The sequence below is a fragment of the Pseudomonas sp. Eqa60 genome, assembly GCF_018326405.1.
GTDB lineage: Bacteria > Pseudomonadota > Gammaproteobacteria > Pseudomonadales > Pseudomonadaceae > Aquipseudomonas > Aquipseudomonas protegens.
This window is the reverse complement of the sequence record NZ_AP024342.1, coordinates 1,938,076-1,993,980: the sequence shown is the minus strand read 5'-3', so window position 1 is coordinate 1,993,980 and position 55,905 is coordinate 1,938,076. Positions and strand designations below refer to the sequence as shown.

Annotated in this window: 54 protein-coding genes and 1 pseudogene (1 of these 55 only partly in view); 18 read left to right on the top strand and 37 right to left on the bottom strand. The window is 62.9% G+C overall.

Features of this window, described 5'->3' with window-relative positions:
- Positions 1-317, bottom strand: partial view of a PaaI family thioesterase gene (locus tag KI242_RS09010; RefSeq protein ID WP_015634670.1) — the 5' portion only. It extends 136 nt beyond the left edge of the window; 317 of the gene's 453 nt are visible here — the first part of the coding sequence; the start codon lies at positions 315-317; its stop codon lies beyond the left edge, outside the window.
- Positions 314-790, bottom strand: a complete 477-nt coding sequence (locus KI242_RS09005; protein WP_015634669.1) for a PaaI family thioesterase — start codon at positions 788-790, stop codon at positions 314-316. Before KI242_RS09005 ends, KI242_RS09010 begins: the two co-directional genes overlap by 4 nt.
- Before the next feature lie 158 nt (positions 791-948).
- Between KI242_RS09005 and KI242_RS09000 the strand changes: the two genes are divergently transcribed.
- Positions 949-1,200 (top strand): hypothetical protein, encoded by a 252-nt coding sequence (locus tag KI242_RS09000; RefSeq protein WP_011060058.1) that lies wholly within the window; start codon positions 949-951, stop codon positions 1,198-1,200.
- 117 nt (positions 1,201-1,317) lie between these two features.
- On the opposite strand, the gene KI242_RS08995 is transcribed toward KI242_RS09000, so the two are convergent.
- The 12 genes from KI242_RS08995 to sdhC form a co-directional block, all read right to left on the bottom strand.
- Positions 1,318-1,791: a hypothetical protein gene (locus KI242_RS08995; RefSeq protein ID WP_053149797.1), complete on the bottom strand. Its 474-nt coding sequence runs from the start codon at positions 1,789-1,791 to the stop codon at positions 1,318-1,320.
- Positions 1,792-1,834: 43 nt separating this feature from the next.
- Positions 1,835-2,572: a DUF599 family protein gene (locus tag KI242_RS08990; protein ID WP_011060056.1), complete on the bottom strand. Its 738-nt coding sequence runs from the start codon at positions 2,570-2,572 to the stop codon at positions 1,835-1,837.
- Positions 2,573-2,748: 176 nt separating this feature from the next.
- Positions 2,749-4,062 carry a branched-chain amino acid transport system II carrier protein gene (gene brnQ / locus KI242_RS08985; protein ID WP_011060055.1) on the bottom strand — a complete coding sequence of 438 codons (1,314 nt, stop codon included), beginning with the start codon at positions 4,060-4,062 and terminating at the stop codon, positions 2,749-2,751.
- Between the two features lie 328 nt (positions 4,063-4,390).
- Positions 4,391-5,272 (bottom strand): succinate--CoA ligase subunit alpha, encoded by an 882-nt coding sequence (gene sucD / locus KI242_RS08980; protein WP_003223019.1) that lies wholly within the window; start codon positions 5,270-5,272, stop codon positions 4,391-4,393.
- On the bottom strand, positions 5,272-6,438 hold the full coding sequence (sucC, locus tag KI242_RS08975) for an ADP-forming succinate--CoA ligase subunit beta (protein ID WP_009047768.1): 1,167 nt from the start codon (positions 6,436-6,438) through the stop codon (positions 5,272-5,274). The genes sucD and sucC overlap by 1 nt, the downstream gene beginning before the upstream one ends.
- A 230-nt stretch (positions 6,439-6,668) precedes the next feature.
- The gene (gene lpdA / locus KI242_RS08970) at positions 6,669-8,105 is read right to left on the bottom strand and encodes a dihydrolipoyl dehydrogenase (protein ID WP_011060054.1); all 1,437 of its coding nucleotides are present in this window, start codon (positions 8,103-8,105) and stop codon (positions 6,669-6,671) included.
- A gap of 100 nt (positions 8,106-8,205) precedes the next feature.
- Positions 8,206-9,429 carry a 2-oxoglutarate dehydrogenase complex dihydrolipoyllysine-residue succinyltransferase gene (gene odhB / locus KI242_RS08965; RefSeq protein ID WP_212806062.1) on the bottom strand — a complete coding sequence of 408 codons (1,224 nt, stop codon included), beginning with the start codon at positions 9,427-9,429 and terminating at the stop codon, positions 8,206-8,208.
- 42 nt (positions 9,430-9,471) lie between these two features.
- On the bottom strand, positions 9,472-12,303 hold the full coding sequence (locus KI242_RS08960) for a 2-oxoglutarate dehydrogenase E1 component (protein ID WP_212806061.1): 2,832 nt from the start codon (positions 12,301-12,303) through the stop codon (positions 9,472-9,474).
- 263 nt (positions 12,304-12,566) lie between these two features.
- Complete coding sequence (locus KI242_RS08955; protein ID WP_011060051.1) at positions 12,567-13,271, bottom strand: succinate dehydrogenase iron-sulfur subunit; 705 nt, start codon at positions 13,269-13,271, stop codon at positions 12,567-12,569.
- Positions 13,272-13,283: 12 nt separating this feature from the next.
- Entirely contained in the window at positions 13,284-15,056 is a 1,773-nt protein-coding gene (sdhA, locus tag KI242_RS08950) for a succinate dehydrogenase flavoprotein subunit (RefSeq protein ID WP_011060050.1), read from the bottom strand.
- A gap of 3 nt (positions 15,057-15,059) precedes the next feature.
- On the bottom strand, positions 15,060-15,428 hold the full coding sequence (gene sdhD / locus KI242_RS08945; RefSeq protein WP_011060049.1) for a succinate dehydrogenase, hydrophobic membrane anchor protein: 369 nt from the start codon (positions 15,426-15,428) through the stop codon (positions 15,060-15,062).
- Positions 15,422-15,808 (bottom strand): succinate dehydrogenase, cytochrome b556 subunit, encoded by a 387-nt coding sequence (gene sdhC, locus KI242_RS08940; RefSeq protein WP_015634665.1) that lies wholly within the window; start codon positions 15,806-15,808, stop codon positions 15,422-15,424. The genes sdhD and sdhC overlap by 7 nt, the downstream gene beginning before the upstream one ends.
- Before the next feature lie 350 nt (positions 15,809-16,158).
- On the opposite strand from sdhC, the gene gltA reads away from it, so the two are divergent.
- A complete protein-coding gene (gene gltA, locus KI242_RS08935) occupies positions 16,159-17,448 on the top strand; it encodes a citrate synthase (RefSeq protein ID WP_011060047.1) in 1,290 nt (429 codons plus the stop codon).
- Between the two features lie 294 nt (positions 17,449-17,742).
- Here gltA and KI242_RS08930 read toward each other — a convergent pair whose 3' ends face one another.
- The 3 genes from KI242_RS08930 to KI242_RS08920 all read right to left on the bottom strand — a co-directional run bounded on the left by KI242_RS08930 (position 17,743) and on the right by KI242_RS08920 (position 20,751).
- Positions 17,743-19,401 carry a cation acetate symporter gene (locus tag KI242_RS08930; protein ID WP_041116733.1) on the bottom strand — a complete coding sequence of 553 codons (1,659 nt, stop codon included), beginning with the start codon at positions 19,399-19,401 and terminating at the stop codon, positions 17,743-17,745.
- The gene (locus KI242_RS08925; RefSeq protein ID WP_011060045.1) at positions 19,398-19,709 is read right to left on the bottom strand and encodes a DUF485 domain-containing protein; all 312 of its coding nucleotides are present in this window, start codon (positions 19,707-19,709) and stop codon (positions 19,398-19,400) included. Before KI242_RS08925 ends, KI242_RS08930 begins: the two co-directional genes overlap by 4 nt.
- A 190-nt stretch (positions 19,710-19,899) precedes the next feature.
- A complete protein-coding gene (locus tag KI242_RS08920; RefSeq protein ID WP_011060044.1) occupies positions 19,900-20,751 on the bottom strand; it encodes a glycine betaine ABC transporter substrate-binding protein in 852 nt (283 codons plus the stop codon).
- A gap of 330 nt (positions 20,752-21,081) precedes the next feature.
- Here KI242_RS08920 and KI242_RS08915 point away from each other — a divergent pair, with 330 nt between their 5' ends.
- On the top strand, positions 21,082-22,635 hold the full coding sequence (locus KI242_RS08915) for a beta (1-6) glucans synthase (protein ID WP_244868172.1): 1,554 nt from the start codon (positions 21,082-21,084) through the stop codon (positions 22,633-22,635).
- Positions 22,636-22,662: 27 nt separating this feature from the next.
- Here the strand turns inward: KI242_RS08915 and KI242_RS08910 are convergent, their stop codons facing one another.
- Complete coding sequence (locus KI242_RS08910; protein WP_011060042.1) at positions 22,663-23,028, bottom strand: hypothetical protein; 366 nt, start codon at positions 23,026-23,028, stop codon at positions 22,663-22,665.
- A gap of 233 nt (positions 23,029-23,261) precedes the next feature.
- Between KI242_RS08910 and KI242_RS08905 the strand changes: the two genes are divergently transcribed.
- The 3 genes from KI242_RS08905 to KI242_RS08895 all read left to right on the top strand — a co-directional run bounded on the left by KI242_RS08905 (position 23,262) and on the right by KI242_RS08895 (position 27,516).
- Entirely contained in the window at positions 23,262-24,560 is a 1,299-nt protein-coding gene (locus tag KI242_RS08905; RefSeq protein WP_015634662.1) for a hypothetical protein, read from the top strand.
- Positions 24,553-25,341 carry a VacJ family lipoprotein gene (locus KI242_RS08900; protein ID WP_011060040.1) on the top strand — a complete coding sequence of 263 codons (789 nt, stop codon included), beginning with the start codon at positions 24,553-24,555 and terminating at the stop codon, positions 25,339-25,341. Before KI242_RS08905 ends, KI242_RS08900 begins: the two co-directional genes overlap by 8 nt.
- Positions 25,342-25,482: 141 nt before the next feature.
- Positions 25,483-27,516 (top strand): FUSC family protein, encoded by a 2,034-nt coding sequence (locus tag KI242_RS08895; protein ID WP_011060039.1) that lies wholly within the window; start codon positions 25,483-25,485, stop codon positions 27,514-27,516.
- Between the two features lie 7 nt (positions 27,517-27,523).
- Here the strand turns inward: KI242_RS08895 and KI242_RS08890 are convergent, their stop codons facing one another.
- Positions 27,524-28,447, bottom strand: coding sequence for a DUF808 domain-containing protein (locus tag KI242_RS08890; protein ID WP_011060038.1), 924 nt, complete (start codon positions 28,445-28,447; stop codon positions 27,524-27,526).
- Positions 28,448-28,616: 169 nt separating this feature from the next.
- Between KI242_RS08890 and KI242_RS08885 the strand changes: the two genes are divergently transcribed.
- Positions 28,617-29,225, top strand: a complete 609-nt coding sequence (locus tag KI242_RS08885; protein WP_011060037.1) for a TetR/AcrR family transcriptional regulator — start codon at positions 28,617-28,619, stop codon at positions 29,223-29,225.
- 131 nt (positions 29,226-29,356) lie between these two features.
- Here the strand turns inward: KI242_RS08885 and KI242_RS08880 are convergent, their stop codons facing one another.
- Positions 29,357-29,797, bottom strand: a complete 441-nt coding sequence (locus tag KI242_RS08880; protein WP_011060036.1) for a heme-binding protein — start codon at positions 29,795-29,797, stop codon at positions 29,357-29,359.
- A gap of 268 nt (positions 29,798-30,065) precedes the next feature.
- On the opposite strand from KI242_RS08880, the gene gcl reads away from it, so the two are divergent.
- From gcl to KI242_RS08840, 8 genes are all read left to right on the top strand, one after another.
- Complete coding sequence (gene gcl, locus KI242_RS08875; protein ID WP_015634658.1) at positions 30,066-31,841, top strand: glyoxylate carboligase; 1,776 nt, start codon at positions 30,066-30,068, stop codon at positions 31,839-31,841.
- A gap of 117 nt (positions 31,842-31,958) precedes the next feature.
- Positions 31,959-32,741 (top strand): hydroxypyruvate isomerase, encoded by a 783-nt coding sequence (hyi, locus tag KI242_RS08870; RefSeq protein WP_011060034.1) that lies wholly within the window; start codon positions 31,959-31,961, stop codon positions 32,739-32,741.
- Between the two features lie 105 nt (positions 32,742-32,846).
- Positions 32,847-33,740 carry a 2-hydroxy-3-oxopropionate reductase gene (locus KI242_RS08865; RefSeq protein ID WP_053156968.1) on the top strand — a complete coding sequence of 298 codons (894 nt, stop codon included), beginning with the start codon at positions 32,847-32,849 and terminating at the stop codon, positions 33,738-33,740.
- A gap of 152 nt (positions 33,741-33,892) precedes the next feature.
- Complete coding sequence (locus tag KI242_RS08860) at positions 33,893-35,173, top strand: glycerate kinase (protein WP_011060032.1); 1,281 nt, start codon at positions 33,893-33,895, stop codon at positions 35,171-35,173.
- Positions 35,163-36,578 carry a pyruvate kinase gene (gene pyk, locus KI242_RS08855; RefSeq protein ID WP_053149785.1) on the top strand — a complete coding sequence of 472 codons (1,416 nt, stop codon included), beginning with the start codon at positions 35,163-35,165 and terminating at the stop codon, positions 36,576-36,578. The genes KI242_RS08860 and pyk overlap by 11 nt, the downstream gene beginning before the upstream one ends.
- A 101-nt stretch (positions 36,579-36,679) precedes the next feature.
- Positions 36,680-37,600 carry an urea transporter gene (locus KI242_RS08850; RefSeq protein ID WP_053149783.1) on the top strand — a complete coding sequence of 307 codons (921 nt, stop codon included), beginning with the start codon at positions 36,680-36,682 and terminating at the stop codon, positions 37,598-37,600.
- A 21-nt stretch (positions 37,601-37,621) separates the two neighbouring features.
- Positions 37,622-38,446, top strand: coding sequence for an ion transporter (locus tag KI242_RS08845; protein WP_015634655.1), 825 nt, complete (start codon positions 37,622-37,624; stop codon positions 38,444-38,446).
- A 90-nt stretch (positions 38,447-38,536) separates the two neighbouring features.
- Positions 38,537-39,538: a sulfate ABC transporter substrate-binding protein gene (locus KI242_RS08840; RefSeq protein WP_011060028.1), complete on the top strand. Its 1,002-nt coding sequence runs from the start codon at positions 38,537-38,539 to the stop codon at positions 39,536-39,538.
- Between the two features lie 65 nt (positions 39,539-39,603).
- Here the strand turns inward: KI242_RS08840 and KI242_RS08835 are convergent, their stop codons facing one another.
- Both KI242_RS08835 and KI242_RS08830 read right to left on the bottom strand, forming a co-directional pair.
- Complete coding sequence (locus tag KI242_RS08835) at positions 39,604-40,053, bottom strand: Rid family hydrolase (protein ID WP_077933594.1); 450 nt, start codon at positions 40,051-40,053, stop codon at positions 39,604-39,606.
- Between the two features lie 134 nt (positions 40,054-40,187).
- Entirely contained in the window at positions 40,188-40,817 is a 630-nt protein-coding gene (locus KI242_RS08830) for a hypothetical protein (RefSeq protein ID WP_011060026.1), read from the bottom strand.
- A 245-nt stretch (positions 40,818-41,062) separates the two neighbouring features.
- Between KI242_RS08830 and KI242_RS08825 the strand changes: the two genes are divergently transcribed.
- Complete coding sequence (locus tag KI242_RS08825) at positions 41,063-42,271, top strand: MFS transporter (protein ID WP_041116710.1); 1,209 nt, start codon at positions 41,063-41,065, stop codon at positions 42,269-42,271.
- Positions 42,272-42,341: 70 nt separating this feature from the next.
- Here the strand turns inward: KI242_RS08825 and KI242_RS08820 are convergent, their stop codons facing one another.
- From KI242_RS08820 to ccmA, 11 genes are all read right to left on the bottom strand, one after another.
- Complete coding sequence (locus tag KI242_RS08820) at positions 42,342-43,484, bottom strand: hypothetical protein (protein ID WP_212806060.1); 1,143 nt, start codon at positions 43,482-43,484, stop codon at positions 42,342-42,344.
- Between the two features lie 119 nt (positions 43,485-43,603).
- Entirely contained in the window at positions 43,604-44,005 is a 402-nt protein-coding gene (locus KI242_RS08815) for a hypothetical protein (protein ID WP_011060023.1), read from the bottom strand.
- A 14-nt stretch (positions 44,006-44,019) separates the two neighbouring features.
- Positions 44,020-45,231, bottom strand: coding sequence for a c-type cytochrome biogenesis protein CcmI (gene ccmI / locus KI242_RS08810; RefSeq protein ID WP_212806059.1), 1,212 nt, complete (start codon positions 45,229-45,231; stop codon positions 44,020-44,022).
- A complete protein-coding gene (locus KI242_RS08805) occupies positions 45,228-45,698 on the bottom strand; it encodes a cytochrome c-type biogenesis protein (RefSeq protein ID WP_011060022.1) in 471 nt (156 codons plus the stop codon). The genes ccmI and KI242_RS08805 overlap by 4 nt, the downstream gene beginning before the upstream one ends.
- Positions 45,695-46,231 (bottom strand): DsbE family thiol:disulfide interchange protein, encoded by a 537-nt coding sequence (locus tag KI242_RS08800; RefSeq protein WP_011060021.1) that lies wholly within the window; start codon positions 46,229-46,231, stop codon positions 45,695-45,697. Before KI242_RS08800 ends, KI242_RS08805 begins: the two co-directional genes overlap by 4 nt.
- Entirely contained in the window at positions 46,228-48,216 is a 1,989-nt protein-coding gene (locus KI242_RS08795) for a heme lyase CcmF/NrfE family subunit (protein WP_011060020.1), read from the bottom strand. Before KI242_RS08795 ends, KI242_RS08800 begins: the two co-directional genes overlap by 4 nt.
- A gap of 3 nt (positions 48,217-48,219) precedes the next feature.
- A complete protein-coding gene (gene ccmE, locus KI242_RS08790; RefSeq protein WP_011060019.1) occupies positions 48,220-48,675 on the bottom strand; it encodes a cytochrome c maturation protein CcmE in 456 nt (151 codons plus the stop codon).
- Complete coding sequence (gene ccmD, locus KI242_RS08785; protein WP_011060018.1) at positions 48,672-48,848, bottom strand: heme exporter protein CcmD; 177 nt, start codon at positions 48,846-48,848, stop codon at positions 48,672-48,674. The genes ccmE and ccmD overlap by 4 nt, the downstream gene beginning before the upstream one ends.
- Positions 48,845-49,600 (bottom strand): heme ABC transporter permease, encoded by a 756-nt coding sequence (locus tag KI242_RS08780; protein WP_011060017.1) that lies wholly within the window; start codon positions 49,598-49,600, stop codon positions 48,845-48,847. The genes ccmD and KI242_RS08780 overlap by 4 nt, the downstream gene beginning before the upstream one ends.
- Positions 49,601-49,690: 90 nt before the next feature.
- Positions 49,691-50,359, bottom strand: coding sequence for a heme exporter protein CcmB (gene ccmB, locus KI242_RS08775; RefSeq protein WP_011060016.1), 669 nt, complete (start codon positions 50,357-50,359; stop codon positions 49,691-49,693).
- Complete coding sequence (gene ccmA / locus KI242_RS08770) at positions 50,356-50,991, bottom strand: cytochrome c biogenesis heme-transporting ATPase CcmA (protein ID WP_011060015.1); 636 nt, start codon at positions 50,989-50,991, stop codon at positions 50,356-50,358. Before ccmA ends, ccmB begins: the two co-directional genes overlap by 4 nt.
- Positions 50,992-51,187: 196 nt before the next feature.
- Between ccmA and KI242_RS08765 the strand changes: the two are divergent.
- Together KI242_RS08765 and KI242_RS08760 are read left to right on the top strand one after the other, a co-directional pair.
- Positions 51,188-52,770, top strand: a pseudogene (locus tag KI242_RS08765) (flagellar hook-length control protein FliK).
- The gene (locus KI242_RS08760) at positions 52,767-53,096 is read left to right on the top strand and encodes an EscU/YscU/HrcU family type III secretion system export apparatus switch protein (protein ID WP_053156958.1); all 330 of its coding nucleotides are present in this window, start codon (positions 52,767-52,769) and stop codon (positions 53,094-53,096) included. The pseudogene KI242_RS08765 and the gene KI242_RS08760 overlap by 4 nt, the downstream one beginning before the upstream one ends.
- A 59-nt stretch (positions 53,097-53,155) precedes the next feature.
- Here the strand turns inward: KI242_RS08760 and KI242_RS08755 are convergent, their stop codons facing one another.
- The 4 genes from KI242_RS08755 to KI242_RS08740 form a co-directional block, all read right to left on the bottom strand.
- Entirely contained in the window at positions 53,156-53,548 is a 393-nt protein-coding gene (locus KI242_RS08755) for a DUF2802 domain-containing protein (protein WP_011060012.1), read from the bottom strand.
- Entirely contained in the window at positions 53,549-54,031 is a 483-nt protein-coding gene (locus tag KI242_RS08750) for a chemotaxis protein CheW (protein ID WP_011060011.1), read from the bottom strand. It lies immediately after the preceding gene.
- A gap of 79 nt (positions 54,032-54,110) precedes the next feature.
- Complete coding sequence (locus tag KI242_RS08745) at positions 54,111-54,989, bottom strand: chemotaxis protein CheW (RefSeq protein ID WP_011060010.1); 879 nt, start codon at positions 54,987-54,989, stop codon at positions 54,111-54,113.
- An 84-nt stretch (positions 54,990-55,073) separates the two neighbouring features.
- Complete coding sequence (locus KI242_RS08740) at positions 55,074-55,862, bottom strand: ParA family protein (RefSeq protein WP_011060009.1); 789 nt, start codon at positions 55,860-55,862, stop codon at positions 55,074-55,076.
- Between the last annotated feature and the right edge of the window lie 43 nt (positions 55,863-55,905).

The following is a 55,905-nucleotide window of genomic DNA, read 5'->3' as shown; positions in this document are numbered from 1 at the left end:
GTGTCGCGAAACTGCCCGGCGCGCAGGTAGTCGAGGGAAAAGTCGATGATTTTCGGCACCCCGGGCGAGCCGGTGAGAATCAGCAAATGCAAGGCGGCCGCCAGTTCCATGAAACCGGCGATCACTCCACCGTGCAGGGCTGGAAGCAGAGGGTTGCCGATATTGTCCTTGTTGGCCGGCAGGCGAAACAGCAGTTCATCTCCCAGTTGCGTGCACTCGATGCCAATCAGCTTCGCGTAGGGGATCTGCTCCAGCAACGCGGTGTAATCGCCCTGCTGGCGAGCCTGCTCCAGGAGTGCTCGAAGGTCCGTGCTCATGCCCGCTCCCCCTTGATTGAGCTGGCCAGCCCGCGGCTGCCCTTGAGCCCCCGGCCCATGCGCATGAAAGTGCCGACTACATGAGCCACGGGACGCTCGGGATCATCCTGATAGGCAAAGCCGCGGGTAAAGATCACATCGGTGGTGACCCGGTAACACTGGGCAAAGCCGTGCACGTCATGATGAGGGACCGCCGGATGCATATAGTCTATGCGCAGGTCCAGGGTCGGACACACTTCGAACTCCGGCAGCACGCAAAGCGTGGCCATGCCACAGGCGCTGTCCATCAGCGTGGTCAGGGCACCGCCGTGAATGATCCCGGTTTGCGGGTCGCCGACAATCTGCGGACTGTAGGGCAAGGTCAGGGTCAGGCCCTCTTCAGAGGCGCTATGTACCCGGATGCCCAGCACCTGGCAGTGGCGCAAGGCGGAAAGAAAGCGCGCCGCACGCTCAGAAATAGGGTTTTGCGCCATGGGATTTATCTCTTTTTATTGTCGGGAATGTGCGTTGAATGAAGCAGGCAAAAGTTCCATGAAATGACTACTTAATATATCTGTGAGTCTCAAGGAACTTAAATCACAAGGCCATGATCGAAAGGCCAGTAGATATCTTCACTAAGGAGAAACACCCCATGCGTAAGACTTTAGCTATTGCCCTGATGCTGACCGCTTCCCTCGGTCTGGCTGCCTGCGACAAAAAATCCGAGGACAAAGCTCAAGATGCCAATCAACATGCTGAGCAAGCCCAACAGAAAATGAACGAAGCTCAGGATAAAGTGAACGACGCGGCAAAAGAAAACGCCGAAGCAGCCAAAGATCAGGCTGAATCCAACAAGGCTGCTGCTGAAGAAAGCGCCAAGGAAGCAGCTCCTAAAACCAACTAAGTCGGTTTTAGCGCAACAAAGAACAAAGCCCGCCAAGTGCGGGCTTTTTCTTGCTCGTAAAACAGTCGCTCAATACAACAGTGCTTAGTTGCCGGGCAAGCAACTAAGCGTTGAAGATCAGCCGCCTGCCCCCAGGAACAATTCGTCCTGGCGGGGCTCTGCCTGCAACGGCTGCATTGGCACCGACTCATTGCCCGGGGACTCCAGTGCATAGTGCAAGGGGCTGGAAATGGGCAGCAACCTGATGGGAAAGTCGTAGTGGGCGGTAAAAGGCGCCAGCCATTGGCGGGTCTGGTAATCCGCTGCCGCGATACTCATGAAACAAGGGTGCGGGATGTCCTGCGGCGAACGCCCGGCCAGCAACATGACCCATTCCCAGTCAGTTGCCGCTTCGACCTTGAAGCTCCCGTCATCGGCCGTCAGGAACTGTGCGCCACACAAGGCGCCCTTGGCCCCGGCGATCGGCACGCCGCTCAATGCATCTACCACCCTGCCCCGAGCTTCGCCATTCAGATACAGGGTTTGCGCCCTGCAGCCCGACAACAGGAAGAACCCCAGGCACAAGTACTTCAGGGCACGCGAACTGCTCATTGGCCAACTCCTTTCAACCGTTCAATCGATCAGCCATCAACGCTCAGGCTGCATCTTTGGGGCTATCGACCACAGGTTGTTCTGTCGGTGTATAGACCATGACTTCAAGTACATCGGAGTGGAACTCCCGCCGATACAGGACAAACACCACACCCGCGCTCATCAGCATGAATAACCAGGGGCTGACGAACCAGGCCAGCATGGTCATGCCGAAGTAATAGGAACGCAATCCGAAGTTGAACTGGTTAGCCGCCATGGAAATTACCCGAGCCGCTCGCGATGCAAAAGCCTTGCGCTCCTGCTCGGAAACATGACGCTCGCCGATCATTGGCGCCGACCCCACCAGCACTGCGGCGAAGTTGTACTGGCGCATGCACCAGCTGAAGGTAAAGAAGGCATAGACGAACACCAGCGCCAGGCACAGCAGCTTGATTTCCGACATGCCCTGGGACGCCTGCTGGACCATGGGAATGTCCGCCAATAGCGACACTGCACGCTCCGAGGCGCCCAGCACGGTGAGAATGCCCGCCAGGATGATCAGGGTACTGGAGGCGAAGAACGAGGCATTGCGCTCCAGGTTGCCGATCACGCTGGCATCGGCGATGCGGTTGTCCCGCAGCAGCATGCGGCGCATCCAGTCCTCGCGATACAGGTGCAGGACGCTGGCCAGGCACGCGGTGTCCCTTCCCTTCCAACTGGCGTAGCGGGTATAGCCACCCCAGCAGACGACGAACCACAGGGCGGCCAGTAGGTGGATCAGGTTGGCTTGAACGAACGACATGCAAATTCCTGTAAGGCGTTGGCAGAAGACAAAAGCAAAGGGCACTGCTTCGACGCCCCGCAGGGGAAAAAGACACCGCTGTACGCCCATAAAAAATGCCCCGCATCCATCGATGCGGGGCATTTTTTAGGGGGCTCGGGGGCCGCTTGTGGCGACCCCGGGCCATCAACTTCAGGTCAGGCCAGGGCTTCGCTGCGCTTGCCCAGCAGGCGATCGCAGATCACTGCCACCACCAGCACGATCACCGACGGCACCAGCCACGCCAGGCCCTGCTCGCTCAGCGGCAAGTGCGACAGCTGCGTTGGCATCCAGCCGGCCAGGCCCGCGCCCTTGAGGGCATCGATCAGGCCGAACACGAAGGACACCAGCATCACCGGGCCGACGATACGGCGCTGGTCCTGCCAGAAGTCCTTGCAGAAGCTCAGGGCCACCAGGGCGATGCACGGCGGGTAAATCGCGGTCAGCACCGGGATCGAGAACGCGATCAGCTTGGTCAGGCCCAGGTTCGATACCAGCAGCGAGAACGCCGCGAGGATCACCACCAGCGTCTTGTAGGACAGCGGCAGGACACGGCTGAAGTACTCGGCGCAGGCGCAGGTCAGGCCCACGGCGGTCACCAGGCAGGCCAGGGAGATCAGCACCGCGAGGAAACCGCTGCCCAGGGAACCGAAGGTGTGCTGCACATAGGCGTGCAATACCGCGGCGCCGTTGCTGGCACCGGCGGCCACTTCATGGCTGCCCGAGCCCAGGCGGAACAGGCTGACGTAGACCAGCGCCAGGCCGACCCCGGCGATCAGGCCGGCGATCACGGCATAACGGGTAATGAGCCGAGGCGACTCGACCCCGCGGGAACGGATGGCATTGACGATGACGATGCCGAACACCAGCGCGCCCAGGGTATCCATGGTCAGGTAACCATTGATGAAGCCCTGGGAGAACGGTGCTGCAACGTACTCGGGAGTGGCGGTGCCGATGTCGCCGGCGGGCAAGGCAAAGGCCGCAATGCCCAGCACAGCCAGGGCGATGATCTTCAGCGGCGCCAGGAAGCGTCCGACGGTGTCCAGCAGCCGGCCCGGGTACAGGGAGATGAAGAACACCAGCAGGAAGTACACCGAACTGTAGAGGAACAGGGCCAGCGGGCTTTCGCCGGTCAACGGCGCCAGGCCCACTTCAAAGGACACGGTAGCGGTACGTGGCGTGGCGAACAGCGGGCCTACCGCCAGGTAGCAGACCGCTGCCAGCAGGCCACCGGCCAGCTTGCCGATAGGCGTGCTCAGCGCGTCCATGGCACCGCCGACCTTGGCCAGGGCAACCACGGTGATCACCGGCAGACCGACCGCGGTGATCAGGAAGCCCAGCGCCGCCATCCAGACATGGGGTCCGGACTGCAGGCCGACGATAGGCGGGAAAATGATGTTGCCGGCCCCGACGAACAGGGCAAAAGTCATAAAGCCGAGTGCCAGGATGTCCTGGCCTTTCAACACTTTCATTAAGGAAATACCACACTACTGAATCGGAATTTAGAGAGGGATTTCCCTTATGGGTGAGGGAAATGCTGCCAGTCCGTATAAGACTGACCCGTTTAGCGCGCAGCGACCTTGTGGGCAGCAGACGCAAAAAGAGGCGGCTAGATTACAGAATCGGTAAGACAAGCGCACTGTTCCAGGGCGAACTATCCGATATGCGACAGAATGATGTCGCATTTTTGAAATTATATTTCCCCCAGGCTCTGTGCAGGATGCAGGTCTCCTACGACAGAAAGCACAAAGGCCACCCGAAGGTGGCCTTTGCTGGTTTTGCGTCAGCTAAGCGCGAGGCTTACTTGACAGCCCAACCGGTCAGCTCGGCCAGGGCCTTGCCGATGTCTGCCAACGAACGCACGGTTTTTACACCGGCGTCTTGCAGAGCAGCGAATTTCTCGTCTGCAGTGCCTTTGCCGCCAGAGATGATTGCGCCAGCATGGCCCATGCGCTTGCCCGGAGGAGCAGTCACACCAGCGATGTAGGAAACAACCGGCTTGGTCACGTGAGCCTTGATGTAGGCAGCTGCTTCTTCTTCAGCCGAACCGCCGATCTCACCGATCATCACGATCGCTTCGGTCTTCGGGTCTTCCTGGAACAGCTTCAGGATGTCGATGAAGTTCGAACCCGGGATCGGGTCACCACCGATGCCGACGCAGGTGGACTGACCGAAACCGGCGTCAGTAGTCTGCTTAACAGCTTCGTAGGTCAGGGTGCCGGAACGGGAAACGATACCGACCTTGCCTGGCAAGTGAATGTGACCTGGCATGATGCCGATCTTGCATTCGCCTGGGGTGATCACGCCTGGGCAGTTAGGGCCGATCAGGGTAACACCCAGCTCGTCGCACTTAACCTTGGCGTCCAGCATGTCCAGGGTAGGAATGCCTTCGGTGATGCAGACGATCAGCTTGATGCCGCCGAAGGCCGCTTCCAGGATCGAGTCCTTGCAGAAAGGAGCTGGAACGTAGATCACGCTGGCGGTAGCGCCAGTGGCAGCTACAGCGTCTTTCACGGTGTTGAACACTGGCAGGCCCAGGTGCTCGGTGCCGCCTTTGCCAGGAGTTACGCCGCCAACCATCTTGGTGCCGTACTCGATGGCTTGCTGGGTGTGGAAACTACCTTGCGAACCGGTAATACCCTGGCAGATAACTTTGGTGTCTTTATTGATCAGGACGCTCATTATTTGCCCTCCGCAGCTTTGACAACTTGTTGAGCAGCGTCGGTCAGGCTGGTAGCAGCGATGATGTTCAAGCCGCTTTCTGCCAGTACTTTAGCGCCCAGTTCAGCGTTGTTGCCTTCAAGGCGAACAACAACCGGGATTTTCACGCCGACTTCTTTCACGGCGCCGATGATGCCTTCGGCAATCATGTCGCAGCGAACGATGCCGCCGAAGATGTTGACCAGTACTGCAGCGACGTTGGTGTCGGACAGGATGATCTTGAAGGCTTCGGTCACGCGCTCTTTGGTAGCACCACCACCTACGTCGAGGAAGTTGGCTGGCTTGCCGCCGTGCAGGTTGACGATGTCCATGGTACCCATGGCCAGGCCGGCACCGTTGACCATGCAGCCGATGTTGCCTTCCAGAGCTACGTAGTTCAGTTCGAACTTGGCAGCGTGGGCTTCGCGCGGATCGTCCTGGGACGGATCGTGGAAGGTTTTCAGCTTAGGCTGACGGTACATGGCGTTGGCGTCGATGTTGATCTTCGCGTCCAGGCAGTGCAGATCGCCGTCGGCCTTGATCACCAGCGGGTTCACTTCCAGCAGGGCCAGATCGTGATCCTGGAACAGTTTGGCCAGACCTACGAAGATCTTGGCGAACTGGGCAACTTGCTTGCCTTCCAGACCCAGTTGGAAAGCCAGCTCGCGACCCTGGAATGGCTGAGCGCCAACCAGTGGATCGATAGTGGCCTTGAGAATTTTTTCTGGAGTGTCGTGAGCGATTTTCTCGATGTCCACGCCACCTTCGGTGGAAGCCATGAACACGATGCGACGGCTCGAACGGTCAACGACAGCGCCCAGGTACAGCTCTTTAGCGATATCAGTGCACGATTCAACCAGGATCTTGGTGACAGGCTGGCCATTGGCGTCAGTCTGATAGGTCACCAGACGCTTGCCCAACCACTGCTGAGCGAATGCCTTAGCGTCTTCTTTGCTGCGAACCAGCTTAACGCCGCCCGCTTTACCGCGACCACCGGCGTGAACCTGGGCTTTGACAACCCACTCGGAGCCGCCGATTTTGTCGCAAGCTTCTGCTGCTTCTTCCGGGGTGTCTACCGCGTAGCCTTTGGATACTGGCAGGCCGTATTCAGCGAACAGCTGCTTACCCTGATACTCGTGAAGATTCATGCTTTTTACCGTCTTCGTTAGGTACTGCGCATTCGGCGCTGCGCTCAAGATTGAGTGCCGCACCACCTGTGACCGCTACTCTCAAAACCAGCGCCACACCTGAACCCGGAGCCTGGGCCCCGGTCCAGTGTGTGGCGCTACCTCGAGAGGTCGAGTCCAGCGGATATTCCGCGGTGAGTCTTGCGCACAAGGCTCACGACGGGCCAACCGCCGTGGTTTCTTATTATTGCTTAGCGTTTCTTGCGGTTGGCAATGTGGATGGCAGTGCCATTCACAGCCAGAGCTGCTTCGTGCAGGGCTTCGGACAGGGTCGGATGGGAGAAAACCATCATGCCCAGGTCTTCGGCGCTGGTGCCGAATTCCATGCCGATCGCACCTTGCTGAACCAGTTCCGCAGCGCTTGGGCCAATCACGTGGACGCCCAATACGCGGTCAGTCTTGGCATCGGCGATGACTTTGACGAAACCACCGGTGTCGTTGGCTGCCATGGCACGGCCGCTGGCGGCAAACGGAAAGGTGCCGACGTTAACTTCAACGCCTTCAGCTTTCAAGGCCTGCTCGGTTTTACCGACCCATGCAATTTCCGGGTGAGTATAGATAACCGAAGGGATCAGGTCATAGTTCATCTGGGCTTTGTGGCCCTTGATGCGCTCGGCAACCATGATGCCCTCTTCCGAGGCCTTGTGAGCCAGCATCATGCCGCGCACCACGTCACCGATGGCGTAGACGCCCGGTACGGTGGTAGCACAATGATCGTCAACGTGCACGAAACCGCGCTCGTCGAGGGTCACGCCGCAATCGGCGGCCAGCAGATCGGTGGTCACCGGACGGCGACCAACGGCTACGATCAGCTTGTCGAAAGTGATGGTCTGTTCGCCGTTGGCATCGGTATAGGTCACTACGACTTCTTCGCCGTTGACCTTGGAGCCGGTCACGCGAGCGCCCAGCTTGATGTCCAGACCCTGTTTGGTCAGGGTTTTCAGCGCTTCCTTGGAGACAGCGGTATCAGCGGCCATCAGGAAGGTGTCCAGGGCTTCCAGGACAGTCACTTGCGCACCCAGGCGCGACCATACCGAACCCAGTTCCAGGCCGATGACGCCAGCGCCGATCACGCCCAGGCGTTTTGGTACGGATTGGAATTCCAGAGCGCCGGTGGAATCGACGATGACATTCTGATCGACCGGAGCCGGTGGAATGTCGATCGGACGCGAGCCTGGAGCCAGGATCACGTTTTCGGCTTCGATCACTTCAACCGAACCGTCAGGCTTGGTGACTTCGACTTTCTTGCCGGCCAGCAGTTTGCCGTGGCCCTGGATCGAAGTGACGCCATTGGCCTTGAACAAGGTGGCAACACCGCTGGTCAGGCCTTTGACGATATTGGCCTTGCGACCCACCATGGCTGGTACGTCCATGGTCACGCCAGCGTGGTTGATACCGTGGATGGCAAAACCGTCCTGGGCTTCGTGGAATTTCCAGGAGCTGTCCAGCAGCGCCTTGGAAGGAATGCAACCGACGTTCAGGCAAGTACCACCGAGGGCCAGCTTGCCCTCTTTATCGGTGTACTTCTCGATGCAAGCGGTGGTGAAACCGAGTTGTGCGGCCTTGATTGCGGCGACATAACCGCCTGGGCCCGCGCCAATCACTACCACGTCGAATTTCTGAGTCATAAAAGGTTCCTTTTAACGGCAAGCTAGAAGCTGCAGCCGCAAGCTTGAAGCCTCTTGCCCTGGGGCACGAAGCTTCCCGCTTGCAGCATGCAGCTGCTTTTTAGATTTCCAGGAGCAGACGAGCCGGGTCTTCCAGCAGGTTCTTGATGGTCACCAGGAACGTCACGGCTTCTTTACCGTCGATCAGGCGGTGATCGTAGGACAGCGCCAGATACATCATCGGACGGATGACCACTTGACCGTTGATCGCCATAGGACGCTGCAGAATGTTATGCATGCCCAGGATCGCGGCTTGTGGCGGGTTGACGATCGGGGTCGACATCATCGAACCGAAAGTACCACCGTTGGTGATGGTGAAAGTACCACCGGTCATCTCTTCCATCGACAGCTTGCCGTCACGGGCCTTCTTGCCGAAGGTAGCGATGCCGCCTTCGATTTCGGCCAGGCTCATCAGTTCGGCGTTACGCAGAACCGGAACCACCAGGCCACGGTCGCTGGAGACCGCAACACCGATGTCGGCATAGCCGTGGTAGACGATGTCGGAACCGTCGATCGAGGCGTTGACAGCCGGGAAGCGCTTCAGGGCTTCGGTGGCGGCCTTGACGAAGAACGACATGAAGCCCAGGCGTACGCCATTGTGGGACTTCTCGAACAGATCCTTGTACTTCGAACGCAGGGCCATGACTTCAGTCATGTCGACTTCGTTGAAGGTGGTCAGCATCGCCATGTTCGACTGGGCTTCAACCAGACGCTCGGCAACCTTGGCACGCAGGCGGGTCATAGGCACGCGCTTCTCAACGCGATCACCGGCAGCGAAGACCGGAGCAGCAGCGGCAGGAGCCGGAGCCTTGGCAGGCGCGGCAGCCGGAGCGGCTTTCTTCGCGGCAACAGCAGCGACCACGTCTTCCTTGGTCACACGGCCGCCTTTGCCGGTACCGGCAACGGAAGCGATGTTGATACCGTTTTCTTCAGCCAGCTTGCGCGCGGCAGGAGCAGCGATTGGATCGTCTTCGCCATCGGCAGCAGCCGGGGCAGCAGCGGCGGCGGCCGGAGCGGCGGCGGCGGCAGGAGCAGCGGCAGCAGCGCCGCCTTCAACGATGGAGCCCAGGACTTCGTCGGACAGAACGGTGTCGCCTTCGTTCTTGACGATAGCGCCCAGCACGCCGTCAGCGGTGGCCAGAACTTCCAGCACAACCTTGTCGGTCTCGATGTCAACGATCAGCTCGTCACGCTTGACGGCGTCGCCCGGTTGCTTGTGCCAGGTGGCAACGGTGCCATCGGCAACCGATTCCGGGAAAGTGGGGGCTTTGATCTCGATAGCCATTATCTGTGGTTCCTTAAATTCGGTTTCAGGTGCGCGAAAGCGTTAAACAGTAAAGGCATCTTGCAGCAGTTTTTCCTGCTGCTCAGCGTGCATCGATGCATAACCACAAGCTGGAGCAGCAGAAGCGTCACGGCCCGCGTACTCGAGTACGAGCGACTTGTTGTGACCGCTGATGATGCGACGCATGTGATGCTGGCTGCAGTACCAGGCACCCTGGTTCATCGGCTCTTCCTGACACCAAACGATGTGTTTGACGTTTTTGTACGGAGCCAGGACTTCGATCAGGTCGTCCTCAGGGAATGGGTACAGCTGCTCGATACGCACGATGGCGATGTCGTCACGACCTTCGGCACGGCGTTTTTCCAACAGGTCGTAGTAGACCTTGCCGCTACACAGAATGATGCGACCCACGTCTTTTGGATCCTGGGCATCGATTTCCGGGATAACGGTCTGGAACGAACCTTCCGCCAGATCTTCCAGGGTCGAGATGGCCAGTTTATGACGCAGCAGGGATTTCGGTGTCAGCACGACCAGCGGCTTGCGCAGCGGACGAATCACCTGGCGACGCAGCAAGTGGTAGATCTGAGCCGGCGTGGTCGGTACGCATACCTGGATGTTGTGCTCGGCGCACAGCTGCAGGTAACGCTCCAGACGAGCCGAGGAGTGCTCGGGACCCTGACCTTCATAACCGTGTGGCAGCAGCATCGTCAGACCGCAGAGACGGCCCCACTTGTGCTCGCCGCTGGTGATGAACTGGTCGATCACCACTTGGGCACCGTTGGCGAAGTCGCCGAACTGGGCTTCCCAGATCACCAGCGCGTTAGGCGTGGTGGTGGAGTAGCCGTATTCGAACGCCAGTACGGCTTCTTCGGACAGGAACGAATCGTACAGGTCGAAACGTGGCTGGCCTTCGTACAGGTGCTGCAACGGGATGTAGGTGCCGGCGTCCTTCTGGTTGTGCAACACCGCATGGCGGTGCGAGAAGGTGCCGCGGCCGATGTCCTGGCCGGTCATGCGAATCGGGTGACCTTCGAACGCCAGGGTCGCGTACGCCATGGTTTCAGCGTAACCCCAGTTGATCGGCAGGCCGCCGGCTTGCATCTTCTGACGGTCTTCGTAGATCTTCGCGACCTGACGCTGAACCACGAAACCTTCCGGCAGCTCCAGCAGCTTGGCGGACAGTTCCTGAAGAGTCTTGAGGTCGAAGGTGGTGTCGTGACGCGCGGTCCAGGTATGGCCCAGGTACGGACGCCAGTCCACGAACAGCTCTTTGTTCGGCTCCTTGACCAGGCTTTTGACCACGTGCAGACCGTTGTCCAGCGCGTTGCGGTATTCGTCGACTTTCTCCTGAACACGCTCTGCGTCGAGCACACCGCCCTGGGTCAGGCGATCGGCATACAGTTCACGGGTGGTGCGCTGCTTGGCGATCTGCTGATACATCAGTGGCTGGGTGCCGCTTGGCTCGTCGGCCTCGTTGTGGCCGCGACGACGGTAGCAGACCAGGTCGATCACCACGTCGCGCTTGTACTGCATGCGGTAGTCGATGGCCAGCTGGGTCACGAACAACACGGCTTCCGGATCATCACCATTCACATGGAGGATCGGTGCCTGGATCATCTTCGCAACGTCGGTGGCGTACTCGGTGGAGCGCGAGTCCAGCGGGTTGCTGATGGTGAAACCGACCTGGTTGTTGATCACGATGTGCACAGTGCCGCCGGTACGGAAACCGCGGGTCTGGGACATCTGGAAGGTTTCCATCACCACGCCCTGGCCGGCGAACGCCGCGTCACCGTGGATCGAGATCGGCAGAACCTTGTCGCCGGTCTGGTCGTTGCGACGGTCCTGACGAGCGCGCACCGAACCTTCGACCACTGGAGAAACGATTTCCAGGTGGGACGGGTTGAACGCCATCGCCAGGTGAACTTCGCCACCGGTGGTCATGACGTTGGACGAGAAGCCCTGGTGGTATTTAACGTCACCGGAACCCAGCTCGACCTTCTTCTTGCCTTCGAACTCATCGAACAGCTCGCGCGGGTTCTTGCCGAAGGTGTTGACCAGCACGTTCAGACGGCCACGGTGGGCCATGCCGATTACCACTTCCTTGGTGCCGTAGGAACCGGAGCGCTGGATCAGCTCGTCGAGCATCGGAATCAGGCTCTCGCCGCCTTCCAGACCGAAACGCTTGGTGCCCGGGTATTTGGTACCCAGGTATTTTTCCAGGCCTTCAGCCGCAGTGACGCGCTCGAGCAGGTGGCTCTTGATGTCGGCGGAATAGGTCGGACGGCCGCGCACGCTTTCCAGACGCTGCTGGAACCACTGACGCTGCTCGGAATCGGTGATGTGCGTGAATTCAGCGCCAATGGTGCGGCAATATGTCTGCTGCAACGCTTCGTGAATTTCGCGTAGGCTCGCTTCCTCTTTGCCGATGAACAGGTCGCCGGCACGGAAGGTCGTATCAAGATCGGCATTGGTCAAGCCGTAATGATTGATCGACAGGTCTGCAGGTGCAGGACGCTGCCACAGCCCCAGCGGGTCCAGCTGGGCTGCCTGGTGGCCACGCATCCGATAGGCCTGGATCAATCGCAGCACTTCAACTTGCTTCTTCTCGTGCTCACTGCTCACGCTACCGGCGGATACCGGTTGGGCGCGGCGCTGGTTCTTTGCCAGCAAGACGAAATGATCGCGGATTGTCGAGTGCGAAACATCGATGGCAGTGCTGCCGTCGGTAGGCAACTTCTGAAAGTAAGTGCGCCACTCTTCTGGCACAGCGTTAGGGTCGTGCAGGTAGAGCTCGTAGAGCTCTTCCACATAGGCAGCGTTACTACCGGATAGGTAGGCGCTGTTCCACATGCGCTGCATCACGCTTTCTTGCATGCTTGGTCACCCTCGGTTAGGGGAACACCACCGGCGACGACACCGAGCAAGCTTGCAGAAGTCCGAATGCAGCGACCAAAACAAGCCACTTAGGATCACGCTGATAGTCCGGGTACCAGCCCGGATGCCCCTGCTTGTCTCATTTCTTCAAAATATAGAGCAGCCACTTTGTGAGCTGCTGCTCAGGTTAGAGCCATGACGCGGGTTGAAGCCCGCGCCGTGGCTTTTACGGGTACAGCGGTCCTACGGGTACAACAGCTGAATCACACGCCACTCTGCAGCAGCATGTTACGAATGTGACCGATGGCCTTAGTCGGGTTCAGGCCCTTCGGACAAACGTTGACGCAGTTCATGATGCCCCGGCAGCGGAATACGCTGAACGGGTCGTCCAGGGAAGCCAGACGCTCGGACGTCTTGGTGTCACGGCTGTCTGCCAGGAAGCGGTAGGCTTGCAGCAGGGCAGCTGGACCCAGGAACTTGTCCGGGTTCCACCAGAAAGACGGGCAAGAGGTCGAGCAGCAAGCGCACAGGATGCACTCGTACAGACCGTCGAGCTTCTCGCGCTCTTCCGGGGACTGCAGACGTTCGATGGCCGGAGCCGGCGTATCGTTCTGCAGGAATGGCTTCACCTTCTCGTATTGCTTGTAGAAGATGCTCATATCGACGACCAGGTCACGGATAACCGGCAGACCTGGCAGCGGGCGAACAACCAGCTTGTTCTTCTTGACCACGGCAGACAGCGGCGTGATGCACGCCAGACCGTTCTTGCCGTTGATGTTCATGCCATCGGAACCGCAAACGCCTTCACGGCAGGAACGACGGTAGGAAAAACCTTCGTCCTGCTCTTTGATCAGGGCCAGCACGTCCAGCACCATCAAGTCCTTGCCACCGGTGTCTACCTGGAAAACCTGGGTTTTCGGAGCCGAGTCGGTGTCAGGGTTGTAACGATAAACTTCAACTTGCAACATATCGATCACCCTTTAGTAAGTCCGGACTTTTGGTTCGAAAGTCGGAACAGTCTTCGGCGAGAAGTTGACCGCACGCTTGGCAACGCGCTTCTCACCCGGGAAGTACAGGGTGTGGCACAGCCAGTTTTCGTCGTCACGGTCTTCGAAGTCTTCACGGGCGTGAGCGCCGCGGGACTCTTTGCGCACTTCGGCAGCGATGGCAGTGGCTTCGGCCACTTCCAGCAGATTCTGCAGCTCAAGTGCTTCGATACGCGCAGTGTTGAAAGCTTGAGACTTGTCGTTGATCTTGACGTTGGCGATACGCTCGCGCAGGTCAGCCAGCTGGGCGATACCCTTCTGCATGTATTCGCCGGTACGGAATACACCGAAGTAGTTCTGCATGCAGTTCTGCAGCTCGCGACGCAGGGTTGCAACGTCTTCACCGGTGGTGCGCTCGTTGAGCTTGGCCAGGCGGTTCAGGGCAACGTCGACGTCGGTGTCGCTGGCGTCGCGGTATTCGATACCGTCGGTCAGCGCTTTTTCCAGGTGCAGACCGGCTGCACGGCCGAACACCACCAGGTCCAGCAGCGAGTTGCCGCCCAGACGGTTGGCGCCGTGTACCGATACGCAAGCCACTTCACCCACTGCGAACAGGCCAGGGATGATGGTGTCTTCGCCAGCGGCGTTCTGTGTGATGGCCTGGCCATGAATGTTGGTGGCAACGCCACCCATCATGTAGTGGCAGGTTGGAACGACCGGAACCGGAGCAACCACCGGGTCAACGTGCGCAAACGTCTTGGACAGCTCGCAGATACCTGGCAGGCGGCTGTGCAGCACTTCCTCGCCCAGGTGGTCGAGCTTGAGCATCACGTGGTCGCCGTTCGGGCCACAGCCGTTGCCGGCGATGATTTCCTTGACCATGGAGCGCGCAACAACGTCGCGGCCAGCCAGGTCTTTGGCGTTCGGAGCATAACGCTCCATGAAACGCTCGCCATGCTTGTTGATCAGGTAACCACCCTCACCACGGCAACCTTCGGTTACCAGTACACCGGCGCCGGCAATGCCGGTCGGGTGGAACTGCCACATTTCGATGTCTTGCACCGGAACGCCAGCACGCAGCGCCATACCAACGCCGTCACCGGTGTTGATCAGGGCGTTGGTGGTGGAGGCGTAGATACGACCTGCACCGCCGGTGGCCAGAACGGTGGCCTTGGAGCGGATGTAGGTGGTTTCGCCGGTTTCGATGCAGATAGCGATCACGCCGACAAAGGCGCCGTCCTGGTTCTTCACCAGATCGACCGCGTACCACTCGTTGAGGAAGGTGGTGCCGGCTTTCAGGTTGCCCTGATAAAGGGTGTGCAGCAGTGCGTGACCGGTACGGTCGGACGCTGCGCAGGTACGAGCAGCCTGGCCGCCCTTGCCGTAGTCCTTGGACTGACCGCCGAAAGGACGCTGGTAGATACGACCGGTTTCGGTACGGGAGAACGGCAGACCCATGTGGTCCAGTTCGAAGACCGCAGCCGGGCCTTCCTGACACATGTATTCGATAGCGTCCTGGTCACCGATGTAGTCGGAACCCTTGACGGTATCGTACATGTGCCAGCGCCAGTCATCGTTCGGGTCCGCCGAGGCGATCGCGCAAGTGATGCCGCCCTGGGCAGACACAGTGTGCGAACGGGTCGGGAACACCTTGGTGATCACCGCAGTCTTGTGGCCGCCCTGGGCCAGCTGCAGTGCGGCACGCATGCCGGCGCCGCCGCCGCCAATGATGATGGCGTCGAATGAAATGGTTGGAATGTTAGCCATGAATCAGATACCCCAGAGAATCTGCACACCCCAGACGAAGTAAGCGAACATCGCGACGCCGCATACTGCCTGGAAAAGGAAACGTACTGCTGTGGCCGACTTGCCCAGCGCCATCGGCGTCAGGTAGTCAGTCGAGATGGTCCACATGCCGACCCAGGCGTGAGCGCCCAGGGCCACCATGGCCAGCAGACTGAAGATACGCATCCAGTTGTTTGCGAACAGGCCATGCCACTGGGTGTAGTCAATGCCCGGATTCGCTACGAGGTATCCGATCAGGAAAATGAAATAAGCCGCGAGAACGACCGCAGACACACGCTGTGCCATCCAGTCATAAAGGCCCGAACGCGACAGGTTCGTAACGCTGGTTACCATATCCAAACTCCCGCCAGAACGATTACCACCACGGATACGGCGATAACGATTTTCGAGCCCAGCTTGCCGCCTTCCAGCGTCTCACCGATGCCCATGTCCATAATCAGATGGCGTACACCGGCCACCAAGTGATACAGCAAGGCGGACAGGAGGCCCCATGCAACGAATTTGGCCAGCGGACTGGTCAAGCACGCCTTCACCTCGGCATAGCCTTCCTCGGAGCCCAGGGATTTGCTCAATGCATAAAGCATGATGCCGATGCCCAGGAAGAGGATGATGCCGGAAACACGGTGGAGAAACGACGTAACGCCGGTGATGGGGAGTTTGATGGTCCTTAGGTCTAGGTTTACAGGTCGTTGGCTATTCACGGCTTTTTTCACACTGAAGAGCCCCTAACAATCAGGGCAAAGTTGTTGGGGAGTGCACTGGTCAGGCAACCACTACCCAGGGAGTGCGACCCCCAGCAAAGCGGGCCCAGAAGCCTACGGAGGTCGGTGGCCGAGTATAGACAGTTAGGCTACTAATGACAACGCAAAGACCTTCCCCTAATAGCTGATTGCGTTAGCGTTATAAAAGGCGTAAATGGCGCTGAATTTCGCGAAAAAATCCCTCCCAAAGCCTTCTGGGACAAGACTTTAGGCAAATTGACATTCGGATTTATCTCACTATAGTGGTGCGGGCCCTGCGTGGGGGGTCTGTCTGATGATTTCAAGCATAAATAGGAGGCCACATGGCTGACAAAAAAGCGCAGTTGATCATCGAGGGCGCAGCCCCCGTCGAGCTGCCCATTTTAACCGGCACCGTTGGTCCCGATGTAATCGATGTTCGGGGTCTGACGGCCACGGGCCGCTTCACTTTTGACCCGGGTTTCATGTCGACCGCCTCCTGCGAGTCGAAAATCACCTACATCGACGGCGACAACGGCATTCTGCTGCATCGCGGCTACCCGATCGAACAGCTGGCCGAGAAATCGGACTACCTGGAAACCTGCTACCTGCTGCTCAACGGTGAATTGCCCACCGCCGAACAGAAGGCCCAGTTCGTCAGCACCGTGAAGAACCACACCATGGTTCACGAACAGCTCAAGAGCTTCTTCAACGGTTTCCGTCGCGACGCCCACCCGATGGCGGTGATGTGCGGCGTAGTCGGTGCCCTGTCGGCGTTCTACCACGACTCCCTGGACATCAATAACCCGCAGCACCGCGAAATCTCCGCCGTGCGCCTGGTGGCCAAGATGCCGACCCTGGCAGCGATGGTCTACAAGTACTCCATGGGCCAGCCGATGATGTACCCGCGCAACGACCTATCGTACGCGGAAAACTTCCTGCACATGATGTTCAACACCCCGTGCGAGATCAAACCGATCAGCCCGGTACTGGCCAAGGCAATGGACCGGATCTTCATCCTCCATGCCGACCACGAACAGAACGCCTCGACGTCCACCGTGCGCCTGGCGGGCTCCTCGGGTGCCAACCCGTTCGCCTGTATCGCTGCCGGTATCGCTGCACTCTGGGGCCCGGCCCACGGCGGTGCCAACGAAGCGGTACTGACCATGCTCGACGAAATTGGCGATGTCTCGAACATCGACAAGTTCATCGCCAAGGCCAAGGACAAGAACGATCCGTTCAAGCTCATGGGCTTCGGTCACCGCGTGTACAAGAACCGCGACCCGCGCGCCACCGTGATGAAACAGACCTGCGACGAAGTACTCAAGGAACTGGGCATCAACAACGATCCGCAACTCGAACTGGCCATGCGCCTGGAAGAGATCGCCCTGACCGACCCGTACTTCATCGAGCGCTCGCTGTACCCGAACGTCGACTTCTACTCGGGGATCATCCTCAAGGCGATCGGCATTCCAACCAGCATGTTCACCGTGATCTTCGCCCTGGCGCGGACCGTCGGCTGGATCTCGCACTGGAAGGAAATGCTCTCCAGCCCGTACAAGATCGGCCGTCCACGCCAGCTGTACACCGGCTACGAGTCGCGTGACATCACCAAACTGGAAGACCGCAAATAAGACCTGCCTTGCGCAAACGTCTTAGCTGCACCGGATACGGCCTCTAACAGAGGTCGTATTTGTTTCTGCCCTCCCCTCGCCCCCCCCAACCCGCAGGATCCGGCCTGCCGGCGAAGAGCCCTGCACGCCCCGCTCCTCACATACGCTTGCGCTGGCAAGCCAGCTCCTATGCTCCTGCACCTGCAGTCGGGGGGCTCCGGACAGGGCGAGCGGACAGAAAAATGCCCCGGTCTCTCGATCGGGGCATTTCGCCATTACGCAGCTTCTATATAGAAGCCGATACATTCATCTCGCTTAGTGCGACACCGCCCCACTGGCACCCAGGCCGGTCTGCGAACGCACGAACTGCGGGAAAAACAGCGCCCGCTCGTTGACCGCCGCGGTCGACTTGTCGGTGATGGAGAAGAACCAGATACCGATGAAGGCGATGATCATCGAGAACAGCGCCGGGTACTCGTACGGGAAGATCGCCTTCTCGTGATGCAGGATCTGCACCCAGATGGTCGGGCCGAGGATCATCAGCGCCACGGCACTCACCAGGCCCATCCAGCCGCCAATCATGGCGCCACGGGTGGTGAGCTTCTTCCAGTACATGGAAAGCAGCAGTACCGGGAAGTTGCAGCTGGCGGCAATGGAGAACGCCAGGCCGACCATGAACGCGATGTTCTGGCTTTCAAAGAGAATGCCCAGGCCGATGGCCAGTACGCCCAATGCCACGGTGGTGATCTTGGAAACGCGGATCTCGTCCTTCTCGTTGGCCTTGCCCTTCTTGATCACGCTGGCATACAGGTCATGGGACACCGCCGAGGCGCCAGCCAGGGTCAGGCCTGCAACGACCGCCAGGATGGTGGCGAAGGCCACGGCCGAAATGAAGCCGAGGAACACGCTGCCGCCCACTGCGTTGGCCAGGTGCACCGCCGCCATGTTGTTGCCGCCCAGCAAGGCGCCTGCGGCATCCTTGAAGTCCGGGTTGGTGCTTACCAGCAGGATCGCGCCGAAGCCGATGATGAAGGTCAGGATGTAGAAGTAGCCGATGAAGCCAGTGGCATAGAGCACGCTCTTGCGAGCTTCCTTGGCATCGCTGACGGTGAAGAAGCGCATCAGGATGTGGGGCAGGCCAGCGGTACCGAACATCAACGCGAGGCCTAAGGAGAACGCCGAGATCGGGTCTTTCACCAGGCCGCCGGGGCTCATGATCGCTTCACCCTTGGGGTGAACCTTGATCGCTTCGGAGAACAGGGTGTTGAAGTCGAAGTTGACGTGCTTCATCACCATCAGTGCCATGAAGGACGCGCCGGAGAGCAACAGCACCGCCTTGATGATCTGCACCCAGGTCGTGGCCAGCATGCCGCCGAACAGCACGTACAGGCACATCAGGATGCCCACCAGGATCACCGCCACATGGTAGTCGAGGCCGAACAGCAACTGGATGAGCTTGCCGGCACCCACCATCTGCGCGATCAGGTAGAACGCCACCACCACCAGCGAGCCACAGGCCGACAGGGTGCGGATCTGGGTCTGCCCGAGGCGGTAGGACGCCACGTCGGCAAAGGTGTACTTGCCCAGGTTGCGCAGGCGCTCGGCGATCAGGAACAGAATGATCGGCCAGCCCACCAGGAAGCCGATGGAGTAGATCAGGCCGTCATAGCCGGAAGTGAACACCAGGGCGGAAATCCCCAGGAAGGACGCCGCGGACATGTAGTCGCCAGCGATCGCCAGGCCGTTCTGGAAGCCGGTGATCTTGCCGCCCGCCGCGTAATAGTCGGCAGCCGACTTGTTGCGCTTGGAGGCCCAGTAGGTGATGCACAGGGTGGCACCGACGAAGACCACGAACATCACGATCGCCGATACGTTGAGTGGTTGCTTGTGGACTTCGCCCGTCAAGGCGTCTGCAGCCCAGAGGGCGGGAGCGAAGACGGCAAGACCGAGTGCTGCGAATAGACGTCGGATCATTGCTGAGCCTCCTTCAGGATCGCATTGTTCAACTCGTCGAATTCGCCGTTGGCGCGTCGCACATAGATGGCCGTCAGGATGAAGGCCGAGAGAATCAAGCCGACACCGATGGGAATACCCCAGGTGATGGATGAGGTAGGACTGAGTTTGGCGCCCAGGATCTGGGGGCCATAGGCGATCAACAGGATGAAAGCCGAGTAAAGCCCAAGCATGATCGCCGAGAGAATCCAGGCGAACCGCTCTCGTTTGCTGACCAGCTCCTTGAAACGCGGGCTGTTTTGAATCGAGAGGTAAATGCTGTCGTTCATTGTTTTTATCCTCGCAGCACAGATTTTAGGTGGAACCTAATCCACTCTATGCGGCTATGGAGCAGGTTCCAGACGACCTTAGTATTAGAACGACATTAGCGTTGGCGCCGGTTTTTTCTTCAATAAATGACAAGGCCGCCCACTGTTTCCAGTGCGCGGCCTCAAGACCCCTGATCTAGACGCGTTGTGCTTATTTAGCAGTCCACTCGGCAACCCTTTCCGGGTGCTTGCTCACCCAATCCTTGGCCGCCACATCGGGTTTTGCACCCTCTTGAATGGCCAGCATGACCTCACCGATTTCATCTTTCGAGGCCCACTGGAATTTCTTCAGGAAGGCCGCGACTTCCGGCGCCTTCTTCTCCAGGCCCTTGCTGCCGATGCTGTTGACGGTTTCAGCTGCGCCGTACACGCCCTTCGGGTCTTCGAGGAAGCGCAGTTTCCACTTGGCGAACATCCAGTGCGGCACCCAGCCGGTCACGGCGATGGAATCCTGTTTTTCTTCGGCGCGGGTCAGCTCGGCGATCATTGCCGCCCCGGAACTGGCCTGCAGCTTGTAGTCCAGGCCGTAGTCCTTGATCGCCTGGTCGGTCTTGAGCATCACCCCCGAGCCGGCGTCGATGCCGACGATCTTGTTCTTGAACGTGGTATCGGTCTTGAGGTCCTCGATGGACTTGGCCTTGACGTACTCCGGCACGATCAGGCCGATCTTGGCGTCCTTGAAGTTGGGGCCGTAGTCCACCACCTTGTCCTTGTTCTTGGCCCAGTACTCGCCATGGGTCACCGGCAGCCAGGCCGAAAGCATGGCGTCGAGCTTGCCGGTGGCTACGCCCTGCCACATGATCCCGGTCGCCACCGCTTGCAGCTTGACGTCATAACCGAGCTTCTGCTTGATCACTTCCGCCGCCACATGGGTCGTCGCCACGCTGTCGGACCAGCCGTCGACATAGCCGATGCTCAGGGTCTTGCTGTCGGCACTGGCCAGAGTGGAGCTGATGGCAAGTACCAGTGCGGCACCTGCGCCTAAGAGTCGTCGCATCTTCATCGTTACTTCCCCGAAAAGTGCAGTGCCGGGCGGCTGCCAGGCACGTCAACGTATGGTTATGGTGCTCAGCGCCCCCATCACGCCTCACCGCGAACGCGTTCGATCATCAGCGGAGTACTGATGCCTGGATCATCAACCCGCCCTGTTCCGCGACCTGCTCTGTCTACGACCTCAAGGCAGCCAGCAGCGACATCAGATAGCCAGTAACCAACGGCCGACCTCTCCCGGGCAATGGGTCCGCCCGAACTTTGCATGTCAAAATCATGCAGCCCACCAAGCTGCGGACAAATGCGGGTAAGATGCCCGGCTTTGTTCCACGACGGCCCGATCATGCCCGCCACCCCTCGTTTCCACGCCCTGCCCTATCTGTTCGCCTGCCTGCTCGGGCTGCTGGCCCTCTGCGGTTATTGGTACGGCCTTGGCCGGCCGGTGCACCTGCCGGATGTCGCCAGCGCCAGCCACAAGCTGCAGTGCGCTTCCTACACCCCGTTCGACAAGGACCAGTCGCCCTTCGACCAGCCGTTCAAGCTGCGCCCGCAGCGCATGGACGCCGACCTGGCCCTGCTGGCGACCCGTTTCGAATGCATCCGTACCTATTCCATGACCGGCCTGGAAGCCCTGCCGGACCTGGCGCGCAAGCACGGCCTGAAGCTGATGATCGGCGCCTGGGTCAACAGCAACCCGGTGGACACCGAGAAGGAGGTCGACCTGCTGATCGCCTCGGCCAACGCCAACCCGGACGTGGTCAGTGCGGTGATCGTCGGTAACGAAGCACTGCTGCGCAAGGAGGTCACCGGCGCGCAATTGGCGCGGCTGATCCTCAAGGTCAAGGCCGGGGTCAAGCAGCCGGTGACCTACGCCGATGTCTGGGAGTTCTGGCTCAAGCACCCGGAAATCGCCCCGGCGGTGGATTTCCTCACCATCCACCTGCTGCCGTACTGGGAAGACGATCCGTCGAACATCGACGCCGCCTTGAACCACGTGGCCGAGGTGCGCCAGGTGTTCGGCAACCGCTTCGCCCCCAAGGACGTACTGATTGGCGAGACCGGCTGGCCCAGTGAAGGCCGGCAGCGAGAAACCGCGCTGCCCAGCCGGGTCAACGAGGCCAAGTTCATCCGCGGCTTCGTCGCCCTGGCGGAACACAATGGCTGGCACTACAACCTGATCGAAGCCTTCGACCAGCCCTGGAAGCGCGCCAGCGAAGGTGCCGTCGGTGGCTACTGGGGACTGTTCGATGCTGATCGCCAGGACAAGGGCATCCTCGCCGGCCCGGTGTCCAACCTGCCGTACTGGCCGCTGTGGCTGGGCGTCGGCGGCCTGATACTGCTCGGAACCCTGGTGCTCGGCGGCCGGCCCCGCGACCACCGCGCCGCCCTGCTGCTGCCCCTGTTGGGCGCAGTGGCCGCTTGCAGCATCGGAACCTGGGGAGAACTGGCGCGGGCAACCAGCCGTTTCGCCGGTGAATGGTGCTGGGCCGCGTTGCTGCTGGGGCTCAACCTGCTGGTGCTGGCCCACGCCGCCCTGGCCCTGAGCCCTCGCCAGGGCTGGCGCCTGAAAGCCTTCGATGCACTGGAGAAACGGGCCGGCTGGCTGCTGACGGCCGCAGGCTTCGCCGCGGCGGTGATGATGCTGGAGCTGGTGTTCGACCCGCGCTACCGCAGCTTCCCCAGCGCGGCCCTGCTACTGCCGGCACTGGTCTACCTGTGCCGCCCGGTGCGAGTGCCGCGCCGGGAGATTGCCCTGCTGACCTTTATCGTCGGTGCCGGCATTGCCCCGCAGTTGTATCAGGAAGGTCTGGCCAACCAGCAGGCCTGGGGCTGGGCCCTGGTCAGCCTGCTGATGGTAGCGGCGCTTTGGCGCAACCTGCGGGCCCGCAGGGCCTGAGGCCATAGGCCATGGCCGCTGCTGCGGCTATGGCTTGCTGGCGCGCACCAGGCGCAAGCCGGCAATCACCACGGCAAATACCGCCAGGGTGGTGTTGTACAGGGCCAGGGCCGGGATGCCAATCAGCAACGCCAGTACGCCCAGCCCCCAACCGGCACGCCCGGGCATGACAAAACCCAGGAGCGCCACGGCCACCGCGCTCCAGCCCAGCACCTTGAAGTGAATCATCCAACCCAGGCTGGAGCGCAGCCCGCACTCCCAGCGGCTGGCAGCCTCGACACAGGCACCCACCCAGCGCGCATCCTCCATGAAGCCGTAGCGCAGGCCATAACTGGCGGCCAGCCACAGCGGCAGGACCACGAGCAGCAGAATCAGGGGAAGGCGGCGGGACATGAAACACTCCGAACAGTCAAAACGGCGCCCAGCATAATCCCCCGCAAACTCTTGGCAAGCGCCAGGCGCAGATATCTGTCATGCAAATGGCGGCAAAGTGTATCGTCCGGCTACTATCACTTCCCAATAAGCCTGTCGCAGGCGTTATTTGTGCCCAACCATGGCACTTCGGCAGCAGCGCGGTGGTCATAGCCTGCGAACCTCATTCGGTACCTTCTTCTAGGGATACAGTCATGCTTCGTTCCTTGCGCTTCGCTGCCCTGTTTGGCGGCCTTATCCTGAGTGCGTCCGCGCTGGCGGTCGACGTCGACCCGGCCACCTATGGCTACCCGTTGACCAACCCCTTCGAAGCCACCATCGCCACCACGCCTCCGGAGTTGCGCCCGGAACTGCCCGCAAGCGATGACATCCGCCAGTCTGACCACAGCCTGACGCTGCGTCCGGAACGGGAGTTCATCCTCCCGGACAACTTCTGGGCGGTGAAGAAACTCACCTACCGCATTGCCACCCAGGACCACGCCGCGCCGCTGATCTTCCTGATCGCCGGCACCGGGGCGCGCTATGACAGCAGCCTCAACGAGTACCTGAAGAAGCTCTACTACAAAGCCGGCTACCACGTGGTGCAGCTGTCCTCGCCCACCAGCTTCGACTTCATCAGCGCCGCTTCGCGCTTTGCCACCCCGGGCGTGACCCAGGAAGACGCCGAGGACATGTACCGGGTGATGCAGGCCGTACGGGCGCAGAATCCCAAGCTGCCGATCACCGAGTTCTACCTCACCGGCTACAGTCTTGGCGCGCTGGATGCGGCCTTCGTCAGCAAGCTGGATGAAACCCGGCGCAGCTTCAATTTCAAGAAGGTCCTGCTGCTCAACCCGCCGGTCAATCTCTATACCTCGATCACCAACCTCGACAAGCTGGTGCAGACCGAGGTCAAGGGCATCAACAACAGCACTACCTTCTACGAACTGGTGCTGGGCAAGCTGACCCGCTACTTCCAGCAGAAGGGCTATATCGACCTCAACGACGCCCTGCTCTACGACTTCCAGCAATCCAAGCAGCACCTGACCAACGAGCAGATGGCGATGCTGATCGGCACCTCCTTCCGTTTCTCGGCGGCGGACATTGCCTTCACCTCGGACCTGATCAACCGCCGTGGCCTGATCACCCCACCCAAATACCCGATCCGCGAAGGCACCAGCCTCACGCCGTTTCTCAAGCGTGCCCTGCAATGCGACTTCGACTGCTACCTGACCGAGCAGGTGATCCCCATGTGGCGCGCCCGCACCGATGGCGGCAGCCTGCTGCAACTGATCGACCAGGTCAGCCTCTACGCCCTGCAGGACTACCTCAAGGCCAGCCCGAAGATCGCCGTGATGCACAACGCCGACGACGTGATCCTCGGCCCCGGCGACCTGGGTTTCCTGCGTAAAACCTTTGGTGACCGCCTGACCGTCTACCCCCATGGCGGCCACTGCGGCAACCTCAACTACCGCGTCAACAGCGACGCCATGCTGGAGTTCTTCCGTGGCTAAACATCTCCTGCTTATCGCTGCGTTGCTCTGCGCAGGCTATGCCCAAGCCGACAACAGCAAGGCCAACATCCCCGTCACCCCCGACCCCGATGGCTTCACCGAGCCGTTGAAGAAGCTCAAGTTCAACCCGGGGCTGGACCAGCGCGAGTTCGAGCGCTCGACCTTGAACGCCCTGAATATCTACGACCCGCTGGAGTCGTGGAACCGCCGGGTCTACCACTTCAACTACCGCTTCGACCAATGGGTGTTCCTGCCGGTGGTGGACGGGTACCGCTACGTGACGCCGAGCTTCCTGCGCACCGGGGTCAGCAACTTCTTCAACAACCTGGGCGATGTGCCCAACCTGTTCAACAGCCTGCTGCAGTTCAAGGGCCAGCGCTCCATGGAAACCACCGCGCGCCTGCTGCTCAACACCACCATCGGCGTGGCGGGCCTGTGGGACCCGGCTACCAAGATGGGCCTGCCGCGCCAGAGCGAAGACTTCGGCCAGACCCTGGGCTTCTACGGCGTACCCGGCGGCGCGTACCTGGTGCTGCCGATCCTCGGCCCGTCGAACCTGCGTGATACCGCCGGGCTGGCGGTGGACTACACCGCCGAATCGGCGATCAACTTCCTCAATGTTTCGGAAGCCAGCAGCAATCACCCGGAAATCTGGGTCCTGCGCGGGGTCGACAAGCGCTACCAGACCAGCTTCCGCTATGGCCAGCTGAACTCGCCGTTCGAATACGAGAAAGTGCGCTACGTCTACACCGAATCGCGCAAGCTGCAGATCGCCGAGTAACCCTGCCTCGCCCCGCCATCCGGCGGGGCGTCCGCTCCCCGTCAAAGCCCCTTCCTCCCCGCTCGTTGAAAAGCCGATTGGCACACCCTGGCAAAATCGATACGATGCTAATCATTAGCTAGCTATCGATGTGTCTGAAAGATGAAACTGCCGACCTTTTTCCGCGCCGATATCTGGCAAGCCCTCTTCGCCCCTGCCCCTGCCGACCTGCTGTTCGCCGCGCGCAACCTGATTGCCGGCGGCCTGGCCCTGTACCTGGCGTTCCGCCTGGATTTCGAACAACCGCAATGGGCCCTGACCACGGTGTTCATCGTCAGCCAGTCCAGCAGCGGCATGGTCCTGGCCAAGGGCGCCTACCGCCTGTTGGGCACCCTGGTGGGGGCCGTGGTGTCGATATTGCTGATCGCTACCCTGGGCCAGGCGCCCCTGCTGTTCCTGCTGGCCATGGCCCTGTGGCTGGCCTTCTGCACCACCGGCGCCTCGCTGCTGCGCAACCACGCAGCCTACGGTTTCGTACTGGCGGGCTACACCACTGCCATCATCGCCCTGCCCGCCACCGCAGCGCCCTTGCAGGTGTTCGACCAGGCAGTGGCGCGCTGTTCGGAAATCGGCCTGGGGATCATCTGCGCCGCCGTGGCCAGCCAACTGCTCTGGCCGCGCCGGGTGGAACAGGCGCTGGCGGTCCAGGGCCGCGCCGCCTGGCTGGCCGGGCGCCAGGCCGCAGCCTCGGAGCTGCTGGGGGAAGACCAGCGCAAGGGGCTGCTGGAAGCCCTGGGGCGTATCGTCACCGTGGATGCCCAACGCGATCACGCCTGGTTCGAAGGCCCGCAGGGGCGCCGTCGCTCCCAGGCGCTGCGGGTGCTGAGCCGCGACCTGCTGGGCTTGCTCCGGTCCGCCCGCGGCGTGGCGCGGCAACGGCAGATGCTCGACGCCGCCACCGCGCAGCAACTCCAACCCTTGCTCGGCGAGACCATCCAGGCCCTGCAGGCCGAACATGACGCCGCCCTGCCGCCCTTGCTCCAGCGCCTGCAACAGGCACTGCAGGACCCTTCGCTGTCCGCCGAAGGCCATCTGTGCCTGGTGCAACTGGCCCAGGTACTGGAGCGGGTGGAACAGAGCGCCCTGAGTGTCAGCGCCGTGGAACAGGGCCGGGTCCCGCCCGGCGCTCCCGGCGCCCTGTCCTGGCACCGGGATATCCAGCAAGGGGTGCTGGGAGGCTTGCGCAGCGCCCTGGCCTTTCTCGCCGTCGCCGGCTTCTGGCTGCTGTCCGCCTGGCCCTCGGGGCTGGGGGCCGTCTCCATCTGTGGCGTGGTGCTGAGCCTGTTCGCCGGGCGTGAGAACCCTGCCGCGTCCTGCCTGAATTTCTTCAAGGGCATTGCCCTGTCCATTCCCGTGGCGGCCTTCGTCGGCCTTGGCCTGCTGCCGGGCTGGGACGGTTTTCCCCTGCTGTGCCTGGGGCTGGCAGTGCCGCTGTTCTGCGCTTCGCTGTGCATGAGCCGACCGAAGCTCGCGCCCGTCGCCTCGGCGTTCTGCATCTTTTTCGTCAACAACGTCGGCCCCAGCAACCTGATGAGCTACGACCTCGGAGCGTTCCTGAACAAGGCCATGGCCACCCTGATCGGTGTCGGCATCGCCGTGGTGGTGCTGCGCCTGGTCAGCCTCAACCCGGGCGAGCAGCACTACCGGCGGATGTTCAAGGCTTCGCTGTTCGATCTGGCGCAGCTCACCTCACGCCCGCCGGAGCAGGCCGAAAGCTGGTTCGGCGGGCGCATGGCCGATCGGCTGATCCGGGTGTCGCGGTATTGGCAGATGCAGCCCGAGAACCGCCGCAGTCACTGGGACAACGGCCTGCTGGGGCTGGACCTGGGAGATGAGCTGCTGCAATTGCGCAGTTGCCTGGACCCGGCCCGGGGCACCCTGGCCACGGAACGCGAGCATTATCTCGCGCACCTGGCGACGCTGCTCAGGCACGGCGGCCCCAGCGCCAACCGCAGCGAACAGCTGGATGCGGTCTCCGCGGCCCTGCTCAAGGCCCTGGATGGCGACCGCGACCTGCCCCTGCAAGCCCGGGAGATGGCCCGGGCGGCGATCCTGCAACTGCAGTTCACCTGGCGCCGCTGGTGCCGCCAGCAACAAGCGGCCGCGCTGCCGACCCCGGTGCCGGCAGCGGGCTGAGCGCCCGTCAGCCGCGCAGTGCGCGCCAGGCCTTGCCCGCCAGGGTGACTGCCAGCAGCACCACGGCACCGGCAATGATCCCGGCCACGGCATTGAGCAGGGTCGGCATCAACGCCGATACCGGGCCTATGACCCCGGCGCTGCGCTCGGCCAGCCCTTCTATCAGGTGGTGCACGGCGGGCACACCGTGGGTCAGGATGCCGCCGCCGACCATGAACATCGCCGCCGTACCGATCACCGACAGGCTCTTCATCATCAGCGGCGCTGCCCGCAGGATCGCCCCACCGATGCGTTTGGCCAGGGCAGCGGGCTTGTGCACCAGCCACAGCCCCAGGTCATCGAGCTTGACGATGCCGGCCACCAGGCCGTAGACGCCGACGGTCATGACAATGGCGATACCCGAGAGCACCACCACCTGCTGGGTCAGGGAGGCCCCGGCCACGGTGCCCAGGGTGATGGCGATGATTTCCGCGGAAAGGATGAAATCGGTGCGCACCGCACCCTTGATCTTGTCCTTCTCGAAAGCCACCAGATCCACCTGGGGGTCGGCCAGGGCTTGCAGGGTCTGGGTATGTTCGGCCGCCACTTCGGCGTGGTGCAGGTATTTGTGCGCCAGCTTCTCGAAGCCCTCGAAACACAGGTAGGCGCCACCCAGCATCAGCAGCGGGGTCACCAGCCACGGCGCCAGGGCGCTGATGGCCAGCGCCGCCGGCACCAGGATCAGCTTGTTGCGAAACGACCCCTTGGCCACCGCCCAGACCACCGGGATTTCCCGCTCGGCGCGGACCCCGGAGACCTGCTGGGCATTGAGCGCGAGGTCGTCGCCCAGCACACCGGCGGTCTTCTTCGCCGCCATCTTGGTCATCAAGGCCACGTCATCGAGTACCGCGGCGATGTCATCGATCAATACCAGCAAACTGCTTCCGGCCATGAACCTGGCTTCCCTGCATGGAAATAAGGCGCGCAGCATACCGTGCCGCTGGCAGCACAAGCGAGATGCCAGAAGCAGTAAAACCGCGGCCAACGGGCATTCTTGAGCCCCGCGCAACGCCGGTGCTACCATGCGCAACCGCCCGAACAGGCAAGGAATCCCCTGGTTTATGAGCACCATCCGCGAGCGCAATAAAGAACTGATCCTGCGGGCCGCCAGTGAAGAGTTTGCCGACAAGGGCTTTGCGGCGACCAAGACCAGCGACATCGCCGCCAAGGCCGGGTTGCCCAAACCCAACGTCTACTACTACTTCAAGTCCAAGGAAAACCTCTATCGCGAGGTGCTGGAAAGCATCATCGAACCCATCCTCCAGGCCTCCACCCCGTTCAATGCCGATGGCGTGCCCAGCGAAGTGCTCAGCGGCTACATCCGCTCGAAGATCCGCATCTCCCGCGACCTGCCCTTCGCTTCCAAGGTCTTTGCCAGCGAGATCATGCATGGCGCGCCGCACCTGAGCCCGGAGCAGGTGGAACAGCTCAACGCCCAGGCCAAGCACAACATCGAGTGCATCCAGACCTGGATCGATCGCGGCCTGATCGCCCCGCTCGACCCCAACCACCTGATGTTCAGCATCTGGGCCGCGACCCAGACCTACGCCGACTTCGACTGGCAGATCTCGGTGGTCACCGGCAAGACCAAGCTCGACGAAGACGACTACGAAGCTGCGGCGCAGACCATCATCCGTCTGGTGCTCAAGGGCTGTGAACTGGATCGCTGATAGCGTTTCGGTACTTTCCGGTTTGTTTCCCGGCCCGCAAGGGCGCAATAGTTTCAATCAAGATCCTGCGCGGCTTTTCGCAGCCTCGCGGGCTCGGCAGCGGCTACAGGCCGGGCCCGCGAGGTCGAGGGCTACGCGCTGACGCCAGCGTCCGCCGCCAGGCCCTGGGCTTCGATCGCGCTGATGGCGCACTGCTCATCGATGTCCGAGGTATCGCCACTGATGCCGATCGCCCCAATCACTGCCCCCGCCTGATCCCGAATCAACACCCCGCCCGGCGCAGGTACCACGCTGCCCTGCCCCAGACCGTTCAATGCGCCGATGAAGGCCGGGCGCTGCTGCGCGTCCAGGGCCAGCAGGCGCGAACCCTTGCCCAGGGCCACCGCCCCCCAGGCCTTGCCGATGGCGATCTGCGGGCGCAGCAGGCTGGCGCCGTCCTCCCGTTGCAGGGTCACCAGGTGCCCGCCGGCATCCAGCACCGCGATGGTCAGCGGCGCCGCATTGATCTTGCGCCCCGCGTTGATGGCCTGGTTGGCCAGGTTGACTGCGACTTTCAAGGTTAAAGCGCTCATGGGTGCCGTCCTTATCTTGTTATTGAGAAAGCCTGGGGAAGCTTCTTGTAGGAGAAGTCCGATACAACAAATAGAACACAATGAATTTATTTTTTGTATACAATAATTCGCGAAAGGCAGCCCCTGCGACAAAAGGACGCCGGTTTATCGGGGCTTTGATGAAAGCCACTGCCGCTCAAGAAAATGGATTGACCTGCGCCATCCGCCGTGAATACACTTTGCGCAAAACCACTTGTATACAATTACAAAACGCAAGAGGCACAAAACCATGAGCAAAATGAGAGCAATCGAAGCCGCCGTTCTGGTGATGCGCCGCGAAGGGGTCGATACCGCTTTTGGCATCCCGGGTGCCGCCATCAACCCGCTGTATTCCGCGCTGCAGAAGGTCGGTGGCATCGATCACGTGCTCGCTCGCCACGTCGAAGGCGCCTCGCACATGGCCGAGGGCTACACCCGCACTAAGGCCGGTAACATCGGCGTATGCATCGGTACTTCGGGCCCCGCCGGCACCGACATGGTCACCGGCCTGTACAGCGCCTCGGCCGACTCCATTCCGATTCTCTGCATCACCGGTCAGGCCCCCCGCGCCCGCCTGCACAAGGAAGACTTCCAGGCCGTGGACATCACCAGCATCGTCAAGCCGGTGACCAAGTGGGCCACCACCGTGCTGGAACCGGGCCAGGTGCCCTACGCCTTCCAGAAAGCCTTTTATGAAATGCGCTCCGGCCGTCCCGGCCCGGTACTGATCGACCTGCCGTTCGACGTGCAGATGGCGGAAATCGAATTCGACATCGACGCCTACCAGCCCCTGCCCCTGGCCAAGCCGGCGGCGACCCGCCTGCAGGCGGAAAAGGTTCTGGCCCTGCTGGACCAGGCCGAACGTCCATTGCTGGTGGCCGGTGGCGGCGTGATCAACGCCGACGCCAGCGAGCTGCTGGTGGAGTTCGCCGAACTGACCGGCATTCCGGTGATCCCGACCCTGATGGGCTGGGGCACCATCCCTGACGATCACCCACAGATGGTGGGCATGGTCGGCCTGCAGACCTCCCATCGCTACGGCAATGCCACCCTGCTCAAGTCCGACACCGTGCTGGGCATCGGCAACCGCTGGGCCAACCGCCACACCGGTTCGGTGGACGTCTACACCGAAGGCCGCAAGTTCATCCACGTGGACATCGAACCGACCCAGATCGGCCGCGTCTTCACCCCGGACCTGGGCATCGTTTCCGATGCTGGCAGCGCCCTGACCGTATTGCTGGAGGTGGCCCGCGAATGGCAAACCGCCGGCAAGCTCAAGGATCGCAGCGCCTGGCTGCATGATTGCCAGCAGCGCAAGGCCAGCCTGCACCGCAAGACCCACTTCGACAACGTGCCGGTCAAGCCGCAACGCGTGTACGAAGAAATGAACCAGGTATTCGGCAAGGACACCTGCTACGTCAGCACCATCGGCCTGTCGCAGATTGCCGGCGCGCAGTTCCTCCACGTCTACAAGCCACGCCACTGGATCAACTGCGGCCAGGCCGGCCCGTTGGGCTGGACCATCCCCGCTGCCCTGGGCGTGGTCAAGGCCGACCCGAACCGCCAGGTGGTGGCGCTGTCCGGCGACTACGACTTCCAGTTCATGATCGAAGAACTGGCGGTGGGCGCGCAGTTCAACCTGCCGTACATCCACGTGGTGGTGAACAACTCCTACCTGGGGCTGATCCGCCAGGCCCAGCGCGGTTTCGACATGGACTACTGCGTGCAGCTGTCCTTCGACAACCTCAACGCGCCGGAACTCAACGGCTATGGCGTCGACCACGTGGCCGTTGCCGAAGGCCTGGGTTGCAAGGCCCTGCGGGTGTTCGAACCCAAGGACATCCAGCCGGCCCTGCGCCAGGCCCAGGAAATGCTCCAGACCTTCAAGGTGCCGGTGGTGGTGGAAATCATCCTGGAGCGCGTGACCAACATTTCCATGGGCACCGAAATCAACGCGGTCAACGAGTTCGAAGACCTGGCGCTGGTGGGCAACGACGCCCCTACCGCGATTTCCCTGCTCGACTGATACCCCTGGCCGCTGGCACCGGCCGGGCCCCGCGCGCCACCTCCCGCCAGAGGTTGCGCCCGGGCCGCCCGCCCCCTGGCGCCAGCCCCAGGCTTGACCGAACCACAGGAGACCACCATGCCGCGCTTTGCTGCCAACCTGTCCATGCTGTTCACCGAACAGGACTTCCTCGCCCGCTTCAAGGCGGCCGCCGATGCCGGCTTCAGCGGAGTCGAATATCTGTTCCCCTACGAATTCAGCTCTGCCGAAATCAAGGCGCAACTTGACGCCCACGGCCTGAGCCAGGTGCTGTTCAACCTGCCGGCCGGCGACTGGGCCAAGGGTGAACGCGGTATCGCCTGCCTGCCCGACCGGGTCGAGGAGTTCCGCGCCGGGGTCGACCTGGCCATTGCCTACGCCCAGGTCCTGGGCAATACCCAGATCAACTGCCTGGCAGGCATCCGCCCACAGGGCGCCGATGAAGCCCTGGTGGAAAAGACCTTGGTCGCCAACCTCAAGTACGCCGCCGACAAGCTCCAGGCAGTGGGCATCAAGCTGGTGATGGAAGCCATCAACACCCGCGACATTCCCGGCTTCTACCTCAACAATACCGCCCAGGCGCTGTCGATTCGCGAGCAGGTGGGCAGCGACAACCTGTACCTGCAGTACGACATCTACCACATGCAGATCATGGAGGGAGACCTGGCGCGGACCATGGCCAACCACCTGGGCCAGATCAACCACATCCAGCTGGCGGACAACCCCGGGCGCAACGAGCCGGGCACCGGCGAGATCAACTACCGCTTCCTCTTCGAGCACCTGGACCGCATCGGCTACCAGGGCTGGGTCGGTTGCGAGTACAAGCCGCTGACCACCACTGAAGCCGGCCTTGGCTGGCTGAAAACCCACAACGCAATCTGAACCTGTACCTGCGTAGGAGCCGGCTTGCCGGCGAAGAGGCCCGCAAGACCGCCTTCGCTGGCCAGCCAGCGCCCACAAGGTCCCGTTGAATAGAGGATTTTTATCATGGCTAAAATCGGATTTATCGGCACCGGCATCATGGGCCACCCAATGGCCGCCAACCTGCAGAAGGCCGGTCACAGCCTGCTGCTCTCGGAACACCACGGCAAGGCTCCGGCCGACCTGATCGCCGCCGGCGCCATCGCCCTGGCCTCGCCCCGGGACGTAGCCCAGGAAGCCGAGTTCGTCATCATCATGGTCCCCGATACTCCCCAGGTCGAAGACGTGCTGCTGCGCGCCGACGGCGTGGCCGCCGGGATCGGCAAGGGCAAGATCGTCATCGACATGAGCTCGATCTCGCCCACCGCTACCAAGGCCTTCGCCGCCAAGATCAACGAAACCGGCGCCCAGTACCTGGACGCCCCGGTGTCCGGCGGTGAAGTCGGGGCCAAGGCCGCCACCCTGAGCATCATGGTCGGTGGCGACAGCCAGGCCTTCGCACGTGCCCTGCCGCTGTTCCAGAGCATGGGCAAGAACATCACCCTGGTGGGTGGCAACGGTGACGGCCAGACTGCCAAGGTGGCCAACCAGATCATCGTCGCCCTGAACATCCAGGCCGTGGCCGAAGCCCTGCTGTTCGCCTCGAAGAACGGCGCCGACCCGGCCAAGGTGCGTGAAGCACTGATGGGTGGCTTCGCTTCCTCGAAGATCCTCGAAGTGCACGGCGAGCGGATGATCAAGGGCACCTTCGACCCGGGCTTCCGCATCAACCTGCACCAGAAGGACCTGAACCTGGCCCTGAGCGGTGCCCGCGAGCTGGGCATCAACCTGCCCAACACCGCCAACACCCAGCAAGTGTTCAGCACCTGCACCGCCATCGGTGGCGCCAACTGGGACCACTCGGCCCTGATCAAGGGCCTGGAACACATGGCCAACTTCTCGATCCGCGAGAAGAAATAAGCAGCATCCGTAGCCGCTGCCGCAGGCTGCGCCAAGGTTCGCAGGAAACGCCTCACGGCGGGCCAGGGACAGGCCCTGCTGACCTTGCCGCCGCCTGAGGTGGCGGCTACACCCGTTTCAAGCCCCCATAACAAGAAATCCGGGAGCCCGCCATGTCGGTCGATCCGCAAAAATTCCTCCGTGAGCTGTTCGCCACAGCCATCGACGCCGCCCACCCGCAACAGGTTCTGCAAGCCCATCTCCCCAGCGACCGCAGCGGCCGCGTCATCGTCATCGGCGCCGGCAAGGCCGCCGCGGCCATGGCCCAGGTGGTCGAGCGCAGCTGGCAGGGCGAAGTCTCCGGGCTGGTGGTCACCCGCTACGGCCACGGCGCCCCCTGCACCAAGATCGAAGTGGTCGAAGCCGCCCACCCGGTGCCCGACGCCGCCGGCCTGGCCGTGGCCAAGCGCGTGCTGGAACTGGTCAGCAACCTGTCGGAACAGGATCGGGTGATCTTCCTGCTGTCCGGTGGCGGTTCGGCGCTGCTGGCCCTGCCAGCCGCCGGCATCACCCTGGCGGACAAGCAGGCCATCAACAAGGCCCTGCTCAAATCCGGCGCCACCATCGGCGAGATGAACTGCGTGCGCAAGCACCTCTCGGCGATCAAGGGTGGACGCCTGGCCAAGGCCTGCTGGCCGGCCACGGTCTACACCTATGCGATTTCCGATGTACCCGGCGACCTGGCCACGGTCATCGCCTCCGGCCCCACCGTGGCCGACCCCAGCACCTCGGCCGAGGCCCTGGCGATTCTCAAGCGCTATGGCATCGACGTACCGGCCGCGGTCCGCAGCTGGCTGCAGAGCCCCGAGTCGGAAACCGTCAAGCCCGGTGACCCGTGCCTGGCGCGCAGCCACTTCCAGCTGATCGCCCGGCCCCAGCAGTCCCTTGAGGCGGCGGCCGTGAAGGCTCGCCAGGCCGGCTTCAGCCCACTGATCCTCGGCGACCTGGAGGGCGAATCCCGGGAGGTGGCCAAGGTCCACGCCGGCATCGCCCGCCAGGTCGCCCTGCACGGCCAGCCCCTGGCGGCGCCCTGCGTGATCCTCTCCGGCGGTGAAACCACGGTCACCGTGCGCGGCAATGGCCGTGGCGGGCGCAACGCGGAGTTCCTCCTGAGCCTCACCGACAGCCTCAAGGGCTACCCGGGCATCTATGCCCTGGCCGGCGACACTGACGGCATCGACGGTTCCGAGGACAATGCCGGGGCCATCATGACCCCGGACAGCTACGCCCGCGCCGCGGCCCTGGGCCTGAGCGCCAGCGACGAGCTGGACAACAACAACGGCTATGGCTACTTCGCGGCGCTGGGGGACCTGATCGTCACCGAGCCGACCCGCACCAACGTCAACGACTTCCGCGCCATCCTGATTCTCGAGAACCCCAAACATGACGCCTGACAAGAAGGTCAAAATCCTCGCCACCCTGGGCCCGGCCATCGACGGCATCGAGGACATCCGTGAGCTGGTACAAGCCGGGGTGAACATCTTCCGGCTCAACTTCAGCCACGGCGCCCATGCCGACCACGCCCAGCGCTACGAGTGGATCCGCCAGGTAGAGCGCGAACTGAACTACCCCCTGGGCATCCTCATGGACCTGCAAGGGCCGAAGCTGCGGGTCGGCACCTTCGCCGAGGGCAAGGTGCAACTGGTGCGCGGCCAGGCCCTGCGCCTGGACCTCGACGCGACCCCGGGCAACGCCCAGCGGGTCAGCCTGCCGCACCCGGAGATCATCGCCGCCCTGGAGCCGGGCATGGACCTGCTGCTGGACGACGGCAAGCTGCGCCTGCGGGTGATCGCCAAGCAGGCCGATGCCATCGAGACCACCGTGCTCAATGGCGGTGAGCTGTCGGACCGCAAGGGGGTCAACGTGCCCCAGGCGGTGCTCGACCTCAGCCCGCTGACGGCCAAGGACCGTCGCGACCTGAGCTTCGGCCTGGAACTGGGGGTGGACTGGGTGGCCCTGTCCTTCGTGCAGCGCCCGGAAGACATCCGTGAAGCCCGTGCGCTGATCGGCGACAAGGCCTACCTGATGGCCAAGATCGAGAAGCCTTCGGCCGTCACCCAACTGCGGGAAATCGCCGAGCTGAGCGACGCGATCATGGTGGCCAGGGGCGACCTGGGGGTGGAAGTGCCCGCAGAAAGCGTGCCGCAGATCCAGAAAAACATCATCAGCACCTGCCGCCAGCTGGGCAAGCCGGTGGTGGTGGCCACCCAAATGCTCGAATCCATGCGTTTCTCCCCTGCGCCGACCCGGGCCGAGGTCACCGACGTCGCCAACGCAGTGGCCGAGGGTGCGGACGCCGTGATGCTGTCGGCGGAAACCGCTTCCGGCGAATACCCGCTGGAGGCCGTACAGATGATGAGCAAGATCATCCGCCAGGTGGAAACCGGCCCGGACTACCAGACCCAACTGGACGTCAGCCGGCCCCAGGCCGAGGCCACGGTCTCGGACGCCATCAGCTGTGCGATCCGCCGGGTGTGCAGCATCCTGCCGGTGGCGGTGCTGGTGAACTACAGCGAATCCGGCAGTTCGACCCTGCGCGCCGCCCGCGAGCGGCCTTCGGTGCCGATCCTCAACCTGACGCCGAACCTTGCCACTGCTCGCCGCCTGACAGTGGCCTGGGGCGTGCATTCGGTGGTCAACGACCGGCTGCGCCAGGTCGACGAGGTGTGTGCCACGGCCCTGGAAATCGCCCAGGCCCAGGGCCTGGCCAAGCGCGGCGACACCGTGGTGATCACCACCGGTGTGCCGTTCGGCCAGCCGGGCACCACCAATTCGTTGCGCGTCGAAACCCTTCTCTGACCCGCAGCCCATGGCGCCGCTGACCGGCCAGAGCCTCCCGCAGAGGAGGCCTGGGCGGTCGGCGCAACCCTCGCCCAGGGGCCGCCCCACTGATTTGCATCATGCCTTCACAGTCTTTCAATGCCTTCTGCCCCGACTGGGCCACTGCCCTGCTTAACGGCTTCAGTCAGATCTTTCTCCAGCGCCATCCGCTGTGCGGCCTGCTGTGCCTGCTGGCGATCCTGGTCAGTGCCCCGGCACTGCTCGGCGCTGCCCTGCTGGGTGCCCTGGCCGGGCTGCTGACCGCGCAACGCCGGGGGTACGCCAAGGCCGACCGCCAGGCCGGGCTGTTCAGCTACAACGGCGTATTGCTGGGCCTGCTGCTGGGCCTGTACCTGCCCTGGTCGGTATTGCTGCCGCCGCTGATCATCGCCGCCGGCGGCCTCAGCGCGATCATTACCCAGCAATGGCTCAAACGTGCCCGCAACCCCGCCAGCCTGCCGGCCTACACCGCGCCCTTCGTCGGCCTGGGCTGGCTGCTGCTGAGCCTGATCGAGCCGCTGCCCGCGGCCACCCAGGGCGTGCCCGGGCTGTCCCTGGCGAACCTGCTGGGTGGGCTGTTCCAGGGCCTGGGACAGATCATGTTCCTCGGCCAGCCCCTGGCCGGCCTGCTGATTCTGCTCGGCCTGCTGCTGGCCAGCCGCCGCGCGGCAGCCTGGGCCCTGTTCGGCTCCGCCTGCGGCCTGCTCTTTGCCCTGCTGCTGCAAGAGCATGCCCAGGCCCTGCAGGGCCTGGGCGGCTACAACTGCGCCCTGGTCGCCCTGGCCCTGGGCCAGCAGGCCCGGCACCCCTGGCGGCCGCTGCTGGGGATGCTGCTGGCACTGCTGATCAGCCCGGGGCTGGTCGCCCTGGGTCTTGCGCCCCTGACCGCACCCTTTGTCCTGGCCTGCTGGCTGGTGCACACCGTCGACCGGGTGCTGGGCCGCAACGTGCGGGGCGACGCGCCTTGCGCTCCCCCGGCAAATCCCCCTAGGCTTCGCTGACTTTCGATTCAGGCGATTTCCATGGGCAACAGCGACAACTGGCGGCAGCGCCTCTACGTAATGATCTTCCAGACCGATACGGTGGCGGGGAGGCGCTTTGACAGCACCCTGCTGCTGATCATCCTCGCCAGCCTGGTGATCGTGATCCTCGACAGCATCGACGAGGTCCATCGCAACTACGCCAACGTCCTGGCCTACATCGAATGGGGTTTCACCCTGATCTTCGCCATCGAGTACGGGCTGCGCCTGTACTGCTCCCCCCGGCCGCTGCGCTATGCCTTCAGCTTCTATGGCCTGGTGGACCTGCTGGCGATCGTTCCGGGGATCCTCGCCCTGTATTACAGCGACGCCCAATACCTGCTGATCATCCGCATCATCCGCATGCTGCGGATCTTTCGCGTGCTCAAGCTGGCGCCCTACCTCAAGCAGGCCCACTACCTGCTGGACGCCCTGCGCGGCAGCAAGCAGAAGATCCTGGTGTTCCTGCTCAGCGTCTGCACCCTGGTCACGGTGTTCGGCACCCTGATGTACGTGGTCGAAGGCCCGGAGCACGGTTTCACCAGCATTCCCAAGGGCATCTACTGGGCCATCGTCACCCTGACCACCGTGGGCTACGGCGACATCGTGCCCAAGACCGTGATCGGCCAGGTGATCTCGTCCATGGTGATGATCACCGGTTACTCGATCATCGCCGTGCCCACCGGGATCTTCACCGCGGAACTGGCCAGCGCCATGCGCGGCGAGCAGCTCAAGCACGACTGCCCGGTGTGCCGCAAGAACACCCACGAACCCGCCGCGGCCTTCTGTTCCCGCTGCGGCAATGCGCTATTCAGGAAACTGGAATAAGCAAAGTACTTTTTAATCTTTAAAGAGATATAGCGCCCCGGCTATAGTCGGCGGCAAATTGCCTTCACTCTCGAACAAAAGGAATGTGCAGTGAAAAAACTCTTCAGCGCCTCGCTACTGGCCGCCGGCCTGGCCCTGGGCAGCGTCGCCCAGGCCGCACCGACCCTGCTCAACGTTTCCTACGACGTGATGCGCGACTTCTACAAGGACTACAACGCCGCCTTCCAGAAACACTGGAAAGCCGAGCACAACGAGAACATCACCCTGCAGATGTCCTTCGGCGGCTCCAGCAAACAGGCGCGCTCGGTAATCGACGGCCTGCCGGCGGATGTCATCACCATGAACATGGCCACCGACATCAACGCCCTGGCGGACAACGGCAAGCTGGTGCCGGACAACTGGGTGACCCGCCTGCCGAACAACAGCGCGCCGTTCACCTCGGCCACCGTGTTCATCGTGCGCAAGGGCAACCCCAAGGCCCTGAAGGACTGGCCGGACCTGCTCAAGGACGGCGTGCAGGTGATAGTGCCCAACCCCAAGACCTCGGGTAACGGCCGCTACACCTACCTCTCGGCCTGGGGCTATGTGCTCAAGAACGGCGGCGATGAGAACAAGGCCAAGGACTTCGTCGGCAAGCTGTTCAAGCAGGCGCCGGTGCTCGACACCGGTGGCCGCGCCGCCACCACCACCTTCATGACCAACCAGATCGGCGACGTGCTGGTGACCTTCGAGAACGAAGCGGAGATGATCGCCCGCGAATTCGGTCGCGACCAGTTCGAGGTGATCTACCCGAGCGTGTCCGCCGAAGCCGAGCCGCCGGTATCGGTGGTGGACAAGGTGGTAGAGAAGAAAGGCACCCGCGCCGCCGCCGAGGAGTACCTCAAGTACCTGTGGTCGCCGGAAGGCCAGGAAATCGCCGCCAACAACTACCTGCGCCCACGGGACCCGAAAGTGCTGGCCAAGTACACCGATCGCTTCCCGAAAGTCGACTTCCTCTCGGTGGAGAAGACCTTCGGCGACTGGCGCAGCGTGCAGAAGACCCACTTCAACGACGGCGGGATCTTCGACCAGATCTACACCAACGCCAAGTGACCCCTAACGGGTGAATGAAAAAAGCGACCTCCGGGGTCGCTTTTTTTATGCCCCAGGCATGGCGCTCAGAGGGCTCGCGCCGGAGTGAACAGCGCCGCTTCGGCGACCTGATGGCGCTCCTCCAGCACCGCCTCCGCCTCGACTTCGATCAGCCACTCTGGCAGCGACAGCCCGCTGACGATGATCCACGAAGACGCCGGCGGCTGGCTGGCAAAGCGTTCGAGCAAGACTGCGCTGATGTGCTCCTGCTGGTTGCGGGCCGCTTCGGCGATGTAGATCCGCAGCATCGCCACATCCGCCAGCCGGCCACCCGCCTCGGCCAGGACCCGGGCGATATTGTCGAAGGCCTGCTCGGTCTGCTCCCGCAGGCCCGGGCCCACGGTGCGCTCCTGCTCATCCACACCCACCTGGCCGGAAAGCAGCAGGCGCCGCCCACCGCGCACCTCCACCGCCTGGCTGAAACCGTATTGCAAGGAATTGAACACACTGGCTGGGTTGAACGTCGACTTTTCCATAAGGCACTCCCGGCGCATTGAACGACCGGAAACCGTAAACCAAGCCTTTGCCGACTTCCACTGCAACCCGCGCGCAGCAACATTTGGCAATGCAAGCCCCCGCCCGCCTGGTGGCAACCCCGTGCAGCAGCGGCCTACATCGGCGGCGCGACCCCATCCTTGCCGGCGGAGATCGACTGCGCGGTGAGTTTGCCGTCATCGCTCTGGGTAACGAACATCACCACCTTGACCCCGACCTTGAGCAGGCTGCGGTCGCCGGGAGTCAGGTTGACGATGGGCACATCGTCCGGCACCAGGATCTTCTGCTGGCCGCCCTTGTAGTTGACGGTCAGGGTGCGGCCGTTGCTCACCACCAGGTCGCCGACGCTGCCGTTGGTCATGCTGCTGCCCTTGGCCAGGTCGAAAGGCCGGTGGCCATCACCCGTACCGGCCAACTGCGGTGGAAACACATGCACTTCCAGCGCCTTGAGGGTGCCGTCGGCCATGGGCATGGCCGCCGAGCCGATATAGCTGCCGGGCTTGATGTCCTCGATATTGGCCAGGGTCACGGCACGCACCTGGGTCTGGGGCGTCAGCTCGACGCTGACATTCTCCCCACTGTTGACGTGCACCCGCACCACGTCGCCGCCGACCCCGGTGATTTCCCCGCGTACGCCAATGCGCATGCCCGGCGCATCCTGGGCCAGGGCCGTGGTGCTGCCCAGCAGGAACGCCAGGGCCAGGCATTGAAGGTTGCACAACAAACCAGGCAAAGACCGATTCATGGAACGGATTCCTCAAGGCAATGGGTGCACAGAGCCCGTCAGTCGACTGCAAGGCCCCGGGGGAGCATGAGCATGCTATCGAACAGGATGTAAGTAAATGTATCATCGCCCCTCGACAGCGACACGCCCCGGTACTCAACGGGCCTTCATCATTCGATCGCTGACCTTTGCCACCCGGCCCGCTCCATCGCTTTGCCACGGGGTCTTGCCGACCTCGCTCCTTGCGCTTGCCCCAGAGATCGCCAATGAATTCCACGACCCAGGCTCTGCCCACCGGCAGCGCGACAATGACCCGAGGCATGGTGCTGCTGTTCGCCTTCTGCTGCGGGGCCATAGTCGCCAACATCTACTACGCACAACCGATCATCGAGCTGATTGCCCCGGATCTCGGCCTGTCCAGCGCCCTGGCCAGCCTGATCGTGTCGCTGACCCAGATCGGCTACGCCCTGGGCCTGTTCTTCCTGGTGCCCCTGGGCGATTTGCTGGAAAACCGCCGGCTGATGATCTGCACCACCCTGGTGGCGATTGCCAGCCTGCTGGGCGCGGCCTTTATCCAGCAGCCCAATGCCTTTCTCCTGGTGTCGCTGTTGATCGGCTTCAGTTCGGTGTCGGTGCAGATCCTGATTCCCCTGGCCGCGCACCTGGCCCCCGAGGAAACCCGGGGCCGGGTGGTGGGCGGGATCATGGGCGGCCTGCTACTGGGGATTCTCCTGGCCCGGCCGGTGTCCAGCGTGGTGGCCGACCACTTCGGCTGGCGGGCGATGTTCATCGCCGCGGCGCTGCTGATGGCAGCCATCAGCCTGGTGCTGATGCTCACCATTCCCAAGCGCCAGCCGGCCCACAGCGCCACCTATGGCCAACTGCTGCATTCCCTAGGCAACTTGCTGCGCCAGCAACCGGTACTGCGCCAGCGCGCCTTCTACCAGGGTTGCCTGTTCGCCACCTTCAGCCTGTTCTGGACCGCCGCACCGCTGGAGCTGGCGCGCCAGCACGGCCTGAGCCAAAGCCAGATCGCGATCTTTGCCCTGGTGGGCGCCATCGGCGCCATCGCCGCGCCCATCAGCGGGCGCCTGGCAGATGCCGGCCATACCCGCATCGCCTCACTGCTGGCCATGCTGCTGGCGGCCCTAAGCTTCATCCCCAGCCTGGTGCATCCGGCCTACAGCGTGATCGGCATGGCCGTGACCGGGGTGGTCCTGGATTTCTGCGTGCAGATGAATATGGTGCTCGGCCAGCGCGCCGTGTACGCCCTCGACGCCCACAGCCGCAGCCGCCTGAATGCGCTGTACATGACCAGCATCTTCATCGGCGGGGCCTTTGGCTCCTCGATTGCCAGTGCGGTGTACGAGCATGGCGGCTGGCTGGGCATCGTGCTGGTGGGCAGCGCCTTCCCGCTGCTGGCCTTGATGCGTTTCCTGCTGGTGCGGGACAACCGCCGCCCGGCCCGGGCCTGAGGAAAAGGCGCGGCGCCCTTGCCCCTGCCCGGAGTTGCCCGGGCAGGCAAGCTGAACAGGAGCGAGCGCCTCAGATGCGTTCGCGCACCAGGACTTCGATATTGGCCGCCGCCCCCCAGAGCCGCAGGCGCCCGATCAGGCCGGCATCGGTTTCCCCCACCAGGTACAGAGTGTCGATGGTCTGGGTCGCGGCCCATTCGACGAACTCGCTGCTGTCGAAGTCGGCCAGGCTGGCCAATTGGAATTCACTTTCATAGAAGCCCGGGGTGACCGGGACCGGGGTGTCCTGGGGGCCGGGGGCGCCGATGAAGTCGCAGCCCAGGTGCACCACGCCCCAACGGGCTACCCGCCAATTGCCCAGGGCTTCATCCAGCCGAGCCCGGGCGCCACGGGCAAAACCCAGGCCATCGATGATCACGCGGCGGTTGATGATCAGCCACAGCTTGCGCCGCCGTGGTGCCTTGAGCAGCACTTCGCCGGTGACCTTGGAGGCGCGCAATGCCAGGGCGATCACCAGCAGCAAGGGCACGAAGTAGCTGTAGAGCCTCTCGGTAGCGCTGACCGTTACCAACCCGTACAGGCGCCGCACCTCGGCCCGCTGCTGCTCCAGTTCCTTGATGCTTTCACTCAAGCCCTGCAGCCATTGGCGGATGGGAGCCGCCGTGTATTCGCCGCGGATATCCTCCAGCGCCTGCTGCACCTTGACCTCTGCCAAGACCGAAAGGCGCCCGTCCGCGGTGCGCTCCAGCGCTGCAAAACGCTCGCACAGGCTGCTGACCTGGGCCGCATCCTGGGGCTCGTAGCGAGCGATGGCCGCCTTGCAGTGCTCCGCGCCCAGCATGTCCTCAATCTCCGTGGCCACACGCCGCTGCAGCCCGGCCTGGGCCTGCTGCGCCAATTGGTAGTCGGTCTGGAACCAGTCCACGCGCACCGCCTGGGTGGCGCTGATCAGGGCCAGGGACGCCAGCAGCAGCCAGGCGTAGTCCACGCGCTTCCAGCCGATCTCGCCCAAGCGAAAGACCGAGATCAGGCTCCAGCAGAAGAAGTAGTACATGAAGACGAATGCCAGCAGCAGGCACACCGGCTCCAGCGACAGGTAGATCAGCTCCGGCACCTCGGTCGGGCCAAAGCCATACACCAGCAACAGCACACAGATCAGCGCAAGCCAGAACACCATCGGCGTGAAATAGGGTTTGTTCAGGTCATTCTTCATCGGGCGCTCAACGGCTGATACTCGGGAACACCCCGCTGTATCGGCCAGGCATCCCGAGGCTTAAATAATCCAGCCCGGGCGCAGGCTCTGGCCTGCGCCCCTGCGCTTATCGGACAGGGTTACTGGAACTGGCGACCAAGCCCGGCGGGCACACCATGGATATCGGTGTCTTCCCAGGGCCCGTCAGGGCTGATGGAGCGGCTCCAGCCATTGTTCCAGCGGTAGTAGGTGCGCTGGCGGTAGAAGGTGTTGCTCTGGTCATCCAGCACATAGACCCCCAACCGCGCATCCCAATGGCTGTGCCCGCCCGGTGGCGGCGCGAAGCTGGCGGAGGTGCGTGGCAGGGGCTTGGCGGCGGGGATCGGCGCGCTGGGCGTACCCGGCGCCGTGGACGGGGCCGGGCGTGTGCTCGGCCCTGCCGGCGGGATCGGCTCGGAGCTGGTGGGCACCGGCCGATGGACCGTACATGCGCTCAACCCCAGGACCAGTGATAACAGGGTGATACGAGCGATGGCGGTCATGGCGGCTTCTCTGATTATTGATCCGGGCTGTCGATGGTCAGCTGCTGGGCAGCGGTGGTGCTGCTGGCCAGAGGCTGGCTGCGCCCGACCCACTCGCCGGCCGTCGGCTGGCCGGCGCGGGACACGCGCGCAACCAGTTGGACTTCAGGGAAGTTCGACAGTTTCAACTGCGGCATCATCGCGTCGGCATCCGCCAGCTCGACCGTGACCGGCAAGTCGGCCACGGTCAGGCGCTTGGCCGCCAGCGGCGCGGGTGGGCCCTGGGTGGCGCGAGCGAAGATGAACACGCTGTCGCCCGGCTGGACCTTGGCCTTGAGCTCGGCCGCCAAGTCGACCCTGACCTTGAGCACCGCGCCCTTGGCCTGAGCCTTGGCCGCAGGTTCGCTGGCAACCTTGCCGCCACTGGCCACCAGCTTCTCGCTGGCGCGGTCGATACCGCCCTGCAACGCGGCGCGGGAGTTGTCGTCCGGCGGCAGTTGCGCCTGCAGGCGCTTCCAGTAGTCGATGGCTTCCTGAAAACGCCCGCCTTCGAAGGCGGCGATCCCCAGCAGCCCGAGGCTGGTGACTTCATTGGGGTCGGCTTTCAGGGCTTCGTCGGTCAGGCCCTGGACCTTGTCCGACCATTGCTTGTTGTCGGCAAAGTACTGCGCCTGGGCCCATTGCCCCAGCAGCTCGGGCTGGCGCCCGGCCAGGGCCACGGTGCGTTCGAAGATCTTCGCCGCGTCCGCCGGCCGGTCCTGGGCCATGTAGGTTCGGCCGAGGAAGTACAGGCCTTCGGCGGAATCCGGCTGGGCCGCTACCGCACGCTCCAGGCGCCGGGTCATTTCCTCCATGGACTGTGGCGCCTGGGCGAACTCCCGGGTCAGCTCGACCTTGTCGCTGGCACCAAAATGCAGGTACAGGCCCAGGCCCAGTACCGGCACCAGCAGCGCGGCCAGCAACGGCAGCGGCTTGCCCAGGCGCGAAGTGCGCACGTTAGCGCTGCCTTCGGTATCGGCCAGCAGTTCGCGCGCGGCTTCGGCACGGCCACTGTCCATCTGTTCGGCACTGAGCACGCCTTCCTGCTGCTGGCTGTGCAGTTCGGCCACGCGCTCTTCATAAAGCGCCACGTTCAGCGCGGTACGATCCTCTTCACGCTGAGCGCGACGCTCACGCAATACCGGGATCAACAGGAAACTCAGGGCAATCAGGAGCAGCAGGCCTGCCGCAAGCCAGAAATCAATCATGGGTGGTTTTTATCCAGCAGTTGGTCGAGGCGCTGACGCTCTTCGACGGAAAGCGTGTTCGGGCTGTCGCTGCGCTGCACGCGCCGACGCCGGACAATCACGACAATGATCACCAGCCCGCCCAGCAGCAACCCGGCGGGGCCGAACCAGAGCAAGGCAGTCTTGCCGGTCAGGGCCGGCCGGTAGCGCACGAAGTCACCGTAGCGATCGACCATGAAGTCGATGATCTGCTGGTTGTCCTTGCCCTCGCCGAGCATGCGGAAAATCTCTTTGCGCAGGTCGGCAGCAATCGGCGCGTTGGAATCGGCGATGTCCTGGTTCTGGCACTTGGGGCAGCGCAGTTCCTTGGTCAGCTCGTGGAACCGTTCGCGATCGGTGTCGTTGGCGAACTGGTAGGTGTCGATGGCGGCATGGGCCATGCCGGCGATGCCCAGGCCCAGGATGGCGGCGGCTAACCAGCGCTTCATGGCTTGGCCTCGTCGACCAGGGCCTGGTACTTGGCGGCCAGTTGCTCGCGCCACACCACTTCGTCGATCACCCCGACGTACTTGTCGCGGATGATGCCCTTGGCGTCGATGAAAAAGGTTTCCGGAGCGCCGTAGACGCCCAGGTTCAGGCCCAGGGAGCCCTCCTCATCACGCACGTCCAGCAGGTAGGGATTGTGGAATTCGGCCAGCCACTTCAGGGCATCGGCGTTGACGTCCTTGTAGTTGATGCCGTAGATCACCACGCCCTTCTCGGCCAGCTTGTTCAGTACCGGGTGCTCGACCCGGCAGGAAATGCACCAGGTGCCCCAGACGTTGACCAGCGCCGGCTTGCCCAGCAGGTCGGCGCGGGTCAGGGTCTTGTCGCCCTGCACCGACGGCAGGGAGAACTCCGGGAACGGCTTGCCGATCATCGCCGACGGCAGTTCGGCCGGGTCCAGGTACAACCCGCGATAGAGGAACACCGCCACCACCAGGAACACCGCCAGGGGCAGCATCATCATCCAGCGTCTCATGCCGTAGCTCCTGTCATGCCCAGCGCTTCGCGCACGCGGCTTTTAACCTTGACCCGGTAGCGCCGGTCCAGGGCCGCCAGCAAGCCACCGAAACCGGTGAGCAGGCCGCCGAACCAGATCCAGCGCACGAACGGCTTGACGTGTACCCGCACCGCCCAGGCGCCATCGCCCAGGGGCTCGCCAAGGGCCACATACAGGTCGCGGGTGAAGCCGGCATCGATCCCGGCCTCGGTCATCATCGAACTCTGCACGGTATACAGGCGCTTCTCCGGGTGCAGCACCGCCACTTCCTTGCCATTGCGCACCACACGCACGGTGCCCTTGTCGGAAGTGAAGTTCGGCCCTTCGAAGTGCTTGGCGCCCTCGAAGATGAAGTGATAGCCGGCCAGTTCCATGGATTCGCCCGGCGCCAGGCGCAGATCGCGCTCGGCGCTGTTCTGGCTCGACAGCACCACGCCCAGGGCGCAGACCGCGATGCCCAGGTGCGCCAGCTGCATGCCCCAGTAGCTGCGGGTCAGGCTCGGCAGGCCCTTGATCAGGCCCTTGTGCCGGGTCTTGTCGACGATGTCGCGAGCCCCGGCCAGCAGCACCCAGGCCGCCAGCAGGAAGGTCGCCAGCACCGCCCAGTTGAAGTCGCCATAGGCGATGCCCGCAACCACGGCCAGGGCCACGCTGCCCAGCAGTACCGGGCCGAGCATGCCCACCAGCCATTTCACCGGGGTGTCTTTCCAGCGCACCAACACGCCCACCGCCATCACCACCATCAGCAGGGCCATCAGCGGAATGAACAGCGCGTTGAAGTACGGCGGGCCTACCGACAGCTTGGCGCCGGTCAGGGCGTCCAGCACCAGCGGGTACAGGGTGCCGAGGAGAATCATCGAGGCCGCCACCACCAGCACCAGGTTGTTGCCCAGCAGCAGGGTTTCCCGCGACCAGAGGTTGAAGCCCACCTGGCTCTTGACCACCGGCGCGCGCAGGGCGAACAGGGTCAGCGAACCACCCACCACGAACAGCAGGAAAATCAGGATGAACACGCCGCGCTCAGGGTCGGAAGCGAAGGCATGCACCGAAGTCAGGACGCCGGAACGCACCAGGAAAGTCCCCAGCAGGCTCAGGGAAAAGGCGGCAATCGCCAGCAGCACGGTCCAGCTCTTGAACACCCCGCGCTTTTCGGTGACCGCCAGGGAGTGGATCAGCGCCGTGCCCACCAGCCAGGGCATGAACGAGGCGTTTTCCACCGGGTCCCAGAACCACCAGCCACCCCAGCCCAGTTCGTAGTAGGCCCACCAGGAGCCCAGGGTGATGCCGATGCCGAGGAAGGCCCAGGCCACGATGGTCCAGGGCCGCGACCAGCGAGCCCAGGCGGCGTCCAGGCGACCGCCGAGCAAGGCGGCGATGGCGAAGGCGAAGGCCACCGAAAAACCCACATAGCCCATGTAGAGCATCGGCGGGTGAACGATCAGGCCAATGTCCTGCAACAGCGGGTTGAGGTCGCGACCATCGGCCGGCACCTGGGGCAGGATCCGCGAAAACGGGTTGGAGGTCATGATCAGGAACAGCAGGAAGCCGGTGCTGATCATGCCCATCACCGCCAGCACCCGGGCCAGCATCACCTGGGGCAACTGGCGCGAGAACACCGACACGGCGAAGGTCCAGCCACCGAGGATCAGTGCCCAGAGCAGCAGCGAGCCTTCGTGAGCCCCCCACACGGCACTGAACTTGTAGTACCAGGGCAAGGCGCTGTTGGAGTTGCTGGCGACATAGGCCACCGAGAAATCGTCGCTCATGAAAGCGTAGGTCAGGCAGCCGAAGGCGAACGCCAGGAAGGCGAACTGGCCCCAGGCAGCCGGCTGGGCCAGGCTCATCCACAGGCGATCACCGCGCCAGGCCCCCAGCAGCGGCACCACGGCCTGGACCAGGGCGAAGCACAGGGCGAGGATCATCGCCAGGTGACCGAGTTCGGGAACGAACAGTGCGGAACTCATGGCTTAACCCTCTTTCGCTGGTGTCGGTGCCGACTGGCCGCTGTCTTTCAGGGCCTTGGTGACTTCCGGCGGCATGTACTTCTCGTCGTGCTTGGCCAGCACTTCATCGGCCACCACCACGCCATCGGCGTTGAGCTTGCCCAGGGCAACGATGCCCTGCCCTTCGCGGAACAGGTCCGGAAGGATGCCGCGGTAGGTGATGGTCACCGACTTGTTGAAGTCGGTGACCACGAATTTCACGTCCAGGGAGTCGGCGGAACGCTGCAGGGAACCGGCCTGGACCATGCCGCCGGCGCGGATCCGCGTGTCCAGCGGGGCTTCGCCATTGGCGATCTGGGTCGGGGTGTAGAACAGGTTGATGTTTTCCTTCAGCGCGCTGAGGGCCAGGCCAACGGCAATGCCGACACCGACCAGAATCGCCAGGATGATCAAAAGACGCTTTTTACGCAGCGGATTCACTTACCGTTCTCCCGGCGCAGACGACGCGCCTCTTGTTGCAGATAGCGCTTGCGCGCCAGGATCGGCGCCACCAGCTCACGAGCCAGGACCACCAGGCAAATGCCATAGGCCGACCAGACGTAGAGGCCGTGATGGCCCATGGCGAGAAAATCGCTGAAGGATGCAAAGCTCATCGGGCGGCCTCCAGGCTGCGTTGGACTTCGGCCTTGACCCAGCTGGTCCGGGCTTCACGCTTGAGCACCTCAAGGCGCATGCGCAGCAACAGCAGCACACCAAAGAAACAGTAGAAACCCAACGAGGTCAGCAGCAGCGGCAGCCACATTTCCACCGGCATGGCAGGCTTTTCGGTCAGGGTGAAGGTCGCGCCCTGGTGGAGGGTGTTCCACCATTCCACCGAGTATTTGATGATCGGGATATTCACCACGCCGACAATCGCCAGCACCGCACAGGCCTTGGCGGCGCTGTCACGATTGCTGATGGCGGCATTGAGCGCAATCAGACCTGCGTACAGAAACAGCAGGATCAGCATCGACGTTAGTCGGGCATCCCAGACCCACCAGGAACCCCAGGTCGGCTTGCCCCAGATAGCCCCGGTCACCAGGGCCAGGAAAGTGATCGAGTGCCCGATGGGCGCCGCGCATTGCAGGGCGACATCGGCCAGTTTCATTTTCCACACCAGCCCGACCACACCGCACACGGCCAGCATGACGTAGCAGGACTGTGCCAGCATCGCCATCGGCACATGGATGTAGATGATGCGGAAACTGTTGCCTTGCTGGTAATCCGGTGGCGCAAAGGCCAGGCCCCAGACCACGCCGATGCCGATCAGCAACACGGCGGCAACACTCAGCCAGGGCAGCAGCTTGCCACTGATGCCGTAAAACCATTTAGGCGAGCCGAGCTTATGAAACCAAGTCCAGTTCATTCACTATTTCCATCACGGGTGCTTTTCGTGGTCGAAAAGCCTGGGTCTTTTCTCAGAAAGAAGTGATCAAAAAATGATCAGACCTCATTATTATTCGCCGACGCTGATCTTCAGGCCAGCCGCTATTGCAAAGGGTGTCAAGGTTACTGCCAGGGCGGTCAGGCTCCCAAGCCAGAGCAGGTAACCGGTTGCCGGCATGCCCTGCAATGCCGCCTGCAGGGCGCCACTGCCGAGAATCAGTACCGGGATGTACAACGGCAGGATCAGCAGCGCCAGCAGCAGGCCGCCACGCTTGAGCCCCACCGTCAATGCCGCGCCTACTGCGCCCAGCAGGCTGAGCACCGGGGTCCCCAGCAGCAGGGACATCAGCAGCACCGGCAGACAGGCGGCAGGCAGCCCCAGCATCACCGCCAGCAAGGGCGCGAGCAAGACCAGTGCCAACCCGGAAAACACCCAGTGTGCCAGTACCTTGGCCAGAACCAGAAGAGCCAGGGGGTGCGGCGAAAGGACCCACTGCTCCAGGGATCCATCCTCGAAATCACTGCGAAAAAGCCCGTCCAGCGAGAGCAGGACGGACAATAGGGCCGCTACCCAGACCAGCCCCGGAGACAAGGTTTGCAACAATTGTGTCTCAGGTCCCACGGCCAGGGGGAACAGTGCAACAACGATTGCGAAAAATACCAAGGGGTTGGCCAGTTCCGCCGGGCGCCGGCACAACAGGCGCGCTTCACGGGCCACCAACAGGGCAAACACACTCATGCGGCCCACCGTCCCAGGTCAATGTCACGGTAGCCGGAAGGCATGCGGGCCAGGCTGTGGTGGGTGGTCAGGACCACCATGCCGCCACGCTCGCAATGGCCCGCCAGGTGCTCTTCGAGCTGGGCCACGCCCTGCTTGTCGAGGGCGGTGAAGGGTTCGTCGAGTATCCACAACGGCGGGCTGTCCAGGTACAGGCGCGCCAAGGCCACGCGGCGCTGCTGGCCGGCGGAAAGGGTATGGCACGGCACATCCTCGAAACCGCGCAGGCCGACCGCCGCCAGGGCCTGCCAGATCGCCTCGCGCCGGGCAGGCTGGTGCAGGGCACAGAGCCAGCTGAGGTTCTCCTCGGGGCTCAACAGCTCCTTGATGCCGGCGGCATGGCCGATCCACAACAGGTTGCGGGCCAGTTCCGCGCGCTGGGCGTGCAATGGCTGGCCATTGAGCAGCACCTGGCCGCTGGTGGGCTGCATCAACCCGGCCAGCAGGCGCAGCAGGCTGGTCTTGCCGCTGCCGTTGGGGCCGCTGATCTGCACCATGTCGCCGCCCGTCAGACGCAACTCGAGGTGTTCAAATAGCATCCGCCAATCGCGCTCACAGGCGAGTGCTACGGCTTCGAGAAGGGGGCTGGTCAAGGGATAGCGGGCCTTTACAGGTTCAAGTCGGCAACGGAGCGGCCGTTAAAGAGATGCAGGATAAATGCATTGGCGGCCTGTTCTAGAGAGCTGCGTCAAACAATTGCAATGTTTTCACCACTCCCCCAAAGACGGGCGGCATTATACATGCGAAGCCCTACGCTTATGAGGGCTAATTTCCACAGGTTGTGTCCGAATGACAGGCGAAATGAACATCCTGCCTGCGCCCCAGGTGCCCGCGCCCGGCGCCTCGCGCCCCCAGGCGATCAGCGGGGAACTGCTGAAGCTGGTGCCGCCCCTGGAGGGCCTGATTGCCGCCGGCCAGAGCGCCAAGGCCGAAGTGCTGTCGCTCAAGCAGACCGACCAGACGTTCCAGTTGCTGCTCAAAGTGACCCTGGACAACGGCCGGCAAACCACTTTGCAGGCCACCAGCAATCAACCCCTGCCCCAGGGCACCAGCCTGGCGGTCACCCAACCCTCGGCGGGCAACCTGGCGATCACCGTGCAACAGGCCATCGCCTCCAGTGTCGCCGCCCTGACCCGCCTGGACACCAGCCAACTGCCCCCGGCACCCTGATCCAGGCCAAGGTGCTGACCACCCAGATGCTGCCCCAGGGCACCAGCCAGCCGGCGATCTATCGCTCCCTGGTGAGCCTGCTCAACACCGCACAGAGCGGCGCCACCCTGAGCATCGAAAGCCCGCAGCCGCTGCGCATCGGCAGCCTGCTCAGCGCCCTGGTCTCGGATGCCCAGACCCTGAATTTCGTCCCCCTGAGCAGCCGTCAGGAGCAATTGGCCATCGCCGCCCAACTGGCCAGCCAGCAAAGCCGCCAGGGTTCCCTCAGTAGCTTGATCAACGCCCTGCAGAACCTGCCCGCCGACAGTGACCCCTCGACCACCTCCACTGACCTGCGCGCCGCCGTCGAGCGTCTGCTGGCCGGCCTGCCCGACGTGCAGCAACTGAGCAACCCGCGCGGCGTGGCCCAGGCCTTGCTGGGCAGCGGCCTGTTCCTGGAAGCCCGGCTGCTGGCCGGGGCCAACCCGGGGCAGGTGCCGGACATGAAGGCCGACCTGTTGCGCCTGATCGCCCAGCTGACCCCGGGCCTGCCCTCCTCCACCAGCTTCAACGCCATCCTGGCCGCCAACACCCTGGCCCAGTCGCTGCCCAGCTTCGTGCGCAGCGCCCTGGGTACCCTCGGCCAGGTCAGCGCCAAGGCTTCGCCCACCGGCTTTCCATTGCCGGAACGGTTGCTGCAGAGCCTGGAAGGCGAAGGTGACCTGGAACAACTGCTGCGCCTGGCCGCCGCGGCCGTATCGCGTTTGCAGAGCCATCAACTGTCGAGCCTGGAGCAAAGCGGCCTGACCGACGATGGCCGGCTGTTGAGTACCTGGCAGTTGGAAATCCCCATGCGCAACCTGCAGGACATCGTGCCCTTGCAGGTCAAGCTGCAGCGCGAAGAGGCGCCGGAACCGGAGCCGGAACACAAACGCGAGGAACGTGAGCCCAAGCAGGCCCTGTGGCGGGTCGACCTGGCCTTCGACCTGGAGCCTCTGGGCCCGCTGCAAGTCCAGGCACAGCTGATCCAGGGCCGGCTGTCCAGCCAGCTCTGGGCCGAGCGCCCCTACACGGCGAGCCTGATTGAAAGCCACCTGGGCAACCTGCGCGAACGCCTGCTGGCCTCGGGACTGAATGTCGGCGACCTGGATTGCCACCTCGGCACTCCGCCCCAGGGCCCGCAAACCCGATTGGAACAACGCTGGGTGGACGAAACCGCATGAAGCACTCTCCGCCACCACGCCAGGCCATCGCCCTCAAATACGATGGCCAGCAGGCTCCGACCCTCACCGCCAAGGGCGATGACGAACTGGCCGAAGCCATCCTGAAGATTGCCCGGGACTATGAAGTCCCGATCTACGAGAACGCCGAGCTGGTGAAGCTGCTGGCGCGACTGGAGCTGGGCGAGAGCATTCCGCCGGAGCTGTACCGGACCATCGCCGAGATCATCGCCTTCGCCTGGAACCTCAAGGGCAAGTTCCCGGCGGGGCATGATCCGCAACGGGCGGAACTGGAGAAGGACATCACCGAACGCGGCGACGATTACTGAGACAGCCCGGCCGCATGAGGGCCCCAGGGGCCTTTTTGCAGCGGGCGTTCGCGGCTACATCAGCCTTTGTGCAGCTTGCTGACCAGCTCCGCTTCGGCCTGGGTGAGGCCGCAGGATTGGGTCAGCTCGTCGACGCTGGCGCCCATGCCCACCAGGCGCGCGGCCTGGGCGAACGACAGGCTGGAAGGGTCACGCTGCTCCAGCTGGGCCAGCTTGTCCGGCAAAGGCGCTACCACAGCGCGCAACTCGTGCAGGTCCTCGCCCATGCGCACCGTACCGCTCTGGTAATGGTCGACGCGCTTGGCCAGCTCCTTGATCCGCTGGTCGCGCACGGCGTCACCCTCAGCCTGCTGGGCAGCAATCTGCCGCTGGTTGCGGGTGTAGGACAGGAACAGAGCCAGAGTGGCGACCCAGAGGATCGCCAGGACAATTACCGCTACCTCGAGGATCAATCAGATACTCTCCAGTTCCGACCATTCCTCTTCGCTCATCATCTTGTCCAGCTCAACCAGAATCAGCAGTTCGCCGTTCTTGTTGCACACGCCCTGGATGAACTTGGCCGACTCTTCGTTGCCGACGTTCGGCGCGGTCTCGACTTCCGACTGGCGCAGGTAAACCACTTCGGCGACGCTGTCCACCATGATCCCGACCACTTGCTTGTCGGCTTCGATGATGACGATCCGGGTGTTGTCGTTGACTTCGGTCGGCACCAGGCCGAAGCGCTGGCGGGTATCGATCACGGTCACCACGTTGCCGCGCAGGTTGATGATCCCCAGCACGTAGCTGGGTGCGCCCGGCACCGGAGCGATCTCGGTATAGCGCAGCACTTCCTGGACCCGCATCACGTTGATGCCGTAGGACTCGTTATCCAGCTTGAAGGTGACCCATTGCAGGATCGGATCTTCGGAACCCTGTGCAGACGACGACTTATTCATACCCTGACCCCTCAAATAACCGTTGAAAACGGCGTGTGTTCTGTGTGGCTACGCCCGACGGACGCGGCCTGTTGTTGGTTTACTTCGGCTTGTGGGCCGCTTGACTGATCGCCATCTGCTTGGCGCCACCGGTGGCGATCAATTCCGCCAGTTCGGCAACATCGAGCAAGGCGCACATATGTTCAATCACCGTGCCGGCCAGCCACGGGCGTTGGCCACGGTGACTGCGCCACTTGATTTCATTGGGGTCCAGGCGCAGCGAGCGGCTGACCTGATGCACCGCCAGCCCCCACTCATAGCCCTGGACCGAGATCACGTACTGCAGGCCCTGGCGGAAATCGTCGCGGTAGCGATCCGGCATGACCCAGCGTGCGGTATCCAGCACCTTCAGGTTGCCAGCCTGGCTCGGCAGGATACCGAGGAACCATTCCGGCTGGCCGAACAGCGGCGTCAGCTCCTGCCCGGCCAGGGAATAGATCGAGCCCAGGCATACCAGGGGCACCGCCAGGGTCAGGCCCGCGACATCGAACAACAGGCACTCGAACGGCTCTGCCGCCCAGGCGGGACGATCGCTGCCGGTGACCGGAGGCGGTGTATTGCTCGGCGGCAAGTGCACTTCCACCACGGGCGGCACCAGGGCCTGGAGCATCGGCACCACGGGCGAGAGGGTGCTTGGCATGGGCTCCGGCGCTTCCAGCACCGGGGTGGCAACGGGCTCTGGCGCAGCAACCGCAGGCGCCGAGTGCTGCTGGAGCTCGGCGTCACGGGCCTGCTCTTCCAGTACCGCGGCCTGGAATTCATCCAGCACTTCACTGGAGGCTTCGACCACTACCGGGGCGGGCACCGGGATCGGCGGCTCTGGCAGCAACTCCTCGTCGGTGGCGTCCTGCAGCAAAGCGTCCAGGTACGACTGCAGCGCCAACTGCGGCCGGCTCTTTACATCCAGAGGACGGTTCATGAGGATGCCCACGCTAAAACCCCGATACAGTGACCTGTAGGGGTTATCGGCCGGGCGGCGTGGCGACTTGAATAACGCTTCACGTCAAGCCACCTGCGCCACGAGCTGCTGGGCCAGCAAGTGCTTGAGCAAGGCCTTGTAGGCCAGTACGCCGCGGCTCTTGCCATCGAATTGCGAAGGGGTGACCCCGGCCCGGCTGGCGTCGCGCAGGCGGGTATCCACCGGAATGTAGCCTTGCCAGATCTCCTCGGGAAACTTGTCCCGCAGTACCCGCAGGGTGCCCAGGGAGGCCTGGGTACGGCGGTCGAACAGGGTCGGCACGATAGTGAACGGCAAGGGTTGCTTGCGCGAGCGATTGACCATGGCCAGGGTATTGACCATGCGCTCCAGGCCCTTGACCGCCAGGTGCTCGGTCTGCACCGGGATCACCAACTGCTGGCTGGCCGCCAGTGCGTTGACCATCAGCACCCCGAGCAACGGGGGGCTGTCGATCACCGCATAGTCGAAATCCTGCCACAGCTGCGCCAGGCTCTTGGCGATCACCAGGCCCAGGCCGCTCTGCCCCGGCGACTGGCGCTCCAGGGTGGCCAGCGCGGTGCTGGACGGCAACAGCGAAATACGCTCGTGGCTGGTGCCCAGCAACAACTGGCCCGGCAGGTCCTGGGGCACATTGCCCTTGTGCAGGAACAGGTCGTAGCTGCTGTGCTCCAGGCTGTCCGGGTCATAGCCGAAGTAGCTGGTCATGGAGCCGTGGGGGTCGAGATCGACCACGACCACACGCTTGCCCGCCTCGGCCAGCAAGCCGGCTAAAGCGATGGAACTGGTGGTTTTACCGACACCACCCTTTTGATTGGCAACTGCCCAGACTCTCATTCGGTTGGTTCCTCCCGCCCGGCCACAGCGGGGCGAGACATAG

What these genes read in the sequence shown, in the direction of transcription:
- KI242_RS09005 (WP_015634669.1), bottom strand. Translation starts at nt 790, where the DNA reads ATGGCGCAAAACCCTATTTCTGAGCGTGCGGCGCGCTTTCTTTCCGCC.
- KI242_RS09000 (WP_011060058.1), top strand. Translation starts at nt 949, where the DNA reads ATGCGTAAGACTTTAGCTATTGCCCTGATGCTGACCGCTTCCCTCGGT.
- KI242_RS08995 (WP_053149797.1), bottom strand. Translation starts at nt 1,791, where the DNA reads ATGAGCAGTTCGCGTGCCCTGAAGTACTTGTGCCTGGGGTTCTTCCTG.
- KI242_RS08990 (WP_011060056.1), bottom strand. Translation starts at nt 2,572, where the DNA reads ATGTCGTTCGTTCAAGCCAACCTGATCCACCTACTGGCCGCCCTGTGG.
- brnQ (WP_011060055.1), bottom strand. Translation starts at nt 4,062, where the DNA reads ATGAAAGTGTTGAAAGGCCAGGACATCCTGGCACTCGGCTTTATGACT.
- sucD (WP_003223019.1), bottom strand. Translation starts at nt 5,272, where the DNA reads ATGAGCGTCCTGATCAATAAAGACACCAAAGTTATCTGCCAGGGTATT.
- sucC (WP_009047768.1), bottom strand. Translation starts at nt 6,438, where the DNA reads ATGAATCTTCACGAGTATCAGGGTAAGCAGCTGTTCGCTGAATACGGC.
- lpdA (WP_011060054.1), bottom strand. Translation starts at nt 8,105, where the DNA reads ATGACTCAGAAATTCGACGTGGTAGTGATTGGCGCGGGCCCAGGCGGT.
- odhB (WP_212806062.1), bottom strand. Translation starts at nt 9,429, where the DNA reads ATGGCTATCGAGATCAAAGCCCCCACTTTCCCGGAATCGGTTGCCGAT.
- KI242_RS08960 (WP_212806061.1), bottom strand. Translation starts at nt 12,303, where the DNA reads ATGCAAGAAAGCGTGATGCAGCGCATGTGGAACAGCGCCTACCTATCC.
- KI242_RS08955 (WP_011060051.1), bottom strand. Translation starts at nt 13,271, where the DNA reads ATGTTGCAAGTTGAAGTTTATCGTTACAACCCTGACACCGACTCGGCT.
- sdhA (WP_011060050.1), bottom strand. Translation starts at nt 15,056, where the DNA reads ATGGCTAACATTCCAACCATTTCATTCGACGCCATCATCATTGGCGGC.
- sdhD (WP_011060049.1), bottom strand. Translation starts at nt 15,428, where the DNA reads ATGGTAACCAGCGTTACGAACCTGTCGCGTTCGGGCCTTTATGACTGG.
- gltA (WP_011060047.1), top strand. Translation starts at nt 16,159, where the DNA reads ATGGCTGACAAAAAAGCGCAGTTGATCATCGAGGGCGCAGCCCCCGTC.
- KI242_RS08930 (WP_041116733.1), bottom strand. Translation starts at nt 19,401, where the DNA reads ATGATCCGACGTCTATTCGCAGCACTCGGTCTTGCCGTCTTCGCTCCC.
- KI242_RS08925 (WP_011060045.1), bottom strand. Translation starts at nt 19,709, where the DNA reads ATGAACGACAGCATTTACCTCTCGATTCAAAACAGCCCGCGTTTCAAG.
- KI242_RS08920 (WP_011060044.1), bottom strand. Translation starts at nt 20,751, where the DNA reads ATGAAGATGCGACGACTCTTAGGCGCAGGTGCCGCACTGGTACTTGCC.
- KI242_RS08915 (WP_244868172.1), top strand. Translation starts at nt 21,082, where the DNA reads ATGCCCGCCACCCCTCGTTTCCACGCCCTGCCCTATCTGTTCGCCTGC.
- KI242_RS08910 (WP_011060042.1), bottom strand. Translation starts at nt 23,028, where the DNA reads ATGTCCCGCCGCCTTCCCCTGATTCTGCTGCTCGTGGTCCTGCCGCTG.
- KI242_RS08905 (WP_015634662.1), top strand. Translation starts at nt 23,262, where the DNA reads ATGCTTCGTTCCTTGCGCTTCGCTGCCCTGTTTGGCGGCCTTATCCTG.
- KI242_RS08895 (WP_011060039.1), top strand. Translation starts at nt 25,483, where the DNA reads ATGAAACTGCCGACCTTTTTCCGCGCCGATATCTGGCAAGCCCTCTTC.
- KI242_RS08890 (WP_011060038.1), bottom strand. Translation starts at nt 28,447, where the DNA reads ATGGCCGGAAGCAGTTTGCTGGTATTGATCGATGACATCGCCGCGGTA.
- KI242_RS08885 (WP_011060037.1), top strand. Translation starts at nt 28,617, where the DNA reads ATGAGCACCATCCGCGAGCGCAATAAAGAACTGATCCTGCGGGCCGCC.
- KI242_RS08880 (WP_011060036.1), bottom strand. Translation starts at nt 29,797, where the DNA reads ATGAGCGCTTTAACCTTGAAAGTCGCAGTCAACCTGGCCAACCAGGCC.
- gcl (WP_015634658.1), top strand. Translation starts at nt 30,066, where the DNA reads ATGAGCAAAATGAGAGCAATCGAAGCCGCCGTTCTGGTGATGCGCCGC.
- hyi (WP_011060034.1), top strand. Translation starts at nt 31,959, where the DNA reads ATGCCGCGCTTTGCTGCCAACCTGTCCATGCTGTTCACCGAACAGGAC.
- KI242_RS08865 (WP_053156968.1), top strand. Translation starts at nt 32,847, where the DNA reads ATGGCTAAAATCGGATTTATCGGCACCGGCATCATGGGCCACCCAATG.
- KI242_RS08860 (WP_011060032.1), top strand. Translation starts at nt 33,893, where the DNA reads ATGTCGGTCGATCCGCAAAAATTCCTCCGTGAGCTGTTCGCCACAGCC.
- pyk (WP_053149785.1), top strand. Translation starts at nt 35,163, where the DNA reads ATGACGCCTGACAAGAAGGTCAAAATCCTCGCCACCCTGGGCCCGGCC.
- KI242_RS08850 (WP_053149783.1), top strand. Translation starts at nt 36,680, where the DNA reads ATGCCTTCACAGTCTTTCAATGCCTTCTGCCCCGACTGGGCCACTGCC.
- KI242_RS08845 (WP_015634655.1), top strand. Translation starts at nt 37,622, where the DNA reads ATGGGCAACAGCGACAACTGGCGGCAGCGCCTCTACGTAATGATCTTC.
- KI242_RS08835 (WP_077933594.1), bottom strand. Translation starts at nt 40,053, where the DNA reads ATGGAAAAGTCGACGTTCAACCCAGCCAGTGTGTTCAATTCCTTGCAA.
- KI242_RS08830 (WP_011060026.1), bottom strand. Translation starts at nt 40,817, where the DNA reads ATGAATCGGTCTTTGCCTGGTTTGTTGTGCAACCTTCAATGCCTGGCC.
- KI242_RS08825 (WP_041116710.1), top strand. Translation starts at nt 41,063, where the DNA reads ATGAATTCCACGACCCAGGCTCTGCCCACCGGCAGCGCGACAATGACC.
- KI242_RS08820 (WP_212806060.1), bottom strand. Translation starts at nt 43,484, where the DNA reads ATGAAGAATGACCTGAACAAACCCTATTTCACGCCGATGGTGTTCTGG.
- KI242_RS08815 (WP_011060023.1), bottom strand. Translation starts at nt 44,005, where the DNA reads ATGACCGCCATCGCTCGTATCACCCTGTTATCACTGGTCCTGGGGTTG.
- ccmI (WP_212806059.1), bottom strand. Translation starts at nt 45,231, where the DNA reads ATGATTGATTTCTGGCTTGCGGCAGGCCTGCTGCTCCTGATTGCCCTG.
- KI242_RS08805 (WP_011060022.1), bottom strand. Translation starts at nt 45,698, where the DNA reads ATGAAGCGCTGGTTAGCCGCCGCCATCCTGGGCCTGGGCATCGCCGGC.
- KI242_RS08800 (WP_011060021.1), bottom strand. Translation starts at nt 46,231, where the DNA reads ATGAGACGCTGGATGATGATGCTGCCCCTGGCGGTGTTCCTGGTGGTG.
- KI242_RS08795 (WP_011060020.1), bottom strand. Translation starts at nt 48,216, where the DNA reads ATGAGTTCCGCACTGTTCGTTCCCGAACTCGGTCACCTGGCGATGATC.
- ccmD (WP_011060018.1), bottom strand. Translation starts at nt 48,848, where the DNA reads ATGAGCTTTGCATCCTTCAGCGATTTTCTCGCCATGGGCCATCACGGC.
- KI242_RS08780 (WP_011060017.1), bottom strand. Translation starts at nt 49,600, where the DNA reads ATGAACTGGACTTGGTTTCATAAGCTCGGCTCGCCTAAATGGTTTTAC.
- ccmB (WP_011060016.1), bottom strand. Translation starts at nt 50,359, where the DNA reads ATGAGTGTGTTTGCCCTGTTGGTGGCCCGTGAAGCGCGCCTGTTGTGC.
- KI242_RS08760 (WP_053156958.1), top strand. Translation starts at nt 52,767, where the DNA reads ATGAAGCACTCTCCGCCACCACGCCAGGCCATCGCCCTCAAATACGAT.
- KI242_RS08750 (WP_011060011.1), bottom strand. Translation starts at nt 54,031, where the DNA reads ATGAATAAGTCGTCGTCTGCACAGGGTTCCGAAGATCCGATCCTGCAA.
- KI242_RS08745 (WP_011060010.1), bottom strand. Translation starts at nt 54,989, where the DNA reads ATGAACCGTCCTCTGGATGTAAAGAGCCGGCCGCAGTTGGCGCTGCAG.
- KI242_RS08740 (WP_011060009.1), bottom strand. Translation starts at nt 55,862, where the DNA reads ATGAGAGTCTGGGCAGTTGCCAATCAAAAGGGTGGTGTCGGTAAAACC.